The sequence below is a fragment of the Verrucomicrobiia bacterium genome, assembly GCA_019634635.1.
In the GTDB taxonomy this organism is placed as follows: Bacteria; Verrucomicrobiota; Verrucomicrobiia; order Limisphaerales; family UBA9464; genus UBA9464.
The window spans coordinates 1-57,671 of the sequence record JAHCBB010000020.1 but is presented as its reverse complement, the minus strand read 5'-3'; the positions used below and the strand labels follow the sequence as shown (position 1 = coordinate 57,671).

Sequence of the window (57,671 nt, the reverse complement as noted above, 5' to 3'; positions counted from 1 at the left end):
AACGGGGAGATGCGCACCAACCGGTGAACGCCGCGCTCGGCCTTGCAGAACCCGTAGGCATTGTCGCCCTCAACCCGGTACGTGATGCTCTTCAGACCGGCCTGCTCGCCCGGGAGCGCATCGGTGGATTCAAATTTCCAGCCGCGCGACTCGAACCACCGCTCGTACATCCGCGAAAGCATCTGCGCCCAGTCCTGCGCCTCGGTGCCCCCGGCCCCCGCCTGAATGCTGAAGATCGCGTTCCGGTGGTCATGGGGTCCCGTGAGCAGGACCTCCAATTCGAAGCGGTCCACCTGCCGGTTCAGCACCTCCAACTCGGCATCCACCTCCTTCTGGACGGCATCCTGGCCGGCCTGGGGCTCGGATTCGCCCAGGTCCAGCAGGAGCCGAAGATCGTCCGCCCGCCGCTCAAACCCCACCATCGGCTCCACCCGCTTCTTCAACTGGTTGGCCTCCTCGATGACCTTCTTCGCCGCCTCCTGATTCGCCCAAAACGAGTCGGAGCCCATCTGCGCATCGAACTCGGCGATCCGACGCAACGACGCCGGCAGGTCCACAAACCGGCGCAACTGGCCAAGCTTGGCCGTCAGGACGTCCAGATTGGCCCGCGAAACTTCGAACATTCGGCCGCGGAAGGTAGGCGCCCCCCCCGCGGCAGGGCGAGGGGAAATCCAAACAGGTGCGCCGGACCGCTGGCCGGGAGGAGGTGCCCGGATGGACGGAATTCCCGCCGCCCGTGCCGCGGGCACTTGTCCGTCCTGACCGCGGCCTGCCGCCGCGCGACTTCGAGGTCCACTGCGTTCGCAGCGGTCAGACCGCTCCGGCCCAATTTGATGGTGAACTTGAAGGGCCTCCGGTCCACGCAGTCCTCGAGGACGGGCGTTCCGGTGCCGAGCCCCGCGTCGAAGCGGGCCTCGGGCGTGTCGGGGCAACCGCCGCTGTGGCACAGGTGGCGCAGGAGCGGACGGACGGCCAGCGTCGCGACCGCGTGATGGAACCGCGAGAGCTGCTCGCGCGTGAAGGTCTCTCCCGGCGAATCGTCAAAACCCAATTCAGCAGTTCCAGGATCGCCCCGTCATTGTTCCGCGTGCCAACGACAACGGAGAACAACCGGTCCACCCCGGGGTCGGGTTGCGGCAGAATCGGCACCCCCACCTCCCAGTTCCCGCCGTCGGTCCGGAGCGCACCTGCCCGCTCGGCGCTGACCCTGCTGACCGGTTGGCTCGCAGTCCCTTCAGAATCCGCCGCGCCGTCAACTTCTCCCCCAACGCCAGGCCACCCACCAGCCGCTCCCTGGGACTCCTCAGGTGATCCTGTCGAGCCGACTCCCTCCATTCATTCCGGGCTGTCCAGCAACTGCTGCAGCCGCCCGGCCAGCGGCGGCGGCAGGCGATCACACCAGGAGGCATCCAGCAGACCCAGCTCGATCAGGTCGCGGAGATGGGTCCGGTCCCGGTCACGGAAGCTCACCAGTTTCATGGCCACCAGCGCGGACAGAGTGATCAGCCTGAACTGGTCTCCGGCTTCGGAGTCGGTGACGTCCGGTGCGGCGAGCACGCTGTCGGGACGTACCTTTTCGCCGGCGGGAACGATGTGCAGCGCATCGCGAATGCTGGCTTCCGGACCATCGAGAAAAACATCCATTCCTCCGGCCAGGCCAAGTCCGGCCACCCGCCGATGGATGAATCCCACCGCCGCCAAGGCGGCTCCGGCCGCCGCGAGATCGGAACGACGCAGCAGGATGTCCACACCGCGGGTGGTGCGGACGGCGGCTTCATCAACGCGCGACACGTGCGCGGCAACCGCGTTGCCACCCACCACGGCGTAGGCAATCCCGGCCGCTTCAAGAGCGCTTGCGGCGCGGAGCAGGCGTTCGCGGACCTTTTCCACCGCCCGAACCATCCGCGTCCAGGAAACCGGGGCAAGCCCGGGGTCGGTCGCAGCCATCCCGGACGCTTGACGCGGCCGCGGCAAAAGTCAGGCAATGATTTCGAGGAAGCCAAGGGACCGGTGCTCCATCGGGAGTTCGGTGAGGCCAAAACCCGTCGGAGGCGCGGGGATCTCCCGCCGCAGCGCTACGCGACCGCGGAGGCCTCAAAAGCGTCCCCGGCCTCGCTCAGCAAGCAGATGGGCGTGGCCATTCCCACCAATGATCTCTGGATTGGCGCCCCTCGTCTTCCAGCACCACCTGATCCTCTGCACCTCCGACACGCATTCTCAGCACCTGCCGCAACTCCGAAATGCTGAACCCGGCGGGCAACCCCGGTGAAACCTCGCGGCGACTTCAGCCGCAACATTTCTTGAACTTCTTCCCGCTGCCGCAGGGACAAGGGTCGTTCCGACCGACGGCGTACGGAGCTCGAAACGGCACCGGGTCCGGGAGCGGCCGCACCGGCGGCGGCGAGAAACCGGGTTGATCGTCCCGCGGTTCCTCGGTGGACCAACCCGCCGACTCCTCATCGTCGTCCCGGAAGCACAGCCAGATTGAGCACCCAGCAACGGCATCAATGGGACCATGGCGCTCCGTGAAGGCCCGGACGCGTTGCTCCCCGGTGCGCGTGTCCCAAACGCGGGGCGCTGCTGCGCCCAATTCACCTTCCACGTCCCGGAGCGATCCGACGACGTCCTCGTCCACGATCGCGGCGGCATAGGCCTGACGCACTTCGGGAAGCAGTTCGCAAAGGTTCAAATCGCAAACGGCGCCAACCAGGCCCGCCCAAACGTAACTGTCTCCCGGCCGGGCCAGCTGCGCGAAAAGGCTTCGCAGATCGGCCAGCAGGGCCTCCCGCGGTCGCTCGCCCCACACCTCCTGGACCAGCAATCCATGAATGGCCTGCTCGCGCACGAATGGATTGACCCCTTCGTTCAAGGCCAGTCGGAGCAACGGGGCTGAATCGCCGCCGCAGACGGAGGCCAGCAACGTCGCGCCATCCTCGGTGATCATGTCACCGGTCAAGTCGAGGGGCAGATCGCCGGGGAGCGAAAGGAAGCGAACGAACGCGTTCAACGCCTGCGGTTCGCGGAACTGCGCCAGGAGATACAGCGCGAAGTTATGCAGACACAAACCGCGCTCGGCCTGGTAGGTGGCTGGATCGTTCGTGACCCGGTCAATGGCCGCAATCAGTTCCGGGACGATGGACTCCCGCTGTTCCGCCGCGGCCAGCAGGGCCGCTTCATAAGGAGCAAAGTCGGTGTGGTCGGGAAGGTGCTGAAGTTGTTGGAGGATCTCGTTGGTCGTCACAGCATCACTCGCGGAGAACCTCCTGCCGGACAGGATTCGCCGGCTTGGTCATTCTCCGCATCGTCCGAGGGTCCTTTCGAACACGGCTCGGGGTAAAGGGAAAACCCCGGCACGGAGAGCCGGGGACATCGTTCACCAAATTGGTTGATCGTCAGCTCTCCGGCGTCTTCCGGCCCGCGCTCCTTGCGACGCACACCGGCATACCGTGGGTCTCCGGCATCCCGACACAGATGCTCCAGCGCGGTGTGGGCCTGCTCCGGGCTCGCGCCAGCGGCCCGAAACACCACGCTCCATCGGGTGGTGGTGAATTCGCGGAATGGACCGAGGGGGCTTGATGCAGCCGGGGCGCACGTGGAATGCCCACCGGCTCCATTCCCGGTCACGTCAGGGGTTCGGCGGAACCCCAGCCGATCAGGTCCGCCCACCCGGCCAACTGCCGGTTTGCGAGCCGCGGGCTCCTTCCTCCATGATTCCGGTGTCCGATTGCCATTGTAGATGCCCGGGTCCGCCGCTGTCCCTGCCATGAACGTTCCTGCCCTCCCCGCAAGCCTCCTGTCCGTCCTGGTGACGGCATGCGCCCTGCCCTGTGGCGCTCACGCCGCCGCTCCGGATGGCAACCGGCTCACCGTCCTGGATGAGTTCTGCGATTTGTACCATCCCGATCACCGGTCCCCCAGGCTGACCACGCCGCAGTGGGTTGGGGAGGAAGGCGTGGAGGCGGTGCTGGTGTTTGCGATAGATGACATGCGCGAACACGGTCCCTACGAGACCTATCTCCGCCCGATCCTGAACCGTCTGAAGGCCATCGAGGGACGCGCCCCGGTGAGCATCATGGCCAATGCGATGGATCCGGCCGAGCCGCACCTTCAGCAATGGCTGGCCGAGGGGGTGACGCTGGAGACGCACACCGCGGACCATCCATGCCCGATCCTCGCCCGGGGAAACTTCGATGCCGCCAAGGACACCTACGACCGCTGCGTGGACCACGCCTTCACCGTGCCCAACAACCGCCCGGTGGCCTTCCGCACGCCCTGCATGGACGGCATCAACTCGGTCAGTCCGCGCCTCTTTGCCGAGATCCTGATGGGCGTGACCCCCCGTGGAAATTTCCTCTCCCTCAGCAGCTCGATCGGCATGCTGCCGACCCCGGCGGACCCGGACCTGCCGCGCGAACTGGTCCTGGACGGGTCCGGACAGCCCCGTTTCGAGAAGTATCTGCCCCCCGGCTACATCAATTACATCCGGGATCACCCCTACCCGTACCTCATCGGCAACCGGTTCTGGGAGCTGCCCTTTGCCATTCCGGACGACTACGAGGGATTTCGAATCCACGGGGAAAAGCACCCGCAAACCCTCGCCGACATGAAGGCGGCGGTGGACATCGCGGTCCTCAAGCAGGGAATCTGGGTGATGACCTTCCATCCCTACGCGTGGATTGGGAGCGATCAGGTGATCGAGATCGTGGATCACGCCGTCGCACATCACGGGCGCAAGGTGAAGATCCTGAATTTCCGCGACGTGCAGGAGCGGCTCGAGCGCCATCTGCTGGCCGGCCACGGCGTCCGGGACCCGGATGGCGGGGACAACGGTGTGCGACTGCTCGATCTCAATCTCGACGGTTTCCTCGATGTGGTGGTCGCCAATGACAACGCCCGCATCACCCGGGTTTGGGATCCGTCAGAAAAACGCTGGGTGGATGGCGATTTCCCCGCGCCCCTGGTCACCCGTGCGGACGGCGGTCCGTCGCGATCCACCGGCGGACGCTTCGGCATCGTGGATCCCTCGGGGCGGCCGTGCCTGCTGGTCGCCGACGAGACGCGGCAGGGGGCCTGGCAGTTTGATGGTCGGGAATGGACCGGGGCACCCCTGTTGCTGGCGGGCCTTGAAATCGAGGGACGCCCGGTAAGGACCAGCACGGGCGGACGCGACCAGGGCGTGCGGTTCCGCGACGTGGATGGCGACGGAGTGACCGAACTCGTGGTGTCCAACCCCGGACAAAACCGGATCTTCCGCTGGTCCCCGGGAACGCAGCGCTGGCAGCCACTCGAATACGCGCTTCCGTCCGGGGTTTCCGTGGTGACCGCCGAGGGACGCGACAACGGGGTCCGGTTCGTGGACCTGAACCGCGACGGCCACCCGGATGTCATCGCATCGAATGAATCGGGGTTCGGGCTCTGGCTCCATGTGCCCAAGCCCTTCCTGGGTTTCGCCGCCGGCTGGTCCCGGCAGGTTCTCGCCGGCCGGCGCGGGGAGCGACCGCAGATTCCGATGATCGTCAAGGGCGGCCCGCATCCGAACTACGGTGCGTGGTTCGCTCACGACCACCTTTGGGTCCAGAACGAGGACACCGCCCAGCTCCCGGACCTCGTGGACCGCGTGTCGTTCGCCGACCTCCTCAACGGCCTGCAACCCCCACCGCTCGACCCCGCAGCCTCCCTCGCCGCCATCGAAGTCGCTCCGGACCATGTCGTCGAACTCGTCGCCCACGAGCCCGCGGTGCTCGATCCGGTGGACTTTCAGTGGGACGCCCACGGGACGCTCTGGGTGGTGGAAATGGGCGACTATCCGAACGGCGTGGAGGGGAGGCCGGGCGGCGTGGTGCGACGGCTCCGGGATGCCGACGGTGACGGCTTCTACGAGGAATCGAGCGTGTTCGCCGACCACCTGAATTTCCCAACGGGGATTCTTCCGTGGCGGAGCGGCGTCCTGGTGAGTGCCGCGCCGGACCTGTTGTTCCTCGAGGATCGCGACGGCGACGGGCGGGCGGATTTCTCGGAGGTGCTCCTCACCGGATTCGGGGAGGGCAACCAGCAGCATCGTTTCAACGGGTTCGAGCTGGGACTCGATCACTGGATTCATGGCGCCAACGGCGACAGCGGCGGCACGATCACCTCGACGCGAACCGGCACGACCGTGGACCTCGGCACCCGAGACTTCCGGTTCCGTCCCGATACCGGGGAATTCCGACTCACCGCCGGCCAGACCCAGTTCGGACGGCGCCGGGACGACTGGGGCAACTGGTTCGGGGGCGCCAATTACACCTGGGGCTGGCACTACTTCCTCGACGAAGATGACGTCATCCGCAATCCGGACCTGCCGGTGCGCACGATGCGACGCTCGCTGGCACAAGGTCCGGATGCCGGCCGGGTTTACCCAATCTCCCGGCTCCAACAGCGGTTCAACGACGTCGGGATGTCCGGCCATGTGACCTCGGCGGCCACCTTCGGTCCGTACCGTGACTCGCTGTTCGGACCGGAGTTCGAGCGGTCGCTGTTCATCGCGGAACCGTCGCACAACCTGGTCCACCGGATGCCCCTCGAGCCCGATGGAGTCAGCTTCACCGCCACCGAACCACCGGCCGATACCGGGCAGCCGCGCGAGTTTCTCGCGTCCCGCGATCCGTGGTTCCGTCCCGTGAACGTGCGGACCGGTCCCGACGGCGCGCTCTACATCGCCGACATGTACCGTCTGGTGATCGAGCATCCGGAATGGATCCCCGATGATGTGAAGGCGCGGATCCATGTCCGGGCCGGTTCGGATCGCGGGCGGCTGTACCGGGTGCGTCCGCGCAACGCATCCCTCCGCAAGATTCCGAACCTCGCCGGACTCGATCCCACTGCACTCGTCCAGGCGCTGGACAGCCCCAACGGCTGGCAGCGCGACACCGTCCATCGCCTCCTGCTCGAACAGCGCCCGGCCGCCGCGATCCCGGAACTCGCGCGCCTTGCCGTTGCGGCAAAGGACCCCAGGGTGCGGCTGCAGGCCTGGTGCGTGTTGGACGGGCTGGGCGGTCTCACCGATGCGCTTGGCGTCCAGGCCCTGGGCGACCCACATCCTGCCGTGCGGGAACACGCGATCCGCCTCGCCCGCCCTGCCGTGGCGTCCGGAACCGCGAGTTCCGCGCGAATCCGTGCCCTGCTCGACCTCGCGAACGACGACTGGATCCGCGTCCGGTTCCAACTGGCGCTGGCCCTCGGGGACTGGGACGCCCCACGCGCCGCCGAAGTTCTGGCGGCCCTCGCGATGCGGGACCATGCCCACGAGGACCTGGTCACCGCCGTGCTGACTTCCTCAGGCCGCCATCCCGAGGCCGTGCTGGAATTCATCTTGACCGCCTCCCCGGAGGACCAGCCGCTTGGAAGGCTTGTGGAAACCCTCGCCCGGCAGATTGCCGGGAACGGGGATGCCGCGGCGGCGGCACGGGTGCTGGCGCGGGTCGCGGACGGAGGTTCCAAACCGCCGTCCGGATGGCGTCTGCGCGCCGTGGGCGCCCTGCTTGAGGCGGCGCCGGACACTTTCACTCCGCCAGAAATGACCGCCTGGCTCGCCGGCGCGCGCCAGCGCGCCCGGGAGGACGCCGCGCCCATTTCGGACCGGCTGGCTGCCCTGCGTCTGATGGGGCGCGATGAACGGGAGTCGGGCGAGGACCTCGCGACCTTGCTCGACCTGATGACTCCCCAAACTCCATTGGAGCTGCAGCAGGCGGCCGTGGAGCGATGCGGCGTCCTTGCGGCGGACCGCGTGGCCACGGCGCTGCTGCTTCGATGGCGCGACGCCGGACCCCAGCTTCGCGGTGCCATGGCGAGGACGCTCTTGCGGCGGGCGCCATCGGCCGAGGCGATGGTGGATGCCGTGGCACGAGGCCAGCTGACACCTGCGGACCTCGGGGCGGCTATCCGCCAGGAATTGCTCCGGTTCCCCGACGAGCGCATTCGCACACGCGCTGCGACCCTGCTCACGGCCGCACACTCCGATCGGCGTGCCGTGGTCGTTGCCGCGCTGGCATCGGTGGCCCCACTTGCCGGCGATCCGGAGCGTGGCCACCTGCGGTTTGATGCCCACTGCGCGACCTGTCACCGGGCCGGGGCGGTCGGCGGGGGAGCCGGACCCAACCTGGCGATGCTGTACGATCACGGGCTTGAGGCGGTGCTCACGGCGATCCTGGATCCCAACCTTGCCGTGGAAGATCGCTATCGCACCTACACGGCCACATTGCGTTCCGGGGACCAGATCACCGGTCTGCTCCTCGCCGAGACCGGCGGCAGCATCACCCTGATGGAACTGAACGGGTCTGAATCCACCGTGTTGCGGCGCGATCTCCAGGCCCTGACGTCCAGCGACCGGTCCCTGATGCCCGAGGGATTTGAGGAGATCTTGACGCCTCCGGACCTCGCGGACCTTGTCGCCTTCCTCCGCGCCAGCGCCACGCCGCCCAGGAAGTTTGCCGGCAATGAGCCCTCAGTGGTGTCGCCGGACCCCGGTGGAATCCTGCGGTTGGCCGCGTCCGTGGCCGAGGTCCACGGCGAAGCCCTCGTTTTTGAACCGCAACACCGCAATCTGGGTTTCTGGAGCTCCCAGGGGGATCGCGCGGTCTGGACGGTGGAGATACCAACACTGGCGACCTACCGGGTATGGCTCGATTGGGCCTGTCCGCAGGCCACTGCGGGCAATGGGTTCATCCTGTCTCAGGGGGAATTCCAGGTGCACGGCCGCGTTCCGGCGACTGGCACCTGGGACGACTACCGGCAGCGCGAGTTTGGCGCCCTGATGTTGCCGCCCGGACGTCACCGCGTGGTCCTTCGCGCCGACGATGGGCTCAAGGGGAACCTCATGGACCTGCGGGAGATCCGGCTGGTCCCCGATTCCGGCACCCCGATTCCCGGGAGCTGATGCCTCCGCCGACCCGGCACCAACAAGGGCGCTGGCGCGTCGCACCAAGTCCCTGTCCAGCAGGTCTTGCTGGCAGTCGAACAATCCTCCGACGTCGAGCCAGTCACCCTCCCGTGCGGCAAGCGCCCTGTGTCGGATCAGATCTTCGGAAACAAGGCCTCGAGGGTGGGCCCGTACCGGCCACTCGTGTTCTCGAACCGCCTGTCGAGCTGGAGCAGCGCCTCCAGTGCTTCCATGGACGAGGACTTGTCAGAGAATTGGTAGCCCAGCAGATCGAGGGCCTGGAGGATTTCCACCTTGGTTAACGGGGCATCCTTGGTGACCGAGAACACCGCGTCCCCCAGGGACATTGCGTTGCGCACGCGTTTGCGCGGTTCGCGGGGGGCGGCGATGACCAACGGACTTGCCGGCGGGACCGCCATCCCACCGAGGGCAGCCTCCAGGGCTCGGAGTTCCGCCTCGAGCTCTGCCTTGCGCTCCAGCACCAGTGTGCGGAGGCGCTCGAACTCTTTCACGGGATCGGACGTCATTTTTGCGGCGGCAATCTGGAGGGTGATCCACTCCAAGCAATCCAAATCCTCCGGGACGAGGCACCTCGGATGCGGGCCGCACGAGGGACGGTCGCAAGGCGGCTTGACACGCATTGCACCGCTAGGCATAGTGTTGCCATGCTTGCGAAGGAACTCGTCGCCGCCTCGACAGTGCCGCTGGTGTTGTCCGTGTTGACTGAGGGCGAAAATTATGGGTACGCGCTCATTCAGAGGGTGCGCGAGTTGTCCGGCGGCAGGATCGAGTGGACGGAGGGGATGCTCTATCCCGTGCTGCACTGGATGCAGAAGGAGGCCATGATCGAGTCCGAGTGGCGCGAGGCCGACACCGGGCGCAAGCGGAAGTATTACCGGCTGCGCAAGGAGGGCCACCAAGCTTTGCAGGAGGAGAAACAACAGTGGCTCACCGTCCACGAAACGCTCACCAAACTATGGAATCCACAACCCCGTTTGACTTGAACGAGGCGATTCAACGCTGGCGCGAAGACCTCGCCCCGTCACCCGCCTTCCGCAGCGGCGACCTGGACGAACTGGAATCGCACTTGCGCGATGCATCAGCCCTGCTGCAAACGCGCGGGTTGACGGAACCGGAGGCGTTTCTCATCGCCTCCCGCCGGCTGGGACGGCCCGAAACGCTGGCATTGGAATTCGGAAAGGTGCATGGCGACGCCGTTTGGCGCACGCGACTGCTCTGGATGATTGCCGTCGCGATGCTTCTGGTGGCCGCCCTGGATGTGGCCCGGATTGCGGCCCAGGCGGGATTGCTCATCGGAAGCTGGGCCACCGGGAACGGTTTTCTGCAGGGCTGGTTTGGAGTTGCCGGACAGTGCGTGGTTCTCGGCCTGGGTCTTTGGCTGGTTCGCCTCGCGACGACGGGCCGCCTGCGTTTGCGTCCCCTGGCGCACCCAAACCCTTTCTGGTTCAAAAGGCCCGGCCTGACGGTCGCACTGCTGCTGACCGCTTTGGTGGTTCTGAGAGGGTCCGCCGGGTTGCTGCACGCGTTGGCGGTGGGCCGTCTGGAACCCCACGCGGTTGGCCAGGCCTTTCTCGTGATGACCACGGGGCATTCGATCCTGATTCTTTTGAGCCTGGCCGCGCTCGCCGTGATGAGTGGGGCACTCCTCCACAGGCAACGTGAAGGCCTGCACCACGGGGCTTCGCTGCCGCTGACCACCTTCCTTGTCCTGATGCTGTGCGGTCTGCCCGCCCTGGCTGCCGAGAAGGTGCCGGCGGCCCCGAATCAATCCGCGGACGCCAACGCCGCCAACGCCACCATGGATCAAGCCATGGAATCGTGGAGAGCCGGACAGAAGGCCAAAGCCGTTGAGCAATTTGTGACCGTGGATTTCAGCAAACGCCCGTTGTTTCCGGCCGGTTCGATTCTGAATTACAGCGAAGCCCAGTTTGCCGCGCTGAATCCGGCAGCCCGGGAAAAGGTGAGCCAACCGATGCTCGACGACGTTCAAGTCATCAAACAAATCGCCATGCAGGTGACGCAGGCCGCGACGGACGCGCAGGCCGGCGGCAACGGAACCCGGGCGAGCCAGTACCTGGCCCAGGTGAAGCGCTGCGGTGAAGCGCTTGAGCACCCGAATTCACTGGCGCTGCTCAAACTGGTCGGCAAGGCGCTCGTCAGAATGTCGTCCGGCACCCCCGCTCCAGGCAGGTAGGGAGACCCGGGGACGGGACCGGAGGACGCCCAATGGGACCTGTTGCTCTGCCTGCTGGGAGCCATCGCCGCCCTGCTCGTTCTCTCGAAAGCGCACGACCGTTCCCTCGCGGCGATTCCCGCCTTTTCGCCCCGGACGGAACCGGGCTACCCTCCGCAATGACCGCGTCGGCCCACCCGCAGGAGGAACCGTTTGCCAGTCCGCAGATACCCGATGCCACGGGGCATTTCGGACCCTACGGCGGCCGGTACGTCCCGGAGACCCTCATGCATCCGCTCCAGGAGCTGGAGGCGGAGTATTTCCGCGCCCAACAGGATCCGGGGTTCCAGGTGGAACTCGGCCGGTACCTCCGCGAGTTCGTTGGGCGCCCCACTCCGCTGTACCTCGCCGAGCGGCTCACCCGGGAGCTGGGCGGTGCCCGGATCTACCTCAAACGGGAGGACCTCCTCCACACCGGCGCCCACAAGATCAACAACGCCCTTGGACAGGCCCTCATCGCCCGGCGCATGGGCAAGACGCGCGTGATCGCCGAGACGGGCGCCGGACAGCATGGCGTCGCGACCGCCACCGTCGCAGCGATGTTCGGACTGAAGTGCGTGATCTACATGGGCGCGGTGGATTGCGAGCGCCAGGCGCTCAACGTGTACCGCATGAAGATGCTGGGCGCGGAGGTCGTGCCCGTCCATGCGGGCCAGCGGACCCTGAAGGAGGCGGTCAATGAGGCGATGCGGGACTGGGTCACTCATGTCCGCGGGACGCACTACATCCTCGGCACCGCCTACGGGGCGCACCCGTACCCGCTCATGGTCCGGAACTTTCACCGGGTCATCGGCGAGGAGGCCCGACGGCAGATCCTGGAGAAGGAAGGCCGCCTGCCGGACCTCCTGATCGCCTGTGTCGGCGGCGGCTCCAATGCCATCGGGCTGTTCTATCCGTTTCTCAACGACGCCGGGGTCGCCATGTGCGGCGTCGAGGCCGGCGGCCGAGGCATCCAACCGGAACAACATGCCGCGCGGTTCCACGGCGGTTCCCTGGGTGTGCTCCAGGGGACCCGGAGCTACATCCTTCAGGATCCCTTCGGACAGATCCAGCTCACCCACAGCGTCAGCGCCGGGCTGGACTACGCGGCCGTCGGTCCGGAGCACGCCTGGCTGCACGACCGGGGCCGGGTGGAGTACGCCTACGCCACCGACGACGCGGCGCTCGACGCCTTCATGCGCCTGGCGCGCCTCGAGGGGATCATTCCCGCTCTGGAGTCGGCCCACGCCGTCGCCGAGGCCATCCGGCGCGCCCCCACCCTGCCCGGCGACCGGATCGTCATCGTCAATCTCTCGGGACGCGGTGACAAGGATGTCGCCCAGGTGGCGGCGAAACTGGGCATGCAGATGCCTGTGCAGCCCGCGTTGACGTCCGCGGCATGAACGTCCTCGTCCGGGGGCGTCCGCGCCCGTACCGCACAGTCGCCTACGATGCCAGGCACAATGCGGTCCGGTTGATTGACCAGCGCGCCCTGCCGCACCGGTTTCGCGTCGTGAGCACCCCCGACGTCGCGGCCACGGTGCGGGCCATCCGGGACATGACGGTCCGCGGTGCCGGCGCCATCGGGGCAACGGCCGCCTACGGGCTGGCCCAAGCAGCCCGGGCGTTTCGCGATACCGATCCCGGGCGATTCGAAGCCCACATCGGACGCGCCTTCCACCAGCTCCGGGAAGCGCGTCCGACCGCCGTGGACCCGCTCAACGCCCTGCAGGAAGTCCGTGCCGCGATGTCCACCGGCCGCTCGGTGGAGGATCGCCAGGCCCTCGCGTGCGCGGCGGCGGAACGGTTCGCTGCGGAAAACATCGCCCAATGTCGCGCGATCGGGGAACACGGTGCCGATCTCATCCGCCCCGGCGCCACGGTGCTGACGCACTGCAATGCCGGCTGGCTGGCGTTTGTGGACATCGGCACCGCCACGGCGCCCCTCTACGCCGCCCAGGCCTGCGGACGCCGGTTCATGGTGCTCTGTGATGAGACCCGCCCCCGATGCCAGGGGGCATCCCTCACCGCATGGGAACTGGCCCAGCAGCAGATCGAGCACCGCGTGATCGCCGACAATGCCGCCGGCTGGCTGATGCAACAGGGACGCGTGGACCTGGTAATCGTCGGCGCGGACCGCGTTCTGGGCCGCACCGGCGAAGTGGCCAACAAGATCGGCACCTACACCAAGGCGGTGCTGGCAAAGCGCCACGGCATCCCGTTCTACGTTGCAATCCCGGAATCCACCCTGGACTGGACCCTCAACTCGGGCGCCGACATCCCGATCGAGGAGCGCGACGAGGCCGAGGTCCTGGGGGCAACGGGCAGCCGTCCGGGCGGCCGCAACCCGGGCATCTACGTGCGGATCGCCAACCCGGCCAGCCGCGCGCTCAACCCGGGATTCGACATCACGCCGCCGGAACTCATCACCGGCTACCTCACACCACGCGGCCTGCTGAATGCCGGCGGCCTGCGCCCTGCAGTTCCGCGGTGAGCCGGCCTTGCAGGGTCCACCCGTGGCGGCATTCGTGCCGGAGACCTCCGCTGCCCGCCTCCGTACTGGAGGAATGCCGCGATCCGGCATTCCAGAGATCAGGGCGTCCGCCGGCCCGTGGGGATTCCATTCCGGCCCCGGATCGCGGCACGATGCGGTCCGGCAGTTCATGAACGGCATCCTCCTCCTGCGTCTGGTCCTGGCCGGGCTGGTGATTCTGGCCCACAGCTGGTGGGTCCTGCTGGGGAGCGATGCGGAGGAACCGGGTATGCGCCTCACGCGGGGCGAGCGGAACTCCGGGGCGCTGGCCGTGGACGGCTTTTTCGTTCTCAGCGGAATGCTGGTCACCGCCAGCTGGCTGCGCAGCCGATCCTTCGTCGGATACCTCACCAAGCGGATCCTCCGGATTTTTCCGGGATTCCTGGGCGTCTGCCTCTTTCAGGCGTACGTGCTGGTCCCGGGGCTCGCTGGCGACTGGCGTCCGATCCTGAGCCTGTCCGCCGCGGGCCAGGTCCTGCTGTTCGCCCTTACCCTCGGGGGTGCCGGACGGGAGACCGCCCCGGGACCCACCCCATTTGCCGACCAACCCTTCACGCAACTCAACGCGTCCCTCTGGACGATCCGCCCGGAGTTTCTCTGCTATCTCCTGCTCGCCGCCCTGGGAGGGTCGGGCCTGCTGGGCCGAAGCGTCGTTCGTTGGAGCCTGCTGGGGGCCTGTGTCGCGCTCTTCGCCCTCCAGCCCGACTGGGAGTGGCACGAGTATCTCAAGGGGGTGTTCGGGACCTTCTGGTACTGGCCGCGTTTCCTGGCGTACTTCATGGCCGGCGTATGCCTGCACCATTCCGGCGACCGGTTGTCCGACGCCCCGCGCGTCTCCTGGCTGCTGGTGGCCGGCTTGCTCGCCGCCACGCTGCATCCGGTCACCTTGCGGATCGCGCTGCCCTTGCTGGGCTCCTGGCTGCTGCGCAATCTCACCCGAAGCCTTCTGCTGACGCGCCTTTCCGCCCGCCTGCCCGGTGATTTCTCCTACGGCATCTATCTCTACGGCTTTCCCTGCCAGCAGCTCCTGGTGTTCCTCACGGGGACGAACTGGAACCCGTACCTGTTTGCCCCGGCCGCATTCCTGATCACCCTCATCCCCGCGGCCTTGAGCTGGAGGTGGATCGAGAAGCCCTTCCTGGACCTGAAACCGGCGCTGGTCGGCGGGACGACTCGGGTCCTCGAGTCGGAGGACCCTTCGCGCTCGTGACGCCACCACCCCCGGGAGAGTCGCCGAACCTGAGCACGCGCCGACGCCCGGGTCCGGTGCGATTCCCGGGCCTGAATGCCCGGCGCAAACCGCAAGCCCGGCAGTTTCAAGCCGGTTGTCGGGTCAGGCGGGCGCTGCACCCGCCCCTTGGGCAAGTCATTGATAGCCCGGTGCGATCATCCGTCATGTCGCATGAAGATGCGTCAACAGATCTGCCTTGTCGGGCCTCGACAGCAACCTACTGTATGGCCATGCGCAATCAGCCCGCTTGGCTGGTGGTCGCGGCCTTGCTGATGCCGGACATCCTGACCGGTGCCGACTGGCCTCAATTTCGGGGTCCGATGCTGGACGGCTCCACCCCGGAGACGATTCGCACCAATTGGACGCAACAGCCCCTGCAGGTGGCCTGGAGCCGTGCGATCGGCCCGGGCTGGAGCGGTGCTGCGGTGGTTGGCGGGCTTCTGGTCACGCAAGCCCTGGAGACCCGGGAGTCCGGACCCCGCGAGGTCTGCCTTGCCTTCGAAGCGACAACGGGACGCCCCCTATGGTCCCGGGATGTGGAGGACGCAGCGTACGACAGCCTGGTCGGCTACGACTCCTGGCTCAACGGTCCGCGATCCACACCCACGCTGGTCGGCGACCGGGTGATCGTCCTCACCTCGCGCCTGAAGCTGTACGGCCTGGATGCGGACACGGGGGAAATCGCGTGGCAGCGGGACCTGATCGCCGAACTCGGCGGGAGCGTGATCCGGTGGCAGGCGGCGGCTTCCCCGTTGGTGGTCGGAGACCTCGTCTTTGTGAACGCCAACGCCCCCGAACGCGGACTTCTGGGCATCCGCTGGGCCGACGGCCGCACGGTCTGGCGCAACCACGACGAGCCGATGACCCACGCCTCACCGGCACTGGGCGTGATTTCAGGCGTGCCGCAGGTGATCTTTCTCACCCAGCGAGGACTGGTCGCGTTGGTACCCGAGACCGGCGAATTGCTGTGGCGCTCGGACTTTCTCCCATCCAGCACCTCAACGGCCGCCACGCCCGTGATCGCCCGGGACCATGTTTATGCCTCCGCAGCCTACAGCGCCGGGGCCTGGGGCATCCATGTCTCGCGGGCGGGGGACGGTTTCAACGCCTCCCAAGTCTGGCGGCACCGGGCCACCGCCTTCCAGAATCACTGGTCCACCCCGGTCGAGCACCAGGGACATCTCTACAGCATCGTCGAGGCCGGCACCGCGGGCGACGGGGGCGACGGGCGGTTACGCAGTCTCGCCTGTCTGGACCTCACCGCCGGGGTCAACCGATGGGTCACCACCGGGGTGGGCGCGGGGCATGTCGGACGCGGAGGCCTCCTCAAGGCCGGCGATCATGTCCTGGTGCTGTGCGAGTCGGGGGAACTTGTACTCGTGCAGCCGGACCCAGCCGCCTACGTGGAAGTGGCTCGCCAGCAAATCCTTCGAGACGGCCTGTGCTGGGGCGCCCCCACGCTCGCTGGCGGACTGTTGTTTGCCCGGAACTCCCCCCATCTGGACCGCAATGGCAACGTGGCCTCCGGCCAACTCATCGCCGTCGCGGTGGCGCCCAAACCAGACCGTTTGCCGCCGCTGACCCTGTCCGCAGGGTCCGGCCGTTCCGCGCAAACGCTGGTGGTCCGGGTCGGCGCGCACGACGGCACGCCCTTGGGCGCCTCTCACGCGCCGCGAATCGGGCTGCGCACCTCGGGTTCGCTGTCCGGACCTGCCGGAGGCTGGACCCCCATATCCGCCGCCTGGCGGGTGGTGCGTGGTGGGCTGGAGGCGGAGATCCCGGCGGCAGTGGACACGCAGTTTCTGCAGGTCCAAGGGCAGTAAACCACCCCTCCCGATTCAAATGCCGCCCGGAATTCAACCTCGTCGAGGGTTCGCGGGGTTCACCCTCATTGAGCTGCTGGTGGCCGTGGCGATCCTTGCGATCCTTGCCGGCTTGATGCTTCCGGCGCTTGCCGGGGCCCGGGAACGCGCCCGAAGGGCCGCCTGCTTGAACAACGTGCGCCAGTTCACCCTCGCCGCGTTGGTGTATGCGGGCGACCACCAGCAGACGTTGCCCGTGGCGGACACCGACAATGCCGACAAGCGCGATACCCACACGCCGATCCTATCCAGTGCCACCCGGACCCACCTGCTGCGCTACGCAACTGAACTTCGCATCCTGGACTGCCCCAATCTGACCCAATGGATGGAAAAGCGTCCGGGCTGGAGACTTCACGACGAGTACGGCACCGCTCTGGGTTACCATTACCTGGGCGGGCACTCGGCGACCCCATGGGCTCCGACCGACGCGCGGACCCAACCTTGGATTTCGCCCCGCAAGACCACCGACGACGCCCAGCTGGCCCTGGTGGCCGACCTCAACGTGGAGTGCCACAGCTACCACCGTATCCTGGCGCCCCATGCCCGATTTGGGCCGGTGGTGCGCGACGATGCTTGGTTTGACGCCCATCCGGAGGCCTTCGAGCAATCCCCACGGGACGCCGGGGCCCGGGGCGGCCACGTCGGCCTGCTGGATGGTTCGGTGTCCTGGCGGGACATCCGGCAGATGCATCGCCGGCGCGCCTCGCAGCTTTGGGAGTCGGAGGGGGCCTTTGGTTACTGGTGACCGGCGGGTTCCGGGAGAGAATTCGCCCCCCCGGACGCGGTCCTCTCTTGTCCGCCACCGGTCTTCTTCGTTAACTGCTCCCGCAACTTTTCCGGACGGCGACCGTTGAATCCGCCGGAGTCTGCGACAGGCATGGCCTACCGGTCACTTCAAGGAATTCTGGAACGTGCGGAACTGACAACGCCCGCGCAGTTTCGCGACTGGACGGCGGCCTGGAGGGCGGCGGTCGAAGGCGGCAGCAGCGAGACCCAGATCGCCTTCTTTGCCCGGGAGGGCGGACTTTCCGAAGAGCAATTTCTTCAGCGTCTCGGCCAGGCGCTCAACTGGCCCTTCGTCGAATTGGGCAAGCGGGTGATCGAACCCGACGTCCGGAAGCGGGTCTCGACCAAGGTGGCGTTCCAGTTCTCCGTCATCCCGGTCCAGTTCGAGGACGGCCTCCTGCAGGTCGCCACGCATCAACCCTTCGATCCCGCGATGCAGGCCGCCGTCCAGTTCGATGCGCGGGGTCCGGTGCAATACGTGCTCGCGACGCGCACCGACATCGAAAAGGCGCTGAAGAAGTACTATGGCGTCGGCGCGGAGACGCTCGACGAAATGTCCGAGGACGAGCCGATGGAGCTGCTCGTCGGCGATGACCGGGAAATTACCGGCGACGACCAGGACGCCTCGGTCATCAAGTTCGTCAACCAGGTCGTCTGGGAGGCGTTCAAGGAACGCGCCACGGACATCCATTTCGAACCCTCCGAGGACGAGCTGCGCATCCGCTACCGCATTGACGGCATCCTCCACCAGACCCCGCTGCCCCCGCAGATCAAGCGCTACCAGGCCGCCCTGATCTCGCGCATCAAGGTGATGGCCGGCATGAACATTGCCGAGAAGCGGCTGCCGCAGGACGGACGGATCAACGTCCGGATCAAGGGGGCGGAGATTGACATCCGCGTGTCCACGGTGCCGACCGTCTGGGGCGAGTCCGTCTCGCTCCGGCTGCTGACCCGTGGCGCCATCTTCTTCGGTCTCGAAAAGCTGGGGTTTGCGCCGGAGGAGGACGCCGCGATCCGGGAGCTGATCGTCAAGCCCCACGGGATCTTCCTGGTCACCGGCCCCACGGGATCCGGCAAGTCCACCACCCTTTACGCGTTCCTCTCCACCATCAACTCGGTGACCAAGCGGATCATCACGATCGAGGAACCGGTGGAGTACGAGCTCAAGGGCATCAACCAGATCCCCGTCCGCAGCGAGATCGGCCTGACCTTTGCCGTGGGCCTCCGGCACATCCTGCGTCAGGACCCCAACGTGATCATGGTCGGTGAGGTGCGGGATCTTGAGACCGCCGAAATTGCCATCCGGGCTTCGCTGACCGGCCATCTGGTCTTCAGCACCCTGCACACCAACGACGCGCCCAGCGCGTTCACGCGCCTGATTGACATGGGCATCGAGCCGTTCCTGGTCGCCTCGTCGGTGGAGGCCGTCATGGCGCAACGGCTGGTCCGCACCATCTGCCCCCACTGCAAGGAGCCTCAGAAGGTGGATCGCGACTACCTCAGGCGCATCGGGTTCCCCGAGGCCGAAATTGACTCGACGACCTTCCTGAAGGGCGTCGGCTGCGAGGAGTGCCGTCAGCTCGGGTACCAGGGCCGGACCGGCATCCACGAGCTGCTGGTGGTCGGCGAGGCCATCCGGCCGCTGGTCATGAACCGCGCTCCGGCCTCCGACATCGCCCAAATGGCCAAGGCCCAGGGCATGCAGACGCTCCGCGAGGATGGCTGGCGGAAGGTGAAGGCCGGGGTGACCACGCTGGAGGAGGTGCTGCGGGTGACCCAGAACGAGGAACATGTGCGCAGCCTGTTGAGCGACGGGAGGATGGCCGAAACATGAAAGCCCGGGCCGCACGTCATCAGTCCTGCTCCGTGCTGGCCGTCTCCCCCCTCGGTCGGCGGGTCTGGCAGTTCGAGGTCGCCCGGCACCGCGTCAAGCCCTCCGGCGAATTCCGCGTGGAGGCCGGCAAACCCCTGCCCAAACGCCTGCAGGGCCGCGACTGGCAGGAACTGTTCCAACCCTGTCTGCGGGTCGCCTGGCTGCCCACGGAGCTCGCCTTCGTCCGCGCCGTGCAACTCCCCTCGGGCGACCCGGCCGAGCTGCCCGCACTGGTGGAGTTCCAGCTCGACCGGATCTCGCCCCTGCCGGTCAACCAGATCACCTGGAGCGCCCTCGGCATTCCCCATCCTGACGGACGCGCGCAGACGGCCCTGGTCGTGATCGCCCCCCGGGGGGCGGTTGAGGATTTTCTGGGGCAGCAGGCCGCCGAGGGGTTCGTCGTCCAGCAAATGGACCTGCCCCTGGCCCGGGCCTGGCGGGGGCTGCAGCCCACCGAGGACAGCCTCTGGCTCCTTTTCGAAACGGCGGGGGAGCGACGATCCTGCCTCGCCGGCTGGTACATCCAGGGCGTGTGGCGGGACGTCACGCTGCTGTCGGTGGCCCCGGGACCCGGCGGCGCGCCGGCCCTGGCCACCCTGCTGAGCCAGATCGCCTGGGCGGGAGAGATGGAAGGCTGGCTGAGCGAGGTGCCGCCGGTGCACGTGGTCTCCGATGCCGGTATCGCCGGCGAAATGGAACCGCTCCTCACCGCCTGGTCGTCCCACCCGATTCGCAGGGAGACGCCCGCCCCCATGCCCCTCATCGCCCTGGCCAGTGCCACGGCATTTGTGACCGCCCCCGGTCCGCCCCTGGTGCCCCCGGACTGGAGCACCCTTCAGCGGCAAAAATCCGTGGACCGCCTCTGGATTGGCGGCCTCGGTGCGGTCGGCATGGCGTACCTCGTCTTTCTGTTTCTGTTCCTCGTCACGCTGAACGTCCGGAAGTATCAGCGCGACGAACTCAAGTCCGAGGTGGCCACGTTGGGGTTGAATTACACCAACACCCTCCAATTGAAGGCCCAGGTGGGCGTGCTTCAGGAGCAGGTCGCCCTGCGCTTCGCCGCCCTCGATGCTTGGCGCGCCGCGGTGGAACTGCTGCCGGCGTCCGCCACCCTGACCCAGCTCGATTTCCAGAAGGGCCACACCCTCGCCCTGAGCGGCACCGTGCCCCCCGACAGCACCAGCGACATCACCCGGTTCAACTCGGACCTTCGGAAGTCCCAGGTGTCCGGACAGCCCTTGTTCGCCAATGTGAAGGCGGCCCAGTTCAACACCCGTCCGGGCGCCCCGGCGACGTCGTGGAGCTTTGAGGCGGAACTGAGGAGGAGCGACACGCCATGATGCGCTGGCTCGACCGCCTCAACCTCCAGCCCCAGGAGCGGCGCTGGCTCCTGGTCGGCATCGTCGTGCTCGCCGTCGTGCTCAATTACTGGCTGGTCTGGCCGTATTTTTCCGAATGGACCGAGGTGCAGCAGGAAATCTCCCGGCTCTCCGGCAACCGCACGAAATTCATTGGGGAGCTCTCGCGGAAGTTCGGCTATGAACTGCAGCTCAAGGAGCTGCAGCTCGCCGGGGCCGAAGTGCTGCAGGAGGACCAGGCCAACCGTCTGCAGGCCACCATCCAGTCCAAAGCCTCGGAGTTCGGGGTCACGGTCGGCAACATCCGTCCCATCGCCTCCGCAGCCCGCACCGGACAGACCAACGCCTTTTTTGATGAACAGCAGATGTCCGTGGAGGTCATCGCCGGGGAGGTTGAGCTGGTGAACTTCCTCCATGCGCTGGGCCTCGGCGACTCCCTCATCCGGGTCCGCGACATCGCCCGATTGCGGCTCGACCAGACCCAGACCCGTCTCCAGACCACCCTGACGGTGGTGGCCAGCTACCAGAAGAAACCCAAGACCGCACCGGCCACGACGTCCGCGTCGCGACCCACCACTGCATCCAGGGCCTCCGCCGCCACCAATGCGGCACCGGTGCCCGCCAAGAAATAACCCCCCGTGAAGACCCTCCTGATACCCTGCCTGGTGCTCACCCTGGCCTGCGGGCCGCTGGCCGCCCAGGACTTTGCCCTGTCGGAGCCCGTCTCGGCCGACGACGTGCCGGTGGTGGACTATTCCGTCGTGGACCCTGCGATCGCCCTTGCCGTCGAGACCGAGGTGCCCCCGCCGGACCCGGCACTGCCGTTCTTCCCCGGCGACGTGCCGGTGCAGCCGGTCGAGGTGTTCACGGAACCGCAGGTGCCCGTCGAGGAGGTGCCGGAGGAGGCACCCTTCCAGCCACCGGTCGCCCTTGCCACCGAGGGGGCCGTGGTGCCCAACGTGCCCGCACCACCGCCCTCCGCGCCAGTGCCACGCCAGCTCCCGCTCCCCGGGGCCGCCACCAATGCGCCCCGCTTCACCCTGCCCCGGCCGGGGGCCGGGGGGCGTCCGGTCGGCCCGAATCTGCCGCCCCTGCCCTCCACGCCCCAGGGGGTCTCCACGGCCACACCGTCGGCGACGGCCGGCGCTGTGGGTACCGGTGACGCCGAGGCGACGGACGTGATCAATTTCAAGAACATGCCTCTGGAACAGTTCCTGGACGAATACGCGGAAATTTCGCGGCGGACCGTGCTCCGCGCCGCCAACCTGCCCGCCCAGGCCCAGATCAATTTCCGCCCGGCCTCCCCCCTGACCGCCGAGGAGCGCCTCGAGATGTACGACACCATCCTCGCGTTGAATGGTGTCACCATGATCCCCACCGGCCAGAAGGCCGTGCTGGCGGTCCCCACGGCCCAGGCCATGCAGGAGGGTGCGGCATTCTCGAACCGAAAGCCGGACGAATACGCCGAGGCCAGCCAGTTTGTGACCCACGTGGTCAAGGTCGAGCACATCCCGGTTCAGGAGGCGGCGGAAACGGTGAAACAATTTGCCAAGAACCAGAACGGCATCATCGCCCTCGAATCCACGAAGACCCTCGTGCTGCGCGACTACTCCATCAACGTGAAGCGGATGCTGGAGGTGCTGAAGGAAATTGATGTCGAGATTGAGCAGGAATACCAGCTGGAGGTGTTCCCGGTGAAATTCGGCAAGGTGGAGGAGCTGTACCAGACCCTGAGCAGCGTGATCAGCGGGGGCGGTGGGGGCGCCCTGCCGGCGGCGGGAGGGCGGCTGGGTCGTGGCGGGCTCGGAGGCGGCCTTGGCGGGGGCCTCGGGGGCGGGTTTGGCGGGGGCAATCTGGGGACCGGATTCGGAGGCGGCCGGGTGGGCTCGCAGGGCTCCTTCGGCGGCGGTCGCGGCGGCGGCAACCTGTACGCGCAGTCCGACGACCTGGAGCTGCTGCTGCCGCAGCAACAGGCCGTGCCACGCCCGGCCACCACCACCGGCACCCCGACGTTCCAGGGGCGCCTGAACAACGTGAACCGTGCCGGTGCCCAGCAGAACCCCGCCCAGCCGCTGCTCAACGAAGCGAGCATCACGCCGGATCCCCGGTCCAATTCCCTGATCATCTACGCCGCCCGCAAGGACATGGCGCAGCTCCGCAAGATCATCGAGAAGGTGGACACCCTCCTCGCCCAGGTTCTGATCGAGGGCGTCATCATGGAGGTGGGCCTCAACTCCGGACTGTCCTACGGCGTGAGCGCCCGGCAGCGCTACCGCCAGTTCAACGACACCGTGGGCGGCGGGGGCTCCATGGACAACCTCAACGGGTTCGGCTCCTTCACCAACCTGTTCCCGACGATCCCCACGGGCGGCGGTCTCAATTACCTCCTGCGGTTCAACGAGGACATTGATGTCATCGTCAAGGCCCTGGCCTCCGATGCCAACGTCAACATCCTGCAGAGACCGCGCATCATCACCTCCCACGCGACCCCCGCGAGTTTCTTCGCAGGCCAGACCGTTCCGTTCGTCCAAGGCGGCTTCAACAACAACGTGGGCATCGTGGGCACCAGCCTGTTCTACGAGCGGCAGAACGTCGGAGTGCAGCTGGACGTCCTGCCCTACATCACGCCCGACGGCCTGGTCGTGATGGAAGTCCAACAGACGATTGAGGAGATCGCCCCCAACAACGCCGGGTTGGAATCGGTGCCAAACGCCCCCGTGACGAACAAGCGCTCCGCCACCTCGACCATCTCGATCCAGTCGAGGGAATCCGTGCTGCTCGGCGGTTACATCCGCGCCTCCAAGGCCTCCGGCAATTCCGGCGTGCCGCTGCTCAAGGACATCCCGCTGCTCGGCAAGCTCTTCCGGGCCACCACCGTGGACAAGTCCCGGACCGAACTGATGATCCTGATGCGTCCCACCGTGCTGCCCACCACGCAGTCCGCGGCGGATCTCACGCAGGAATACCAGCAGAACTCCCCGCAAATCCGGATGCTCGAGGCGGATTTCACCAACGAACGCGACAAGCTGAACCGGGCCGCCGAACGGCAAATGGACCGTTTGGGACGGCCACAACCGCTGGTTCAGCCCTGAACGATCCGGCCATCGTCTCCCGGCAGCCACGGGAGCCGGCGGAGCATCACCCGCACGTCCGACACTCCGTCGGGATCCAGCACCAGTTCCAGCCAGCCGCCGTCCTTCAACAACTCAATCCCCGTGGGTGAGGGGCACAGGACCGCCCGAAACTCCCGCCACCACCGCGCCTCCTGCAGCGCCGTCGAGTAGCGGCGCACGGTGTTGCCGAGGAAACCGATGCGGGGCATGCCCGCCAGACGCCGTCCCAGCCGGAAGATCGCCGGGGTGTGCAGATGGCCGACGACGGTGAGGGCCACCTGCGGCAGCACCCGGGCCACGGAGGGTTCCGCCCCCAAAAACGGCAGCGCGCTGGGGTCATGCACAAAGAGGATCAGGCGCCGGTCCGGCCCCACGGATGCCAGCACATCCCCCAATTCCTGAAGCATCCCGCTGCGGATCTTCCGCCAGCCATCCCGCTCGACGTGGAGCAACTCCGGTTCAAACACCGGCAGCGCGGCCGGACTGGAGGCGACGCCCACCAGCACCCAGGGACCGGCATCCCGCCTCCACACTCCCGCCAGGCCCAGTTCAGAGCCGCAGCGCGCCCAGCTCTCCAGCCGCAGACCACCCACGCCGCCGAACAGGCTCTGCTTTCCAAGTTCATGGTCCCCGATCGTCGCCAGCAGCCGCGCACCATAGGCCTCCCGCAGACGCTCCAGCGCCTCGCGCGCGCTGGACATCGCCGCGTCGTCACTCACTCCGACAAAGGCCGAATCCACGGTGAAATCACCGTTGGCCACGACGAGATCCGGCGACGGATTCAGCGCGATGAGTCGCCCGAGCCGCTCGTTGTGGGCCATCGGATCCCGAAGCCACACCCACGACCGCCAGGCCCGGGCTGCCAGCTGCAGTGCGGGATTCCGGATCACCCGCGTCTCAAATCCCCGGCGCGCCTGCTCCGCGGCACCGGCATAGTGGACATCCGAAATCACGGTGATCCGAATGGACCCGGGCCCCGATGGGTTCGGGTCGGCGCGTGCCCGGGCGAATTTTGCCGCGCCAGTGCTGGAGAATTCCGATACCACGTCCGGACCATGTTGTCCCCGCACCGGTTCCCGGCAGGCAATGTCCGATTCTCGGGAAAATCCGGGCCAGCCTGCCAGGCCCGCGTGGATTGCCTGCAACGCGGGGCTCCCCGACACGTGCCGCGGTGTGCATTCCGCGGAATGCCGGATCTCCGTGATTCCGTCTGAAGGCCTCCGAGATTCCGGTGGCATGCCCATTCCCGGTCAGCCGATCCGTCTTGATCAACTGCTGTCCCGCTACGGCTATTGCAGCCGCAGAGAGGCGCGGCACTGGCTCCGGGCCGGACGCGTCCAGGCCGCCGGGGCGGTTGTGACCAACCCCGCGCTCAAGTTCCGGCCCGGCGAAGTCCTCGTGGACACGACACCTGTGGAATTCCCCGGAGGCTTGCTGGTCCTTTTCCACAAGCCGCCGGGACGGGTGTGCACCCACGACCCGCGCGAAGGTCCCACCATCTACGACCTCCTGCCCGCACGGTGGGTCCGGCGCAATCCCCCGGCGAACTCCGTCGGGCGCCTCGACAAGGACGCCACCGGCCTCCTGGTGCTCACGGATGACGGCGAATGGATCCACCGGTGGACCGCTCCGCGACATCACGTGGCCAAGCGCTATGAAGTGACGGTGGACGGCCATCTCACCCCGGAAATGGTGTCCCGGTTTGCGTCCGGAACGCTGCGCCTGGACGGTGAGTCCTCGCCCTGCCTGCCTGCGCGCCTGGAACTGCTTTCCGCAACCCGGGCCCGACTCGAGCTGACCGAGGGCCGGTATCATCAGGTCAAACGCATGTTCGCCAGCCAGGGCTGTCCGGTGAGGCGGCTCCACCGCACCCATTTCGGACCGTTCGCCCTCGGGGACCTGCCGGAGGGCGGCTGGTGCGCCGTTCCGTGGCCGGAGGCCGCGGCCTGAACCGGGTGCGGTCGTTCAACTCCCGGATCCCGACGGCGCGCCCGGGCACCCGAGACGCCACCCGCGAACCACGCCCGGGCGGTTGACCCGAAGCAAGACCTCAGTGATCGCCGGATTGCCGCACCCAACCCTGGGTCACGAAATACTGCTGCAGCTCGGCGGCGATGCGGTCCGCAAGATTCCTGGCGTCGGCCTCCACCGTCTGGGCGCGCGCGCCGATCAGCGCCGTGGTGCCGCTGAGGGCCATGCTGGCCCCGACGTTGGCGGCCACCGCGCCGCCACCGGCCATGGGCCCCATCCCCGGCCGTCGCGAACTCTGGGTCGTGATGTAGAAGTCATCCACCAGCGCGCGGCCCGAATCCGTGACCTCGAACGCCTGCACCAGCACGCGCACCTCGCTCGCCCCGAGGCCAAAGCCGACGATCATCCGCTGGCGCTGGCTGCCCTGGTCAATCGAGAGGAACTGGCCGTCAATTTCCAGCACACGCGCGCCCGCCGGCGCTGCGGCGGCCCCGCGAATCGTGCGAAAGCCCTGCCGCGCCAGGCTCGCGGCCAGTTCCCTGGATACCAGCTCCGAAATCTCCTGCGCAATCCGCAGGCGTTCGCGGTCGTCGGCATCCGCGCCCAACAGCTCCTGCAGCCGCAGGCCGATGGTGTGATCAAGCGCCACCTCGTCCGGTGACACCGAGAACTCGTTCACCACAAAAACGTCCGGGGCGGGCAGGCGCCCGGTGTTGACGACCCGATGCTCCACCTGGGTCCGCGCGCACGACGACAGCATCGCCGCCGCGGCAATCAAAGCGACGCACACCGCGAATCGGGGGATGGAACCGCGATCTGGGACCGATGGCGGGGGGATGCGGCGGCGGGGAGGTAAGGGTGGGTTGGAATGCATGACGACAACCACCCCGTGGATATTGCATCGGCCGTTCCGCCATCAACCGCTTTCTTTCGGGCCAGCGGACGGGCCTTCAGGGCACCCAGGATTTTGGCAGAACCCGCGGAACGACCGCGCGCCGGTTGCGGCGATGCACTTTGAAATCGGCGTCCGCTGTGACCCCGGGCGGGCGCGGCTCAACAACTCACCAACACGCGGCGGACGGGGAATGGCTCGCGCGCCCGGACGCAATGCCGGTCCGCCCGGCGCAACGACGCCACCCGGAGCCCGGCATTCGGCCCCGAGCCATCCCACCCCGATTCCTTCACGTCCCGCAATACGTTTGAAACCCGCGGGCCTCCGGTCCGGGGGGGGCGCCAAATTCGGGCGGTATGGCGTCGCGATCGTACGGAGCCGCAAGCACGCGCAGCAGCCGATTGAAGGGACCCAGATCCCCGCCGGCCCCTGCGGCGGACAGCGCCGCCTCCACAAGGTGGTTCCTCGGAATGACCGCCGGATTGTGACGTTGCATGCAGACGCGCACAGACTCCACCGGGTGCGGCTGACGCGACAGGCGCGCCCGCCAGCGCCGGCGCCAGGCCTCGAAGGCCTCATCGCCTCCGGGCTCCGCCGCCGATGCCCCAGGATCCAAATCCCGAAAGGTGTTGGTGAAGTCGGCGCCCTGTCGCTGCATCCATCCCAGCAGATCGTCCACCAGGCTCCGGTCCTCGGGTTCTGCGACCAACAAACCAAGCTTTGCCCGCATCCCATCCAGCCAGTGCTGCTCGAACCGGGACGGAAATCGTTCCAACACCCCGTTGGCCACGGCGACCGCCTGCTCCGGATCGCGATGCAACAGCGGGAGCATCCCCTCGGCCAGTCGCGCAAGATTCCACTGCGCGATACCAGGCTGGTTGCCGTAGGCATACCGCCCCTGGTGGTCAATGGAGCTGAACACGGTCCCCGGGTCGTAGGCGTCCATGAAGGCGCACGGCCCGTAGTCGAGCGTTTCACCGGAGAGGGCCATGTTGTCCGTGTTCATCACGCCGTGGACAAAGCCGACCAGCTGCCAGCGCGCCACCAGGGCCGCCTGACGCCCGGCCACGGCCTCCAGCAGGGCCGCCGCCGCCCCGGGATCCGCCCCAATCTCCGGATCATGCCGATGCCGCGCATAGACCGCGAGGGCCTCCAGGGCCTGGTGGTCACCCCGGGCGGCCGCCCACTCGAACGTGCCCACGCGCAGGTGGCTGGCCGCGACCCGCGTCAACACCGCCCCCGGGAGCGTTTGCTCGCGAAACACGGGCTCGCCGGTCGCCGTCACCGCCAGGCTGCGGGTCGTCGGAATGCCCAGCGCGTGCATGGCCTCGCTGATCAGATATTCCCGCAACATCGGGCCCAGTGCGGCACGGCCGTCGCCCCGGCGCGAATACGGGGTCCGCCCGGGACCCTTGAGCTGGATGTCCAGCCGGCGGCCGTCCGGCGTGAGCTGTTCCCCCAGCAGAATCGCCCGGCCGTCGCCCAGAAGCGTGAAATGCCCGAACTGATGCCCGGCGTACGCCTGCGCGATGGGGTCCGCACCCGGCGGCATCGCGTTCCCCGCAAACAGGGGTGCCGCCTCCGGACGCCCGAGCACGGCGGCATCGAGTCCCAGGGATTTTGCCAGGGAGGCGTTGAAGATGACGAGGGACGGCGCACGCACCGGGGAGGGCGCAACGCGTGAATACAACTGCGGCGGCAGGGCCGCATAGGACTGCGACAGATTCCAGCCCGCAACCGCGGCCGTGGCTGTGGCCGCGGGCTCCGACTGGGGAGTTCGAGATTCCAAGTTTTCCGACTTCACCACGCAGGGTGTTCGGAGAGGTCTGGAAGGTCAAACGACACCGTGAGAGGCACCCGGGTTCCCTGGGGAGAGCCTCCGGCGTACGCGTGTGGAGGCCCCACAGGCCCAGCTCCCGGTGGCGCGTACGGCTCCGCGGGAGCGTCGCCCCACCGGTTTGCCCCACCGGTTTGGCGCACGTGAAGGTCCCTCGCCCCCATCGGGCCCGCTCCCATCCGGGCAAATTCCTTCGATCCGCCACCATCGTTCCCCGGCGGGCGTGGGATATCCCGCTTGACCCTGCCAGCCCCGAACCGGAAGCGTCGCAGCCGCGATGCTCCGATGGCTCCCCAAACCCCTCCTGGCGGCCTTGTCGTTCCTGCCTGCACTGCTGGGTACCGGCTGCGCCCACCGTCAGGCCAATGCCCCGCTCACCCAGGTCAATTCCGAGCAGGGCTACTACTTCCATAGCCGTCCCCGTCCGGACAACTCATCAGAAATCCTGTTCGTTCTCGCCTTCTCCGGCGGCGGCACACGCGCGGCGGCGCTGAGCTACGGGGTGTTGGAGGAACTCCGGAGGACGCTGTACCCGGTGGAGGGCGGACATCGGCGGCTCCTGGATGAAGTGGATGGCATCTCCGCCGTCTCGGGCGGCAGCTTCACCGCGGCCGCCTACGGACTCTATGGCGACGCATTGTTCGAAACCTTTCCCGCGGCGTTCCTGAAGCGCGACGTGCAGAAGGTCCTCGTGTGGAAAACCCTGAACCCCTTCCGGTGGCCCAACCTGCTCTCGGCCCGCTGGGGTCGGTCGGACATGGCGGCCAGGTACTACGACCGCATTCTGTTCACCAACGCCACCTTCGCCGACCTTGAGGCGCGTCCGGGCCCGTTTCTGCTGATCAACGCCACCGACGTCTCCAGCGGCGCGCGATTCAGCTTCACCCAGTCGCGGTTTAATTATCTCTGCTCGGATCTTTCCTCCTACCCCCTGTCGCGGGCCTGCGCCGCCTCGTCGGCCGTCCCCGGCGTGCTGTCCCCCATCACCCTCGACAATTTTGCCGGAGCGTGTGGGTTTCAGCCGCCGGACTGGGTGCTGAATCCGACCAACCTGCCGCCGCGGGTCGAGTTCCTTGCACGGGAACTGCGCCGACCGCTCGACCGCACCAACCATCCGTACCTGCACCTTGTGGACGGCGGGGTCTCGGACAACCTCGGCCTGCGGGAACTGCTCGACGCGGCGACCTACTACCGCTACACGCCGGATCTTCGATCCCGTCTCGACATCACCAAGCTGAAGCGGGTGGTCATCATCAGTGCCAACGCCTACTCCGACCCCGAGCGCAAGTGGGACCTGAAGCCATCACCGCCCGGCTCGATTTCCTCAGCGGTCGCCGCGGCGGGCCATACGCTGAACCGCGTCTCGTTCGACACGCTGGAGGTGCTGCGGGACACCGTGGAAAGCTGGAAGGAACAGGTCGGTGAAGACAGCGAGGTGTCGTTCTATCCAGTGCTCATCAGCTTCACCAACTTCAAGGACCCGAAGGAGCGCAGGTTTTATCTCAACCTGCCCACCAGCTTCGTGCTGCCATCCCCCGACGTGGACAAACTCGTGGAGGCAGGCAGCCGGCTGCTGAATGAAAACGAGGTGTATCAACAGCTCCTGGCGGACCTTGGGGCGACCGTGACGCCATCCACAATGCGTTCCGACCCCGCGCCCCGGATCGCCAACACACGCTGACCTGCGGCTCAAGACGCCTTCACGAACACGACACACACCGGGGAGCCTGTGGACAACGTCTGCCCCGTGGCCGTGAGGCGGCCCGTGTCCGGGTCCACGCGAAAAATCACGATCGAGTCCGAGTTCTGATTGGCGGCCCAGAGGGTGCGTCCGGACGGGTCGAGCTGAAAATTGCGCGGCGTTCGTCCTCCGGTGCTGACCCGCTCGACAAAGGTCATCCGCCCGTCCCGCGCCACCTGCATCACCACGATCGAATCGTCGCCGCGGTTGGATCCGTACACGAACCGTCCGTTGGGATGGACACAAACCTGGGCGGTCGAATTTCCGGGCACCTCGCCCCCGGGAAGGGTCGTCACGGTCTGGATCTCGCGAAGCGCCCCCCGCACCGGGTCGTAGTCCATGCTCGTGAGCGTGGACAGCAGCTCATTGATCACGAACAGCCGGTTCCCGGATGGCGCGAAGGCCATGTGCCTTGGACCGCTCCCGGGCGCGAGCCGGGAAAAGGGCGGGTCGTTGGGCGTGAGGAGACCCCGGGACGCATCGAAGCGATACACCAGCACCTGGTCCAGGCCGAGGTCGGCGGCGACGGCGAACCGGTTGTCGGGGGACAGGTAGATGGAGTGGGCGTGCGGCGCCGCCTGGCGGCGGGGGTTCACGCTGGCCCCCTGGTGCTGCACGAACGAAGTGTGGGGCCGGAGCGATCCATCGCTTGCGATCGGCAGACAGACCACACTCCCGCCGCCGTAGTTGGCGGCGAGCAGGTTCCGTCCGGTCGAGTCCACTGAGACGAAGCAGGGCCCGGCCCCGACGGCTGACTGCTGGTTGATTTCGCGCAGCGACCCGTCCCGCGGTTCGATGGCAAAGGCGCTGAGGTAGCCACCTGGACGGCCGTTCCATTCGGGCGACTCATTCGCCGAATACAGGTGCCGCCCATCCGGATGCACCGCCAGAAAGGAGGGACTGGTGGAGGCCGCGGCCAGTCCGCGGGACTCGATCACGCCGTTTTCGCCATCGAAACGAAAGCCCTGAATACCCTGGCTCTTCGGACCCGTGTAGGTGCCGACATACACATTCCAGATCTCGGCGCGCACCACGGCCATGGTGGCGAAGAACGACAAGAGAAGCGCTCCGGAACAGTTGCGGGAATTCACGGCCTCTGAGTAGCGGGAATGCCATGCCGGAATGAAGCAAAAAGGGCTCCCGCAAGATTCGCAGGTGCGGTGGGGATGGGCTGCTGCCCATCCCTGACTTCCCCCGAAGCGCACCGAAAGCCACCGCCGGGTATGCGGGAGCCGCAGTCTTGTCCAAGTGCATGGCGTGCAAATGGCAGTCCTGTCACTTCGGCCCCAGAGTTGAAGGGCATCGGCGCTTCAGATGCTTGAAGCCCCGCCTACCGTCCTCCCCAAATCCACCAATGCCCGATCCTCCCGACATCGGCTCCACTTCACCTTGCTCCCGGACGATTGAAGCCCCGGGAGCCGGGCATGAAAACCCACCGGTCTCGATGCTGGCGACAATTGAAATTCCCCACTTGGGGGAGGGGTAGTTGGGGGGGATGGCGCCCTGGGTGGTGGAGCGGAGGAAGGTGAGCCGAAGGCGAACCTTCCGGCGGGAAGTCGTTGACGACGTGAATTCTAATACCTTTACAGCGGTAAACTACAGCCGCCGCCACGCCGCAACGCAAAAAGGCCACTTTTGGGACAGGCTCTATGTAGAGGTCTAATCCCGAAGCGCGTCGGGCGAACGGGAGTCAGCCGTCTCGCTCACATGCAATTTGAACGTCACCGGCAGCTGCCTCCCGTCGCTCAGGCTTGACGTTGGCGGATGGTCCGAAATGAAACCAAACTGGCCTCGTCAGCAGAATTTGTGGGTAGGAGGCGGTTCGGGTAGTCGGCCAAACGTCAGGAAGCCATCCCCGAGCATGCCCCGGCCCCAGTGGATTTCATCCACCCCAATGGCCCGCACGCCTTGAAGCACCCGATGCTTGAGGCCCCACGCCACGGTCCATTCCACCGAGCGAAACACCGCCTCCCAACTGACCCCGAAGGCCCGGGTGGTCTCCCGCCAGCTCAGCCGCCGCGCCCACATCGCCAGGAAGGCCATCATCCCAATCGTCAGGGGTGACTTCGCAGGGTGCGCCAGGGCTTCGCGCAGGGGGACATCTCCTGCGCAAAACGCCAGGAACCTCATTCTCCGTGCGATGGAGTCCGTCACCGGGGAGGCAAGATTTACAGAATACAATTTACAATTGACAATTTTAGAAATTCCGGGCTCCGTTGGCTCGTACGCCCGCGGTCACCACCCTTCGAAGCCATGACGCTCCCCTGGTGTTCTCTTCGCCCGTCGGTCCTGCTGATGGCCGTCGCATTCGCGGCATCCGCCGCTTCCCCAATCCTGGTTTCGGTCCGAAGCCCGGATCTGGCCCCGGCGGTCACCGGATCCGGCCCCTCCTCGGGCGGCGTGTTTGTCGGACCGGCAATGGATGCCGGCAGCCGATACGTGGTGTTCCTAAGTGGTGCCGGCAATCTGGTGGACGTCCCCATGCCGATGGGCACGGTCAATGTCTTCCGACGGGATCGCGTGGAGCACCGGACGGAGCTGCTCTCGCTCACCTCGGACGGCGCCGTGGGAGGGCGTCCAGTGCTGGAGTTCTCGGTGACACCGGGTGGCGACCGCATGGTGTTCGCCTGGGCGTCGCACGATGTTCCAGCCGGGGACACCAACGGATGGGAGGATGTCTATCTTCGGGAGGTCCCAGCAGGGGTGACCCGGCTCGTCAGCGCACGGGCCGAAGGCGCCGGGCCGGGCAACGGGCCCTCGGGAGCACCGGCAATTTCGGCCGATGGACGTTTCGTGGTCTTCGAGAGCCTGGCCACGGACCTGGTGCCGGGGAACGACACCAATCACGCGACCGATGTGTTCCTGCGGAACCTGGAGACAGGTGTCACCCTGCTCATCAGTGCGACCGCGACGGGCATTCCGGGGGATCGTCCATCGCGCCAGCCGCTGGTCAGTGGCGACGGATCCCGTGTCGTGTTCCAGAGCGACGCCCTGAACCTCGCTCCTCTGACCAATTGCGGGACCAGTCTGCTGGTTTGGACCCGCGGAGAGGGTGCCTTGCAGCGGGTCACCCTGCCCGGCGATCCGCCCTTTTCCGGGCCCTTCTCAGTGGCGGACCCGGTGCTCTCCGCCGACGGCCGATACCTCGCGTTTGCCTTCCCCCCGTTAAGCCATGTCGGCGATTACCGCCAGGTCTCCGTGTGGTGGATGGATCTCGAGACGGGGGATCTGCGGCGGGTGTCGGGTGACCTCGCGGCTGCCGGGGGTGCCGTCGTCGAGGGTCCGTCCATGTCCGCCGACGGGCGGATGCTGGCGTTCACCGTGGTGGCCGACATCGCCACGGAACTGCCGCAGGTCCGGATTTGGACGCCGGAAAGCGGCCTCAAGTCCCTGGAGGAACTCCGCCTCGGGGTGCCGCCGACCACCGGGGAACCAGGCGCGACGTTCCGCCCGGTGCTGGCGGCAGATGGGGGGAGCCTGCTGTTTTACTCCGACGAGGCGGTGCCCGAAGCCGGGGTTCCCGAAGGAGGCGAGATCCGCCTGTACCACCGGGTGTTGGCCACGGGCCGAACCCGGCTGATTGCCGGGGAGGACGTGGTCTTCGTCGGGGGAATCAGTTCCGACGGACAGGCCGTGCTCTGGGATACGGCGGATCCGGTGTTTGAGCCGGGCGACGACAACGAAGTCCTGGACGTGGTGGTCACCCGGTTGGGTGACGAGGCGCGGGAGGTGCTTTCCGTCGTGGCGCCATCCGCCAGTCTTCGCACCGCCCAGGGCGCGAGCACCAGCACCGGCGGACTCAGCGATGACGGGCGGTTCCTCGGGTTCCTGAGCACGGCGGACGATCTGGTCGCGGGGGATGCCAACCGCGTGACCGACGGATACGTCTTCGATGCCTCGGGCCCGGGCAATCGGCGCGTGACCGGGCCGCCTCACGGATCCGGAATCGTGGCACAGACCCGTGAGCTGCTCCTTTCGCGGAGCGGGCGCTTTGTGGCATTCGTCACGGCATCCCGAGGATGGGCAGCCGGCGATACCAACGACCTGGCCGATGTCTATGTCAGGGACCTCGTGCTGGGCACGACTGAACTCGCCAGTGCCCGGGATGGAACCGATCTGAGCCTGGACCAGACGGCGACTGACGTTCAGCTCAGCGCCGATGGACGGTGGATTTCCTTTTGGACCACCCCGCCTCCGGATCAGTCCCAATACGGCGTGCTCCACCTCAGGGACAGGTCCACACGACGCACCACGCTGGTCAATTCGCTCGGGCGGACGGGGGGTTATTTCAACCCGCCCGGATATTACGAATTGTCGGCCGATGGCCAGGTCCTCCTCTTTAGCAGGGACTCCCGGTCTTCGTGGATTCACCGCGAGGGATCCCCGGAGCTGCTCACCGTGGAAACGTGGTACAGTCTGAGTCCGGACGGGCGCCGGGTGGCATTTTCGAGGACCGGGAGTCCGGCGGGCGGGATCTGGGTCCGCAATCTCGAGGGTGGCGGGGAGCGACCGCTCCTCGAGTTCCCGATCAATACCGATCTCATCCGCGACGTCGCCTTTTCCGCCGACGGCTCCGTGCTCACTTATTGCCGTCGCTCGAATCTGCGGGAGGCACCCGCCGGGAATCCGTGGCAGGTCTGGGCCATGGCGGTGGCGACGGGCAAGCCGACCTTGATCAGTGCCTCACCGGAAGGCACCCAAGGCTCCGGCGACAGCCGCGTCCCGCAAATCAGCGCCGACGGACGCTTCATCGTGTATCGAACGGAGGCGCCCAAGCTGGTGCCGGGTGGCGGCGAGGTCACCCAGGACATCGTGGTCCACGACCGATACCTGGGCATCAACCGCCGTCTGTCGGCGACGGCCGATGGCGGGGCGGCCAACAATCGTTCCTCGCGTCCCAGGATCAGCGGCGACGGCCGGATGGCCGCATTCACCAGCGCAGCCAACGACCTGGTGCCGGGAGATGGCAACGGACTGCAGGACGTGTTCCTGGTTGCCATTCCGCGGGACCCCGCGCCCGATGTGGATCGGGACGGACTGCCCGATGGCTGGGAGGTGGACCGCTTCGGCACTCTTTCCCGGGACGGAACCGGGGATGCGGATGGCGACGGCCTCAGCGATGCCGAGGAGTGGGCCTCGGGCACGGACCCGAACGATGCCGCCTCAGGATGGCGGGTGCGCTGGGAGTCCACCGGAGGAACCCAGCAGTTCCGCTGGCGGGGTTCAGCCGGAGTGCTGTACCGGGTGGAACGGGCCGATTCCCTGGCGGGTCCGTGGACAGCCATCGGCCCTCCCCTGGTGGGTCATGAGGGAATCATGTCGTCCGCCTTGCGCGACGGGATCACCGATGAATTCCTCCGGGTGGTGGCGTCACGTTCTGCGCTCTGATCGGTCGCCCCTTTTGACGAAGCGCGTCTCGTCAATGATCGGGGCCGAATGCCGATGGCCGCCCAGGAGTCCGTTCACCTCCCGAGCGATCTGATCCATGACGTCCGTCGCCTCCCAGCGCGAATCGCTGATCCGATGCTGGATCCCCTGGCAATTGCTCTCGGGAATGTCGCCATGAATGCACTCGATGTACGTCCGACGTTCGGTTCCCGGCAGGCCGGAAAGGCAATCGGTCGCATGCCCGCTGACATCCCGGCCCCAAACCTGGAAGTGATGGGAATAATCCGTCATCAGCGAGTGAAGTCGCTTTCCGATCTGCCGCAGGCCACCGAAGGCATTTCTAGATGGCGCGATGTTTGTCGCGCCTTGCGGTTGGATTCTGTTGGCGGGGCGCTTTCCGTCTCGAGTTTGATTTCATTTCGGTTGGTCCTCCTCCGCGCCAGCATCGTTGTCCTGCCGGGTCGCTGCGATTCAGTCTCGGCCGCAGGAATACGCCGTCATTGACGACGGAAGGGCCTCAGGCGCAGCGTTCGTCCATGAGAGCGTTCACGGCGGTTGTCCGGAAGTGCGCGGACACGGGGCCATACGTTGGGTCCGTGCCCGGGTTCGCAGGCGCTCATTCGCAAGGGGAGTCCTTGGATGAGTTGCGGGGGAATCTCGGAGAGGTGTTGGGCATGCTGCTCGAGGAGGGAGAGCCCCTCTTAAATGCTGAATTTGTGGGCACACAGACGATCCAGGTGGGGTAGGTCATGGGCAGCCATCCGGTACTCACCATAGCAATGTTATTCAAGAGGCCCGAGCTTGATGCGATACGTGCCGGCAGGATCACTCTTGCTTTTCGACGTTGGCGCCGCCCCACGGTCAAGGCCGGAGGAACGCTGAAGACTCCCGTTGGCCTCCTGTCCATTGATCGCGTCACCCTCGAGGATATATCCCGGATATCCAGTGCTGATGCGGCACGATCGGGACGTGATCTGGCTTCGTTGTTGTCCGGTCTTGAACGAGGAAGAGAGGGCTCCATTTACCGTATTGAATTTCATTTTGCCGGCCCCGATCCCCGCATCGCGCTTCGTGAGGACGTGGATTTGTCAGAGAACGAGCTTCAAGAAATTCAGCTGAAGTTGCGCCGCCTGGATGCGGCATCGGAGATGGGCGATTGGACTCTTGAGATTCTAAGTGCCATTCAATCGAAACCACGGCTGGCCGCCGTTCATTTGGCCGACCAGACTGGATATGCCAAAGAGTGGCTGAAGACACAGGTCCGGAAATTGAAGAATCTGGGCCTGACCATCAGTCACCAACCGGGATATGAACTGTCCCCTCGGGGAATCCTCGTCACCAGAGCCCTGAAACTGGCCAAACAACCCGATGCACCCCCTCAATCACGCGCATCACGCCACGAACCGGGTCCCTGACGCTCATTGTGGCCGGCCGAGCGAAGGGTTTGGGCTTCCCGCACGCAATCGCACCCTAAGCCCGCAGCGAAGCAGGCCACCGCAAGCGGCGTACAACCCCGCACCACCGGTTCACCGAGCGCCTGCGCCTGCTGCCGCCGCGGTTCCGCAGGCTGCGGGTCGCCGTCGGTCTGTTCGGCGCCGGCGATTTCGCCCATACCCTGCTCATCCTGGTGGCCGTGCAGACCCTCATGGTGCTGTTCGTCGTGGGCGGCCTTCTGGTCCTGCGCCTGCGACCTGGACCTGCCCGCACATAGACGCGCTCGACCGGAGACGGGGAAGACGGCACGATGGGCGGCATGGACGGGAGGAACGGCGGTGGCAAAGGGAACAAGGGCTGCAGTCCCCGGGCGCACCGCTCCCCTGCCGCAAGCCAACAACACCCGACCCAGGAATCCGCTCCCACATGAAACCTGAAAAACGGCCCGCTGCGTCCAGTCCGCTCTGGCTCGTCCTTGGCCTCGGTGTGGCGCTGGCTGGTGGCCTCATCCTGCTGAGCCTGATGCCGTCGCGTCCGCAATCCGGACCGGCCCAGCAGGCCGTGTCCGTCGCACCGGGCGCCGGAGGCACGCCCGCCTCCCCGGCCTTCGCCGCCACCCGTCCCAACCCGGAGCGCGCCCAGGGCTCGGCCCCCGAAGGAATGGTGTGGATCCCGGGGGGCGAATTCTCGATGGGCAGTGACGCCGCCAGCGAGTCCCTGTGCGGCCAGCCGGGAACCACGCGCGATGCGCTCCCGGTCCACCGGGTGTACGTGGACGGGTTCTGGATGGACGCCACGGAAGTGACCAACGACCAGTTCGCAAAATTCGTTGCCGCCACCGGGTACGTCACGGTGGCGGAGCGGGCTCCGACCCGGGAGGAGTTTCCCACGGCCCCACCGGAAAATCTCGTGGCCGGATCCGTGGTGTTCGCCCCCACCCCGGGACCCGTCCCCTTGAACAACCACTACCGCTGGTGGGCCTACGTGGCCGGGGCTGACTGGAGGCATCCGGAAGGGCCAGGCAGTGATCTGACCGGACGGGGGAGCCATCCGGTCGTCCACGTCGCATTTCCCGACGCTGAAGCCTATGCGAAATGGGCCGGTAAACGCCTGCCGACCGAGGCCGAATGGGAGTTTGCCGCCCGCGGGGGCCTTGCAGGGCGGCTCTACGCGTGGGGCAGCGAGTTCGCGCCCGACGGACGCCACATGGCCAATACCTTCCAGGGACGCTTCCCGCTCCGGGGAGGGGACCTCGCCACGGACGGCTTTGCCGGGATCGCCCCGGTCGCGCAGTACCCACCGAATGGCTACGGGCTGTACGACATGGCGGGCAACGTCTGGGAATGGTGCCATGACTGGTATCGTCCCGACACCTACCCCACCCGGATGCTCGCCGGCGGGGTGCCACGCAATCCGCAGGGACCGGAGATCCCCTACGATCCCGACGAACCCATGGAGAAGAAGCGCGTGCATCGGGGCGGCTCCTTCCTTTGCACCGACCAGTACTGCACCCGGTACATGGTCGGCACCCGCGGAAAGGGCGAAGTGATGACCGGCAGCAATCACCTCGGATTCCGCTGCGTGCGGGCTCCGTCCCGGTAGCGACCGTCCGGTCCCGTGTCTGACGACTGGCACCAGCTGCTGCAACTTGCGCGCGAGGAGGTCCGCACCACCATCGCGAACCTGCCGCCCGGGCTTCGGCCGCATGCCGAGTCCATTCCCGTCACGTATGAATCCGCCCCGGGCGACGGGCTCATCGCTGATGGCTGGGACCCCGACCTGCTGGGGATGTACGTGGGCGACCCGGTGGGCGTCGCGCTGCCGGATTCGGCACCCGTTCCCCGCCAGATCCTGCTCTTCCTGGAAAACCTTTGGGACTTTGCCGAAGGCGACGAGACGATCTTCCGGGAGGAGGTGCGCATCACGTACATTCACGAGTTCGGACACTACCTCGGCCTCGACGAATCGGACCTGGAGGCCCGGGGTCTGCTGTAGATGTCGCGCTGCTCCATGCAGACAGGGAGGTACGCCGCAACAACCGGGTTTGATGCCCGCCGCGATTTGGCCCAAGCTCCGGGAACGGGAACCCGCCGAACGCGATCCCTCCGGGGAAACCGGGCGCCGTCGAAAAACGGTCCCCGCCCCGGTGGCTTGCACCGGCACGCGACTTCGCCGCGTTTCCGATTGCCGCCACGACCTGCGCATGAAACCGATCCGATCCTCTATGCCGTCCGACACCTCCTCGAAACCCCGCCCGGCCTGGCCGCGCCTGGTTGCCGCCTTCGTCGTCGGCGGACTGGTCGCCGTTCCCGCCAGTTACCTGCTGTTACGCCGTCCTTCTCCCGCCCGCGAGGCTGCACCGGTCACCATGCCGGCATCCGGATCTGCGCCGGCACCGGCACCGGCTCCCCTCAGCCTGCCGGAGGAGGTCGCGGAGCTTTACGAACACACCCTGAAAGTGCTGAACGCGGCGGCGGCAGGAGCCCCGGACGCCGAGGTGGTGATGCACCTCAACGAGGTGGCCGGCGCACTGCCCCCGGCCCAGGCCGCGTTTGAAGCGCTGTCCGAGGCCGACCGCGAGCCGGTGACGCGTGCCGCCCAGAAGGATTACGCCGCCCTCGTTGCGGCCGCCGGCCGCGTGGCGGGCCGTCCCGATGTCAGCCGCGAACTCAAGTCGCTGACCCGGGAAACCGTGGTCCAGCTGGGCACCTTTGCCATCGGCGGTTACCGGGTCGAGGAGGCGCTCGAGGCCGCCTATCTGCAGTCCATGGTGGTCCTGGAGAAGTTCCAGGCCGGCGCGCTCACTCCCGCGGAGGCGGCCGCGGACCTCGACCGGCTCGCATCCCGCGTCGGCACGTTCCTGCCGGCCTTTGACGCCCTGGAGGAACCCTACCGCAGCCGCATCCAGGAGGAGGCCCGACGGTTGATGGAGGAATTCCCCGCCGTGGCCATTGCCGCCGAGTCCGGCACGGACTGGACCCCGGAGCTCCAGCAGCACACAACCGAACTCCTGCAAATGCTGACCGGCTTTGCGCGCTGAACGCCCGGGTTTCGCGGCGGGACGCCGGTTTCCCCACCCCTCGGCGCCCTGAAGTCAGGACGCCTGACGGGATGCGGATCAGACACGGCACCCACGCACAATGCGATTCCACATGTAAACCATCTTGCGTGCCGGATTCGATTCGGTTCAGGGTTCCCCATCCACTGAATCACGATGGCAAGTGCACCGCGGGCGTTCCGCGGGCACGGGTCGTCCGAACCCAACCCTGCACGTTTCCGTTTCGAGCCGAATTTCAAACAACCTCCTTGGGTGTGCTTGGGTAACCGGGAGCCGCACGCGCCGCACCGGACTTCCGGGTGATCCTTTCGGAGGGGGAACATCAATTCTTCGGGCGACTGGCGACAGCTCCAACAGCCAGTCCGGATGACCGCACAGCCACGGTGGGGACTAGGCTGGGTCATTCTCCTTCCGCAACCGAGTGTTGCGGGACCCGTCCGAGCGGGTGTTTCCCCTCCTTACCCTCCAAGAACGTTCTCTCATCCGGCTTCCAGGTGGACACCGGTGCTGCCTCCTCCAGTATGGCGGGCATGCAACCGGTGGATGTCACGCCGTTCGGATCGGAGCTGGCGATCCGGTGGCCGGATGGGTCGGAGAGCTTCATTCCGTTTGAAGCGCTCCGGCGCTACTGCCCCTGTGCGTCCTGCATGGGTGAAAAGGACATCTTTGGGACGACCTACAAACCCCCGGAGCGCCCCTATGCGGACAATGCCTTCCAGTTAGCCCGCATCGCCCCGGTTGGGGGGTATGGCCTCCAACCCGCATGGGCCGACGGCCACGGCACCGGGATCTACTCCTGGGATTATCTGCGACAAATCGCGGCCGCCTGCGGAGCCGGCGCGACCGGGGCCTGAGCGCACCACAAGGGCCGGCGGCAACCGACTTGGACTGCCAATGTCCGCCCCCGGCAGGCATTCTCCCGCGGTCGTGGGTTCCGAAATCGAAATCGTCTGCAGCAACCGGCTTGAGGATCTCGCCGAACGGCTTGCCGCCGCGATGTCGTCCCCGCGGCAGGGGGATCCGATGGCTCCCGAAATCCTCGTGGTGCAAAGCCGGGGCATGGCCCGCTGGCTCCAACTCGAACTGGCCCGACGCCTCGGCGTGTGTGCCCGGATCCGCTTCCCCTTCCCCAAGGCCTTTCTCCGGGAGCTTGCGCTGCTGGTGGTTCCCGAATGCCGCCCGGACCCCCGATTTGAACCCGACGCCCTGACGTGGCGCGTCTGGGATGCCCTGGTCTGCCTCCGGGACCGCCCGGAATTCGCCGCTCCGGAGCGTTACGCAGGTCCGGATCCCCTGCGCCGCTTCCAATTGGCCCGACGGGTCGCGGGCCTGTTCGACCAGTACCTCGTGTACCGTCCCGACCTGATCGCCGGCTGGGACTCCGGCAGGGACCCGGACTGGCAGCCGGCGCTCTGGCGCGAGGTCCGCGGTCCGGAGGACGGCTGGCCGGAATCCCGGTGGCTCCAGGCGACGGCCGAGGGTCTCCGTGGCGGCGTGCCGCCCGGCCTCCCCGGGCGGGTGTTCCTCTTCGGAATCGCCGCACTGCCACCCGCATATCTCCAGGTCCTCGCCGCCCTTGCCCATCGGGTGCCCGTGATCCTCCACACGCTCCAGCCCACCCGCGAGTACTGGGGCGATCTTGTGTCGCCACATGCTGCCGGACGAGAGCTTCGGCGGGCCGGCGCCGGCCCGGCCACTGCCGACGGGTTGCACCTGCAGACCAGCCCCCGATTGCTGGTATCGCTCGGACGTCAGTCCCAGGCCTTCCATCGCCAGCTCACCGATCTCGGTGCCGGAGGTGGCGACGAGCCGTTCACCGATCCTGGCGACGACACCCTGCTTCACGCCCTCCAGTCCGATTTGATCCACCTGCGGGCCCCGGATCCGCTGGCGTCCTCACGGGCAATCCACCCGGCGGATGCCTCGATCCGAATCCACGCCTGCCACAGTCCGCGTCGCGAGCTCGAAGTGCTCTACGACCAGATCCTGGACGCGATGGACCGGGATCCGGCACTGGAGCCCCGTGACGTGCTGGTGCTGACTCCCGACATCGAGGCGTACGCGCCGCTGATTCATGCCGTGCTGGGCGCCCCGGAATCCGAATCCCGACGTCTCCCCTACACCGTGGCCGATCGCGAGCCCCGCGCGCAAAGCCCGCTGGTCGGAACGTTTCTCCGCCTGCTCCACCTCCCCGACGGCCGCTGCGGACGCTCTGAGATTGAACCGCTGCTCGAAGTGGCCGCCGTCCAGCGCCGGCTCGGATGGAGTCCCGAAAATCTCGCCCGCTGGCAGCAGTGGCTGGTCGCGCTGGGCACCGGATGGGGACTGGACGCCGGACACCGCCGGCGTCTCGGGCTCCCGGCGCTCCCCCAGGGAACGTGGAGCCACGCGCGGGACCGCCTCCTGCTGGGCATGGCCATGGCCGATGGGGACGAGGCGGTGATCGCCGGCGTCAGTCCCTTTCCGGGCGTCGAGGGGGACGGCGTGGACACCGTCGCCGGCGTGGCCCTGCTCGTCGGCGCGCTGGAACGGGGGCTGGAGCTCCGGGACCGTATGCTGCCGCTTTCGGGTTGGGAGCGCGAGCTGATGCATCTCTTCGACGCGTTTCTCCTTCCGGATGCGGCCGAGCTTGAGGATGCCCGATGGATCCGGGAGACCCTCTCGCGCCTCTCTCGTGTGGCGGCCGAGGCCGGGGTGACGAGCGAGGTCCCGTTCGCGGCCGTGCGCGACCAGCTCCAGGTCTGGCTTGCAGAAGAAGGCAGCGCCGGCGGATTCCTGCGCGGCGGCATCACCTTCGCGGCGCTCAAGCCGCTGCGCAGCATTCCCGCACGGTTCCTGGCGGTGCTGGGCCTCAACGACGCCGCCTTTCCCCGCCGTCCGGTGCCCGCCGAGTTCGACCGCATCGCCGCCGATCCACGACCGGGGGATGAAGCCCGCGAAGCCGACGACCGCCACCTCTTCCTCGAGACGCTGTTGTCCGCACGCGACCGGCTGCACCTCAGCTACCTGGGACAGTCCCCGAACGACAACACACCGATCCCGCCCTCAGTGGTCGTCTCGGAGGTTCTGGATCACCTCGCCGACCGGGTGGAAGGCGGTGCCGGCCGGGTGACCGATGCCATCGTGGTCCGCCACCCCCTGCAGGCCTTCAGTCGGGTCTATTTCACTTCCGACGCAGACCCGCGCCTTTTCAGTTACTCGGCAGAAAACGCCAGGGCCGCTGCCGCCGCACAGCAACCCGCCCCCGAGCCGCCGATGGCGCGGTCGGCCGCGTCCGATGGCCTGCCGCCGCGCGAGGCCGTGACCGATGTCGTCGAATTGGACGCCCTGGTCCGGTTCCTGAAGAACCCGGCCAGGCACTTCCTGGAACAACGCCTCGGCCTCCGCCTGCCCCGGGCGGGTTCGGTGGTCGAGGACCGGGAGCGATTCATCCTGGACGGACTCGCCGGCTTCCAGTTGAAGCAGCAATGGCTGGATCGCCTGCAGGCGGGCGGCGCGTCCCAGGCGCTTCAAGCGCGGCAGCTCGCCAACGGGGACCTTCCCCTCGGACCCGCCGGCCCAATGACCGCCAGGGAGCTTGAGGCCGTTGCCGGGAAGCTGTTTGCCGTCCTCCCTCCGGAGGAGCGGCAACCCCTGCCGCCGGTCCCAATCGGGATTCCCATCGGCAACGTCCGACTGCAAGGCCGCATCGGGGGCCTGACTCCGGTGGGTCCGCTGACACTCAAACCGGCGGCGTTCAAGGCGGCCGACCTTTTGGAACTTTGGGTGCGGCTGCTCGCCCTGGCCGCTCACGGCTGGCAGGACGGGATGTTTCGCGGACGTCTGATCGCCTGCCACCAGGAGGATCCGGAGCTCCATCAGCTGTCCGTGCCCTCAGATCCCATCGAACGGCTGACGGACCTGCTCGCCCTGTATGCCATCGGCGACCGGCGTCCGCTCCCCTTCTTTCCCAGGGCCGCCGGCGAGCTGACGCGCCCCCAGGGTTCCCAGACGCGATCCTCCGGACCGGACCGCGCGCTGCAGGCATGGACCGGAGGCGAAAATGGCGGTGCTTCCGGCGAATCCAGCGATGCCCATTTCGATTGGTGCTTCGGACACCTCCAGCCGCATCCGTTGGACGACGAGTTCGCCACGCTGGCGGCGCGGGTATTCGAGCCCATCTGGGCCCGGTGGGAGAAGCGCAAGTCATGAAGGTCTCGCCCCAACCCTTCGATCTGGCCACCACGCCGCTGATCCCGGGGGTGACCCTGCTGGAGGCGAGCGCCGGCACGGGCAAAACCTACGCCCTGGCCGGCATTTACTTGAGACTCCTCCTGGAGACCGACCTCGGGGTGGATCGCATCCTCGTCGTGACATTCACCGAGGCCGCCACCGCCGAGCTGCGCGGGCGCATCCGCGGACGCCTGACCGAGGCCCGCCAGGTGCTCCGCGCCGGGACCTCATCCGATCCGACGCTGGAGGCCGCCCTGTTGTCCGGCACCGCATCGGATCAAGCCCGCCGGTTGCAGCGACTGGAACTTGCGCTGGAGGGTTTCGATGCCGCGGCGGTCTTCACCATCCATGGCTTCTGCCAGCGCGTGCTGCGGGAACAGCCCTTCAGGACGCGAGCCCGCCTCGATGCCGTGCTGGAGCCCGACATGGACGCCCTCATTCAGGAGGCGGCGGACAACTTCTGGCGCCGCCAGTTCTACGAACAACCCGCGACCCGCCTCCTGATGGCGTGCCATGCCGGTCTCACTCCGGAGTCCCTCGCCGCCCTGCTCCGGCGTCACCTGGGCCAGGCGGAGCCCCGCGTGTTGCCTGTGGCGGATGGGCAGTTGCCGGACGCTGTGTTGTCGGCGGCGGACGACGCGCTGTCCCGGGCACTCGACCTCTGGCGGACCGACCGCGACGCCATCACGGCACACTTCGGGAATGAGGGAGGCTCCTGGGGCAACGCGCCCTACAACAACAGCACCAGGATGGAGCCCCTCTGGGCGGCGCTTGATGCGTTGTCCGAAGACCTCGGGACCCCCGCGGGCCTGGACGCCATCGGGATGCTGTCCGCGGAATCCCTCGAAGGCAAAAGTTACAAGAGATCCAGGCAACCGGTCCCGTCCCATCCGTTCTTCGAGGCATGCACCCGGGTCATGGCCGCCGTGCGCAATTCCGGCGCCGCATGGCGTTGCGAGTTGCTCGCCACCGCGCCGCGCGAGCTGTCCCGTCTGAAGGAGCGCGCGGGATTGATGGGATTCGACGACTTGTTGCACCAGGTGGCGGCGGCGCTGCGCGGTCCGGATGGCACCGCCCTCGCCCATGCGCTGCGCCGCCGGTACGGGGCGGCCCTGATTGACGAGTTCCAGGACACCGACCCGCTGCAATGGGACATCTTCGAGCGGGCGTTCGCGACCCCCGACATGCACGTGTATCTGGTCGGCGATCCCAAGCAGGCGATCTACAGCTTCCGCGGGGCGGACGTGTTCGCCTACCTGCGGGCGCGGGACCACGCGGACCGCTGCTTCACGCTGGGGATGAACTGGCGGTCCAGCTCCTGCCTGGTGTCCGCGATCAACCACCTTTTCGGCCGGCACGAGTGCCCGTTTGTCCTTCCGGAAATCCGGTTCCATCCGGTGACGGCAGCCGGCAGGGCCGACGAGGAGCCGTTGACGATCGGGGGCCGGGCGGAGGCGGCGCTGGAGCTGTGGTGGTGGGATGATCGGGAGCAGGGCATCACCCGGGGGGAGGACAGAGCGCGACACCTGGCCGCGGCCACGGCGTCAGCGATCGCCCGGATGCTTTCCGCGGACACCCGCATCGGCTCACGCCGGCTCGCGCCGGGCGACATTGCCGTGCTGGTGGACCGGCATGCGGAGGCGCGGGCCATCGCCGCGGCGCTGGCCCTCCGGCGGATTCCCAGCGTGCGCCAGACCCAGGAGAGCGTCTTCGCGACGCGGGAAGCCGCCGACCTGCAGGTGCTGCTCGAAGGCCTGATTGACGGAGCCTCCGATGCACAACGAAAGGCCGCGCTGATGACGCAACTTGCCGGTGTGGCCACCCGGGAACTGGCGAACGCCCGGGAGGAGGGCACCGCATGGGAGGTGTGGCGGGAGCGCCTTGCCGCATGGAGTGATACCTGGCGACGTCAGGGCGTCCTGCCGCTCGTCGAGACGGTGATGCGGGAACGGGACACCCGTCGCCGGCTGCTTGCGGGCCCCGACGGCGAACGGCGCCTCACCAATTACCTCCATCTTGGCGAACGCCTTCAGGAGGTCGCCAGCAGCGGACTCGAAGCGCCTCGATCCCTCGCGACCTGGCTTTCCCGCCACCGCGCCCAGGCCGCGGAGCAGCGGAACAGTCCCGAGGAAAATCTGCTCCGCCTGGAGCGCGACGCGGATGCCGTCCAGTTGGTCACCATCCATCGCAGCAAGGGCCTCGAATATCCGTTGGTGTTCTGTCCCTTCCCCGGGCGATCCGTCTCCGACCGGGGTGCCACCGCCCTTTTCCACGATCCGGCGAACGACCACCAACTGCACCACGACGTGGGCACACCGGATCTGGAGGCGCACCTCGGTTCGGCGGCTGGAGAACAGTTCGCCGAGAATGTGCGCCTGCTGTACGTCGCCCTCACCCGCGCCCGTCACCGCTGCGTGGTCGTCTGGTCCCTCGGCAAGGATGTCGAAAAGCGCGCCCTGAGCTGGCTCCTCCATCCGCCGGCGGGCGCGGACTGCCTTGATGCCACCGGCGCCCTGGAGGCTCTCCGTGCATCGCTCAAGGACCTGCCCGCTGACACCCTTCGGTCGGTGCTGGAGCAGGTTCAGAGCTCTCAGATCTGCGTTCGCCCGCTCCCCGAGCCCGACGACCGGCCGTGGACGCCCCCCGACGCCGGGCCGACCGCGCCTTCAGCCAGAACCTTCCACGGCGTGATTCGACGGGACTGGGGTTCGGCGAGCTTTAGCGCGCTGGTCCACGGCGTCGCAGTGGATCGCGCGGATGCGGACGAAGCGTCGCCCGGCGACCCTGCGGTGCCGGAGACGCCGGACCCCTCACTGCTGCCCGAATTTCGTGGAATCGCCGCGGGCATCTGTCTCCACGAGATCCTGGAAGATCCGGATTCGACCTCCCCGGATCCCGCGACGCGGTTGTGTCTGGTCGAGGAACGGCTCAAGGCCAACGGCTTCGACCCGGCGGCGATCGGCCCGCGGCTGGAGGCGCGCGTGAACGTCCTGACGAATGCGCCACTGTTTGACGCCATTGCATTGGCCGGGGTGCCGGCAGCGGATTGCCTTCGGGAAATGGAGTTTGCGCTCCCGCTGAAGCACGCATCGCCCCGGGCGATCGCCGCCGCCCTCGCCGGAGGACCGCACGGCGTGCTTGGCCCCCGTCTCGCCGCTTCGATGGAGCGACTGACCTTTCCCGACATCCGCGGCATCCTGGGAGGCTTCGTGGATCTGATCGTCCGGGCCGCCGGGCGATGGTGGCTGGTGGACTGGAAATCCAACTGGCTGGGCGCCACTCCGGAATCCTATCGGCCGGAGCGTCTGGAACAGGCCATGCTTTCGGAGCACTACGCCCTCCAATACCACCTCTACCTGCTGGCCCTGCACCGTCTGCTCCGAAACCGGATCCCGGGCTACGACTACGACCGTGACTTCGGCGGCGTGCGCTACGTGTTTTTCCGCGGGGTCTCGCCGGGAAGCCCCGGATCCGGCGTCTTTGCCGATCGCCCGGCAGGGGAACTCCTTTACCGGCTCGACGCGACGCTCCTGGAGGCCCTGCCATGAGGACCTCTACCGTGGACACCCTGCTCGCCGCACCGCCGTTCGCTGGACTCGATGCGGCGTTCGCCGACCTCATGGTCCGCCTGGCCGGGGAGGCATCCCCGGAACTGCGCCTGGCCGCCGCGCTGGTGAGCCGGCGCCGCGACGAGGGCCATGTCTGTCTTGATCTGGACGCCCTCGAGGGGACGACCTTGTCGAATGACACCGGATTTCAACTGGCCCCGCCGCCCATCGAACCGTGGATCGAACGGCTCCGGCGTGCCCCCGCCGTCCTTGGCGGGCCGGGCGACGCCCGCCCGCTGATCTTGGACGGCCGTCGCCTCTACCTGCGGCGATACTGGGACTACGAGCAACGCCTCGCCGGGGCGCTGCTGCAACGGGCCGGTGATCCGATCCCGATCGGCGACACCCCTCCCGCCCCGGAACTTCGCGAAATTCTGGATGCCCTGTTCCCGCCGCGACGCGGAGCCGGACCGGACCTGCAGCGGCTCGCGTCGCTGCTGGCGTTGCGCCACCGCCTCACGGTCATTCTGGGCGGCCCGGGAACCGGCAAGACCCGGACCGTGGTCCGTGCCCTGTCGTTGCTGCTGGCCACCGGCACTCCCCTGCCCCGCATCGCCATCACCGCCCCCACCGGCAAGGCGGTGGCCCGCCTTCAGGAGACGATCCGAAACGCGTCGGCCGAGGCCGCGGCAGGCACCCACGCGATCCCGCTCGCCGCCCTCGCCGCGGAAGCCCAAACCCTGCACCGGCTCCTGAAAATACTGCCGGGCACCGGCCATGCCCGGATGCATGCCGCGAATCCGTTGTCCGCCGACGTGGTCGTCGTGGACGAGGCCAGCATGGTGGACCTTGCTCTGATGTCGAAGCTGCTGGCCGCGCTGCAACCCACTGCACGGCTGATCCTCCTGGGCGACCGCAACCAGCTCGCCGCCGTTGAGGCGGGCAGCGTGCTTGCCGACCTCGCCGCGGGCGCCACCGGCACGGGATGGCCCCGGGAGATTGCAGCGGCCTTTGAGACCACTGGCGGTGGCCCGTTGCCCATCCTGAACACGCCGGCCAGTGCCCTGGACGGCTGCTGTGTCGAGCTCCGCGAGAATCATCGGTTCGGACGCCACAGCGCCATCCATCGCGCCAGCGAGGCGATCCACAGGGGCGACGCCGTGGCGGCGCTGCAGGCCCTCAGGCCCGGGGACGATCGAGAGGCGTCCGCACCGGGGCACGCATGTCACCGGACACTTCCGTATCGCGAGGCTCTTACCGAGGCGTTGAGGCCCATCGTCCTGGACGGCTTCGACACCGCCATCGGGCAGGGCGGTCCGGCGGCGGCATTGGCCGCGGCCGACCGGTTCCGGATTCTCGCGGCGGTACGGATGGGGCCGTACGGCGTGGCCGCCATGAACGCGCTCGCGGAAGGCATTCTGCGCGATGCCGGGCGCATCGGGCCAGGCTCCTGGTATGCCGGACGCCCGATACTGGTCACCACCAACGATCCCGAACTGGCGTTGTTCAATGGCGATCTTGGGGTCGTCCTGCCCGGTGCCGACGGGCGTCCGGGCGCCTGGTTTTCCGGGCCGTCGGGGATTCCGCGCTGCGTTGCCCCTTCACGCCTGCCTCCGCACGAGACCGCCCATGCCCTGACGATTCACAAGAGCCAGGGATCCGAATTTGAGTCCGTGCTGATCGTGCTGCCGGACCGCGACGCACCCATCCTGACCCGCGAGCTGGTGTACACCGCCCTCACGCGTGCACGTCACCGCGCGGAATTGTGGGCGCCGGAATCCCTGCTCCAGAAGGCCATCGCCCGCCGCACCCACCGCGCCTCCGGACTCCGCGACCGCCTGCGGAAAGCGTGAGGTCCCCACCCATTGGTAGGGGCGTGTTCCACCGCGACCCACTTCAACTCCGCTGCGCCCGGGAAGAACCTTCCTGGGATCGCGGGAAGCCCCCCCCGCTGGAGCTTCCCCCGTTCCCCGCAACGTCCCCCACACGCCCGGCGGCAGAAGTCACGGACTCGGTGGAACGTGTCCCTACCACACCTATTGACCTGCCCCTCTGTCGGGGCCACCGGTGGGGCAAGGCTCCCGCCGCGCCGTACGCGAAGCCGAAACCCAACCTGGCGGCGACTCCCCGCGCGCACGGCTCGCCGGAGGTTCGCCCATCAGCGGTGGCCACCGATGGCCTGTCCCTCTCTCGCTCCGCTTCAACTCCGCTGCGCCCGGGAAGAACCTTCCTGGGATCGCGGGAAGCCCCCCCCCGGTGGAGCTTCCCCCGTTCCCCGCAACGTCCCCACACGCCCGGCGGCAGAAGTCACGGACTCGGTGGAACGTGTCCCTACCACACCTATTGACCTGCCCCTCTGTCGGGGCCACCGGTGGGGCAAGGCTCCCGCCGCGCCGTACCCGAAACGACAACCCAACCTTGTGGCGACTCCCCGCACGCACGGCTCGCCGGAGGTTCGCCCATCAGCGGTGGGCACCGATGACCTGTCCCTCTGTCGCTCCGCTTCAACTCCGCTGCGCCCGGGAAGAACCTTCCTGGGATCGCGGGAAGCCCCCCCGCTGGAGCTTCCCCCGTTCCCCGCAACGTCCCCCACACGCCCGGCGGCAGAAGTCACGGACTCGGTGGAACGTGTCCCTACCACACCTATTGACCTGCCCCTCGGTCGGGGCCACCGGTGGGGCAAGGCTCCCGCCGCGCCGTACCCGAAACGACAACCCAACCTGGTGGCGACTCCCCGCGCGCACCCTTCGGTGCCGGCTCAGACGCCACCGGTCGCGACCGCAGCCGCGATGGCATCACCCATCTCGCGCGTGCCTACCCGCCGGGCACCGGGATCTGCCGGATTGTGGATGTCGCCGGTGCGCAGTCCGGAGGCGATGACCTGCTGGACGGCGGCTTCGATCGCCCGGGCGGCAGGATCGAGTCCGAAGCTGTGCCGGAGCATCAGTGCGGCGGAAAGGACCTGGGCGATTGGATTCGCCAGGTCGCGGCCGGCGATGTCGGGCGCAGTGCCGCCAGCCGGCTCGTAGAGACCGAACACGCGTCCGCCGCTCGTGTCACCCAGGCTGGCGCTGGGCAACATGCCCAGCGATCCCGCAAGCGCCGCGGCCTCATCGGAAAGAATGTCGCCGAAGAGGTTCTCGCACAGCATCACGTCAAACTGCGTCGGCCGCAGGATCAATTGCATGGCCGCGTTGTCCACGAAGAGGTGTTCGAGACAGACGTCAGGAAACTCCCCGGCGATGCGGCTCACCACCTCCCTCCACAGGATGCCGTTTTCGAGCACGTTCGCCTTGTCAATGCTCGTGACCTTGCGGCGCCGTTGCCGGGCGGTGGCAAACGCCACCCGGGCGATGCGCTCAATCTCAGGGGTCGTGTACACCATGGTGTCCACGGCGCGTTGGCCGGTCCCGGTCGCTTCCGTGTGCTTGGGGGTACCGAAGTACAGCCCCCCGGTAAGCTCGCGCACCACCAGCAGGTCAATGCCGTCGCCCTGACGCTCCGGACGCAGCGGACAGGCATGGGCCAGCTCCCGGGGGAGCCGGACGGGCCGAAGATTGGCAAACAGGCGGAACTCCTTGCGCAGCCGCAGCAGGGCCGCGCGCTCGGGCCGTTGCTCCTTCGGCACGGTGGGATCCCGGTCGGGAAGGCCCACGGAGCCGAACAGGATGGCGTCGGAACGGCGGCACAGCCCGAGGGTGTCGGGCGGCAGCGCGTCTCCGGCGGCGTCAATGCCCGCCCAGCCCACCGGCGCCTCGGTGACCTGTAGGGTCAGATGAAACCGCCCGGCCGCGGCGCGAAGGACCTTCAGCGCCTCGCGCATCACCTCCGGCCCGATGCCATCCCCAGCCAGGGCGGCAATGCTCAACGATGGGGAACTCATTTGCAGCACGCGGAGGTTGGAAAAGGCCCCCGGCTGATGAAAGCGGATTCTCCAGGCACCCGCATGTCGCACCCCGGTGAACGCAGACAACTGCACCGCGGGCGCGGTTGGACCCTCCGCTCGACAGGCCGTCCGGATTCTGGTAGCCGCAAATCATGGTCTGCCGGTTGCTCCTCGCCGTCCTGGCGGGTCTGCTGGGTGTCGCGGCATTGCGTGCGGCCGCCCCCGGGGAGGCGGGGATGCGCCTGCGTGCGCTCTTGCGGATGCCGGAAATCCAGATCGAGGTCGAGTTCGGCCTGGACAACCGGCAGGGACTGGACGCCTGGGATCCGGTGACCGATCCCGCCGCCGAGGCACGCCGCCTGGAAGGGTTGCTCCGCGGGGACGAGGCGGATGCGATGCTCCTCGACCGCATCGCCGACCTGCAGTCGAAGGCGGGACTGACGGCGCCGGCATCTGAATCCCGGCAACGGGCGATCCGGCGGTGTCGTGATGCGGTCGCCATTCACCCCGAGGATCCGCAGCGGCTTGCCCGGCTGGGTTGGGTGGTGAGCCCTGAGGACGCCGTCGAGGCCGAACAACTGTTGCGCCTGGCGGCCAGCCGCGCGCCCGGGGATCCGTTCTGCCAGCGAATGCTTGGGCGCTGGCTGACCCAGCGGGCGCTCTTTGCAGCTGCGGCGATTCCCCGCGAGGCATCGCCGGCCCATCGCGAGGCGCTTCAGGCCGATGCCCGAAGAACGATTCCGGAAGCGCGGGCGGCCTTGGACCGGGCGGTGGAATCCGCCCCGGAGAATCTGGAGGCGCGGGTGGATCGCATGCTGTTCCACTGGTTCCGTTCGCTCGGCATGCTGGGCGGGGAGGAAACGGACATCGCCGGCGACACCCCGGGATTCGACGTGACGGTGATGCGCGGTTACGTGCTGCCGGATCTTCGCAAAGCCCGCCAGGTGGCCCCCGACGACTTCCGGATCCTCGCGCTGCGGACCTGGGTGCTGGCGTTGTGCACCCGGATGGAGTCCGGCCTGGAATCAGGAAGTCTCGTTGAGGTCTCCCGCCACGACGTCGTGGAGGGCATCGCGTCCCTGGAGGCGCTCGCCGCATCGTCCCGGGAATTCGCGCGCGAGGCGGCCATCCGGGAGGCGGTTGCGGCGCTCCAGTTGGTCCTGCTGGAGGACCATGCCGCCGCGGCCGTCAGCGCCGCGAGAGCCCTCGAACTCCAACCCACGAGACGAAAGGCTTGGGCGATCCGCGCAGCGGCGTTGCGGGGAGCCGGGAGAGAGGAGGAATTGACGCAGTTCCTCGAGTCCACCCTGCAACGCACCAATTCGGCAACGGTCCGATTGATCCTGGCCAAGGTGGCGTATCGGGAGGGAAGGACCGCCACGGCCCGGGAACAGGTGGACACCACCCTGCGCCTGGCCCCGGATGACCTCCGGGCACGCGCCTTTGATCTGACGCTCCGATTGCGCGAGACCACGGAACCGGGCGGCGTGGATGCGGTCGGGATGGCGCTGCAGGGGTGTCTGGAAAAACTGTCCTCTTGGGAACCGGCCTCGGATCGCCCCGCGCTCTTCGAGCATCTTGGGGTGACCGCGGCGGCCTGCTACGCCCTGGCCGGAGACTGGGGTCGGGCCCGGGAGTTTCTGGCGCAGGTCCGCACGCAGTTTCCGGAGAGCGAGTACGTGAGCGAAGTCGCCGCCGTTCTCGAGTCGGGACCCGACGGGTAGGCCGGGAATGGGCCGGCCGCGGAAACGTCGGACCGGCAACGGGACCCTTCAGCGTCGTCGTTTGGGACGGAATGTGCGTCCGCTCCGGTTGAACACCCCAAGCACCTTTTTCGTGGGCCGCGGTTTGCCGGCCTCGGTGAAGAGCACGGATTTCTCGTAGGCAAAGCCGTCCAGCATCGTCTGCTCGATCCGGCGTCCGATGAACCGTTCGATGTCGGCGACATGCCGGCGGTCGGCGACGCACATGAGGGTGAAGGCATCGCCGGTGGTATTGGCGCGGCCGGTGCGGCCGATGCGATGCACGTAGTCCTCGGGGTGGGTCGGGACATCGTAATTGATCACATGGCTCACATCGGCGACGTCGAGTCCGCGTGCGGCGATGTCGGTCGCGACCAGCACGTCGAAGCGGCCGTCCCGGAATCCTTTCAGGGCGTCCTCGCGCTCCCGCTGGGTGCGGTCGGAGTGCAGGATGGCGACCGCATGGTTGTGCTTGCGCAGGAAGGTGCCGATCCGGTCGGCCCGATGCCGGGTGCGGCAGAAGATGATCACCGAATCCCAGTTCATCTGGTCGAGCAGGGAAAGGAGGAGCTCGGACTTCTGCTCGTCCTCGACCGGGTAGATGACGTGCTTGACGGTCTCCGCAGGGGACCGGCGGGAACCGATCTCCACCACCTCGGGCTCGCGCATGGCCCAGCGGATCAGCGAGGCGATATCCGGGGGGACGGTTGCTGAAAACAGGCAGGTCTGGCGGGTTTTCGGGACGCGCTCGACGATCCGGCGCACGTCCGGGAGGAACCCCATGTCCAGCATGCGGTCCGCCTCGTCGAGGACGAGGTACTCGACGCGGTCCAACCGGGCGGCGCCCCGCTGCATGTGGTCCAGCAGGCGCCCGGGGGTGGCGACCAGCACATCAATGCCGCGGCGCAGGTCATCGGTCTGCGCCCCGTAGCCGACGCCGCCATAGACCAGGCCGATCTGCAGGTCGGTGAAGCGCGACAGGTCCCGAAACGAAGTCTCCACCTGGGCGGCGAGCTCCCGGGTGGGCTCCAGCACCAGCACGCGCGGGCCGGCGGCGGCGTGGGCGCCCAGGCGGGAAAGGATCGGCAGCGCGAACGCGGCGGTCTTGCCGGTGCCGGTCTGGGCGCTCCCGATCACATCGCGGCCCTCCAGAATCAACGGAATCGCCCGCAATTGGATCGGCGTGGGATCGGTGTAGCCCATGGCCCGGACCCCTTCGACAATCGGGGCCGCCAGCCCCAGCTTGGTAAACGCCATCGGGCGGCACTCTACCTGCAGCCGGGCGTTGGGGGAACCGGATTCTGAACCGGGGGCGCGCTGCGCGCGAGTTCCCGGTTGCTGGAGGCGCCGTTTCCGGATGGACTCCGGCGATCTCGCGCCGCCATGGATCCAACCGGAACACCTCCCGAGCCTGCGCCGCTGCCGCCGTCTTCGCCTCAGCCCCCAGCCCCAACCCCAGCCCCGGACCCGGGCCTTCCAGCGAGGTCCCCGTGGCCCTGGTATCTGGCGACGGGGCTGATTCTGCTGCCGGGGCTGCTCGGGCTCACCGGCAACGCCGATGCCGCCGCCGTGGGCGCGTTGCTCATCGCCCCGGTTGGCGCGCTCATCTCGGGCATTGTGCTGGGGATCCGCGTGGGCAGGTCCGCCGGCACCCGGGTGCTCTGGTCCGGCCTGTTCTTCGGCTGCTGCTTGATCGCCAGCGAATCGGTGGCGGCCGCGGGATGCGCCGTCGGCAATCCCAGGTTCAATTTCCACTGAACCTGGAAACGGCGCCGCCATGCCGACCCTTGCCTTTCGTCCGCGCACGGAACTGCTGAAGCGGACGACCACCCGGTGCCCAGTTTGCCGCAACGCCGTGCCGGGCGAGGTGTGGCGTGAGGGCGTGGCTCCCGGACGCGTGGTCTTGCGGCGGACGTGTCCGCAGCATGGCGCCTTCGAGGCCACGCTGGCCTCGGATGCCCGGTTCTACTGGATGGCCAGGGGAAACGCCTGCAATGACGCCACGGGATGCTGTACCCCCGCCGGCGGGTCCGACGCCGGGGGGACGCTCGGACGCAACGCCGCCGGACGCCAGGACGGACCGTTCGAGTCGCTCAGCACCTGCCTGGCGCTGATCGAGATCGTGAACTCCTGCAATCTGGCCTGCCCGACCTGCTATGCGGCGTCGCCGGTTGGCGCCGGGCCGGCGGTGGACGCCGTGCCGTTGGCCGACCTCCGGCGACGCATCGAGGGCGTGATCGCCCGGAAGGGAGGCATCGAGATCCTCCAACTGAGCGGGGGCGAACCGACGCTGCATCCGCAGTTCTTCGAGCTGCTCGAATGGGCCCAGGGACACGACCGGATTGATTTTGTCCTGATCAACACCAACGGCGTGCGGCTCGCGCAGGATCCGGAGTTTGCCGCGCACCTCGCACGGGCCGCGGCGCGGAAGGGGCTGCAGTTGTACCTCCAATTTGACGGCGTGCAGGCCGCCGGTCAGCGGCGTTTGCGCGGCGCAGATCTGAGGTCCGTCCGCGAGGAGGCGCTGGAGGTCTGCGGGCGGATCGGCCTGCCGGTCACCCTCGCCTTCACCGTGACGCCTGAAAACCTCGGACACCTGTGGGAGGCCATCGCTTTCGGATTGGAGCGTCCGCACGTGCACGGCATCAGTTTCCAGCCCTTGTTCCAGAGCGGCCGCCTGCCATCCGGAACCCCCGCCGGCTGTGTTCCCCGGAGCCTCAACGTTGCGGATGTGCTGCGCGCCGCCGTGGACCAGAGCGCGGACCGGCTTCAATTCGAGGACTTCACGCCATTGCCCTGCGGGGATCCCAATTGTGCCACCATCGGCTACCTGCTGCGCCTCGGTGGCCGGGTGCATTCGGTGAGCGAGTTCCTGAATTTCTCGGAACTTCAGGGATTCCTGAAGGACAAGTTGAACTACCGCCTGGAGGATCTGGTGCGCTGCGGCTGTGAGACCGAGCCGCTCGGCGCCCTGTTGCACCAGCTGGAACTGAAGGCCAGCGTGGCGTTCCGCATCCTGGTCAAGCCATTCATGGACGCCTGGACCTGGGATCAGGACCGCATTGACCGCTGCTGCACTCATGTGATCCGACCGGACGGACGGCTCGACTCGTTCTGCCGGTACTATTCCGGCTTCCCCGACACCCGTCCGGCGCCGTGAGCCCGCCCGCCCCCGGCGTGGCGGCATCCCAGCCGCCGTACTACAGCGGGCTGCTCCTGGCCGGCCTTGCGGTGAGCCTGGTGTTCTGGATCCGCCTGGCGCGGCGCGACCGCCGGCTGCTTTGGATCTGGCTGGCCGCCCTGCTGGGCGCCTTTGTCGGGGCCAAGGGGATGTATCTGATTGCCGAGGGCTGGCGTGATTGGGGACATCCCGACGCCTGGCAGCGGCTGGCGGCGGGCAAGTCGGTGCTGGGTGCGCTGCTCGGGGGCTATGCGGCGGTGGAGTTGGCCAAGCAGCGGCTCGGATACCCGGGCGCCACCGGGGACCGATTCGCCGTGATCGTGCCGTTGGGCCTCGCGTTGGGGCGTCTCGGATGCTGGCTGAACGGATGCTGCCCGGGCCGGGTGTGCGACTCCCCACGCTGGTGGACGCTTCCGGACGCGCACGGCATCGTCCGCTGGCCGGCGGTTCCGGTCGAATTCGGATTCAACGTTGCCGCCCTGGTGGTGCTCGCGGTTCTGCGGCGCCGGGGACAGTTCCCGGGGAACCTGTTCCATCTCTATCTCATCGCCTACGGACTGTTCCGGTTCGCCCACGAATTCCTCCGCGACACCCCGAATCTCATCGGTCCCTTCAGCGGTTATGCCCTGGCCGCCCTGGCTGTCGCCGCTCTGGGAGCCATCCGCTTCTGGCAAAGAACGAGGGGAGAATGATCCGCTCAGCGAGTGCGATTATCTCGCCTTCCCTTGGTAGGGGCGTGTTCCACCGCGACCCACTTCGATTCCGCTGCGTTCGTGCACAAGCGATCGGGAACGCGGGAAGTGCCAGGCGGCAGAGCCTCCCCACGATCCCCGCAGCCCCTCAACACGCGCAGCGGAAGGAGTCACGGACGTGCGGGA

At 67.6% G+C, this 57,671-nt stretch carries 40 protein-coding genes (1 of these 40 running past the window's edge); 27 read left to right on the top strand and 13 right to left on the bottom strand.

What is annotated here, in order from left to right:
* The 4 genes from prfB to KF791_13780 form a co-directional block, all read right to left on the bottom strand.
* Positions 1 to 623 carry the 5' portion of a peptide chain release factor 2 gene (prfB, locus tag KF791_13795; GenBank protein MBX3733655.1) on the bottom strand. The gene continues 532 nt to the left of window position 1, outside the view, so 623 of the gene's 1,155 nt are visible here — the first part of the coding sequence; it begins with the start codon at positions 621 to 623; the stop codon falls past the left edge of the window.
* The gene (locus tag KF791_13790) at positions 587 to 1,051 is read right to left on the bottom strand and encodes a hypothetical protein (GenBank protein MBX3733654.1); all 465 of its coding nucleotides are present in this window, start codon (positions 1,049 to 1,051) and stop codon (positions 587 to 589) included. The genes prfB and KF791_13790 overlap by 37 nt, the downstream gene beginning before the upstream one ends.
* A 284-nt stretch (positions 1,052 to 1,335) precedes the next feature.
* A complete protein-coding gene (locus KF791_13785; GenBank protein MBX3733653.1) occupies positions 1,336 to 1,947 on the bottom strand; it encodes a hypothetical protein in 612 nt (203 codons plus the stop codon).
* Between the two features lie 337 nt (positions 1,948 to 2,284).
* Positions 2,285 to 3,241, bottom strand: coding sequence for a DUF1186 domain-containing protein (locus tag KF791_13780; protein MBX3733652.1), 957 nt, complete (start codon positions 3,239 to 3,241; stop codon positions 2,285 to 2,287).
* A 522-nt stretch (positions 3,242 to 3,763) separates the two neighbouring features.
* On the opposite strand from KF791_13780, the gene KF791_13775 reads away from it, so the two are divergent.
* Complete coding sequence (locus tag KF791_13775; GenBank protein MBX3733651.1) at positions 3,764 to 8,911, top strand: VCBS repeat-containing protein; 5,148 nt, start codon at positions 3,764 to 3,766, stop codon at positions 8,909 to 8,911.
* Between the two features lie 137 nt (positions 8,912 to 9,048).
* Here KF791_13775 and KF791_13770 read toward each other — a convergent pair whose 3' ends face one another.
* A complete protein-coding gene (locus tag KF791_13770) occupies positions 9,049 to 9,441 on the bottom strand; it encodes a hypothetical protein (GenBank protein MBX3733650.1) in 393 nt (130 codons plus the stop codon).
* Between the two features lie 138 nt (positions 9,442 to 9,579).
* Here KF791_13770 and KF791_13765 point away from each other — a divergent pair, with 138 nt between their 5' ends.
* From KF791_13765 to KF791_13715, 11 genes are all read left to right on the top strand, one after another.
* Entirely contained in the window at positions 9,580 to 9,918 is a 339-nt protein-coding gene (locus KF791_13765; protein MBX3733649.1) for a helix-turn-helix transcriptional regulator, read from the top strand.
* Positions 9,891 to 11,129, top strand: coding sequence for a hypothetical protein (locus KF791_13760; GenBank protein ID MBX3733648.1), 1,239 nt, complete (start codon positions 9,891 to 9,893; stop codon positions 11,127 to 11,129). Before KF791_13765 ends, KF791_13760 begins: the two co-directional genes overlap by 28 nt.
* A gap of 158 nt (positions 11,130 to 11,287) precedes the next feature.
* On the top strand, positions 11,288 to 12,550 hold the full coding sequence (trpB, locus tag KF791_13755) for a tryptophan synthase subunit beta (GenBank protein MBX3733647.1): 1,263 nt from the start codon (positions 11,288 to 11,290) through the stop codon (positions 12,548 to 12,550).
* Positions 12,547 to 13,641, top strand: a complete 1,095-nt coding sequence (mtnA, locus tag KF791_13750; GenBank protein MBX3733646.1) for an S-methyl-5-thioribose-1-phosphate isomerase — start codon at positions 12,547 to 12,549, stop codon at positions 13,639 to 13,641. Before trpB ends, mtnA begins: the two co-directional genes overlap by 4 nt.
* Before the next feature lie 169 nt (positions 13,642 to 13,810).
* Positions 13,811 to 14,890: an acyltransferase gene (locus KF791_13745; protein MBX3733645.1), complete on the top strand. Its 1,080-nt coding sequence runs from the start codon at positions 13,811 to 13,813 to the stop codon at positions 14,888 to 14,890.
* A gap of 251 nt (positions 14,891 to 15,141) precedes the next feature.
* Complete coding sequence (locus tag KF791_13740) at positions 15,142 to 16,734, top strand: PQQ-like beta-propeller repeat protein (protein ID MBX3733644.1); 1,593 nt, start codon at positions 15,142 to 15,144, stop codon at positions 16,732 to 16,734.
* Positions 16,735 to 16,753: 19 nt separating this feature from the next.
* The gene (locus KF791_13735) at positions 16,754 to 17,518 is read left to right on the top strand and encodes a prepilin-type N-terminal cleavage/methylation domain-containing protein (protein ID MBX3733643.1); all 765 of its coding nucleotides are present in this window, start codon (positions 16,754 to 16,756) and stop codon (positions 17,516 to 17,518) included.
* A 132-nt stretch (positions 17,519 to 17,650) separates the two neighbouring features.
* Complete coding sequence (locus KF791_13730; GenBank protein ID MBX3733642.1) at positions 17,651 to 19,393, top strand: type II/IV secretion system protein; 1,743 nt, start codon at positions 17,651 to 17,653, stop codon at positions 19,391 to 19,393.
* Between the two features lie 32 nt (positions 19,394 to 19,425).
* Positions 19,426 to 20,772, top strand: coding sequence for a hypothetical protein (locus tag KF791_13725; protein ID MBX3733641.1), 1,347 nt, complete (start codon positions 19,426 to 19,428; stop codon positions 20,770 to 20,772).
* On the top strand, positions 20,769 to 21,422 hold the full coding sequence (locus KF791_13720; GenBank protein MBX3733640.1) for a hypothetical protein: 654 nt from the start codon (positions 20,769 to 20,771) through the stop codon (positions 21,420 to 21,422). The genes KF791_13725 and KF791_13720 overlap by 4 nt, the downstream gene beginning before the upstream one ends.
* A 6-nt stretch (positions 21,423 to 21,428) precedes the next feature.
* Positions 21,429 to 23,882: a hypothetical protein gene (locus KF791_13715; GenBank protein MBX3733639.1), complete on the top strand. Its 2,454-nt coding sequence runs from the start codon at positions 21,429 to 21,431 to the stop codon at positions 23,880 to 23,882.
* Here the strand turns inward: KF791_13715 and KF791_13710 are convergent.
* The gene (locus tag KF791_13710) at positions 23,873 to 24,856 is read right to left on the bottom strand and encodes a hypothetical protein (GenBank protein MBX3733638.1); all 984 of its coding nucleotides are present in this window, start codon (positions 24,854 to 24,856) and stop codon (positions 23,873 to 23,875) included. The two genes, KF791_13715 and KF791_13710, sit on opposite strands and share 10 nt — an antisense overlap.
* A 283-nt stretch (positions 24,857 to 25,139) precedes the next feature.
* Here KF791_13710 and KF791_13705 point away from each other — a divergent pair, with 283 nt between their 5' ends.
* A complete protein-coding gene (locus tag KF791_13705) occupies positions 25,140 to 25,853 on the top strand; it encodes an rRNA pseudouridine synthase (GenBank protein ID MBX3733637.1) in 714 nt (237 codons plus the stop codon).
* Between the two features lie 100 nt (positions 25,854 to 25,953).
* Here the strand turns inward: KF791_13705 and KF791_13700 are convergent, their stop codons facing one another.
* Complete coding sequence (locus tag KF791_13700) at positions 25,954 to 26,664, bottom strand: DUF4410 domain-containing protein (protein ID MBX3733636.1); 711 nt, start codon at positions 26,662 to 26,664, stop codon at positions 25,954 to 25,956.
* Between the two features lie 391 nt (positions 26,665 to 27,055).
* Positions 27,056 to 28,555: a YdiU family protein gene (locus KF791_13695; GenBank protein ID MBX3733635.1), complete on the bottom strand. Its 1,500-nt coding sequence runs from the start codon at positions 28,553 to 28,555 to the stop codon at positions 27,056 to 27,058.
* A gap of 325 nt (positions 28,556 to 28,880) precedes the next feature.
* Here KF791_13695 and KF791_13690 point away from each other — a divergent pair, with 325 nt between their 5' ends.
* Complete coding sequence (locus tag KF791_13690; protein ID MBX3733634.1) at positions 28,881 to 30,284, top strand: patatin-like phospholipase family protein; 1,404 nt, start codon at positions 28,881 to 28,883, stop codon at positions 30,282 to 30,284.
* 8 nt (positions 30,285 to 30,292) lie between these two features.
* On the opposite strand, the gene KF791_13685 is transcribed toward KF791_13690, so the two are convergent.
* Complete coding sequence (locus KF791_13685; GenBank protein ID MBX3733633.1) at positions 30,293 to 31,435, bottom strand: lactonase family protein; 1,143 nt, start codon at positions 31,433 to 31,435, stop codon at positions 30,293 to 30,295.
* Positions 31,436 to 32,138: 703 nt separating this feature from the next.
* Positions 32,139 to 32,474 (bottom strand): hypothetical protein, encoded by a 336-nt coding sequence (locus tag KF791_13680; GenBank protein ID MBX3733632.1) that lies wholly within the window; start codon positions 32,472 to 32,474, stop codon positions 32,139 to 32,141.
* A 123-nt stretch (positions 32,475 to 32,597) separates the two neighbouring features.
* On the opposite strand from KF791_13680, the gene KF791_13675 reads away from it, so the two are divergent.
* Positions 32,598 to 35,732, top strand: a complete 3,135-nt coding sequence (locus KF791_13675) for a PD40 domain-containing protein (GenBank protein MBX3733631.1) — start codon at positions 32,598 to 32,600, stop codon at positions 35,730 to 35,732.
* On the opposite strand, the gene KF791_13670 is transcribed toward KF791_13675, so the two are convergent.
* Complete coding sequence (locus KF791_13670; GenBank protein MBX3733630.1) at positions 35,715 to 36,023, bottom strand: transposase; 309 nt, start codon at positions 36,021 to 36,023, stop codon at positions 35,715 to 35,717. The two genes, KF791_13675 and KF791_13670, sit on opposite strands and share 18 nt — an antisense overlap.
* A gap of 458 nt (positions 36,024 to 36,481) precedes the next feature.
* Here KF791_13670 and KF791_13665 point away from each other — a divergent pair, with 458 nt between their 5' ends.
* From KF791_13665 to recD, 8 genes are all read left to right on the top strand, one after another.
* A complete protein-coding gene (locus KF791_13665; protein MBX3733629.1) occupies positions 36,482 to 37,147 on the top strand; it encodes an ASCH domain-containing protein in 666 nt (221 codons plus the stop codon).
* 541 nt (positions 37,148 to 37,688) lie between these two features.
* Complete coding sequence (locus KF791_13660; GenBank protein MBX3733628.1) at positions 37,689 to 38,768, top strand: formylglycine-generating enzyme family protein; 1,080 nt, start codon at positions 37,689 to 37,691, stop codon at positions 38,766 to 38,768.
* A gap of 36 nt (positions 38,769 to 38,804) precedes the next feature.
* Positions 38,805 to 39,161 carry a metallopeptidase family protein gene (locus tag KF791_13655; protein MBX3733627.1) on the top strand — a complete coding sequence of 119 codons (357 nt, stop codon included), beginning with the start codon at positions 38,805 to 38,807 and terminating at the stop codon, positions 39,159 to 39,161.
* A 229-nt stretch (positions 39,162 to 39,390) separates the two neighbouring features.
* Positions 39,391 to 40,206, top strand: coding sequence for a hypothetical protein (locus tag KF791_13650; protein ID MBX3733626.1), 816 nt, complete (start codon positions 39,391 to 39,393; stop codon positions 40,204 to 40,206).
* Positions 40,207 to 40,754: 548 nt separating this feature from the next.
* Positions 40,755 to 41,078: a DUF971 domain-containing protein gene (locus tag KF791_13645; protein ID MBX3733625.1), complete on the top strand. Its 324-nt coding sequence runs from the start codon at positions 40,755 to 40,757 to the stop codon at positions 41,076 to 41,078.
* A 73-nt stretch (positions 41,079 to 41,151) separates the two neighbouring features.
* On the top strand, positions 41,152 to 44,415 hold the full coding sequence (recC, locus tag KF791_13640; protein ID MBX3733624.1) for an exodeoxyribonuclease V subunit gamma: 3,264 nt from the start codon (positions 41,152 to 41,154) through the stop codon (positions 44,413 to 44,415).
* Positions 44,412 to 47,984, top strand: a complete 3,573-nt coding sequence (recB, locus tag KF791_13635) for an exodeoxyribonuclease V subunit beta (GenBank protein ID MBX3733623.1) — start codon at positions 44,412 to 44,414, stop codon at positions 47,982 to 47,984. Before recC ends, recB begins: the two co-directional genes overlap by 4 nt.
* Complete coding sequence (gene recD, locus KF791_13630; protein MBX3733622.1) at positions 47,981 to 49,837, top strand: exodeoxyribonuclease V subunit alpha; 1,857 nt, start codon at positions 47,981 to 47,983, stop codon at positions 49,835 to 49,837. The genes recB and recD overlap by 4 nt, the downstream gene beginning before the upstream one ends.
* Before the next feature lie 905 nt (positions 49,838 to 50,742).
* Here recD and leuB read toward each other — a convergent pair.
* A complete protein-coding gene (gene leuB / locus KF791_13625) occupies positions 50,743 to 51,867 on the bottom strand; it encodes a 3-isopropylmalate dehydrogenase (GenBank protein MBX3733621.1) in 1,125 nt (374 codons plus the stop codon).
* Between the two features lie 155 nt (positions 51,868 to 52,022).
* On the opposite strand from leuB, the gene KF791_13620 reads away from it, so the two are divergent.
* Positions 52,023 to 53,594: a hypothetical protein gene (locus KF791_13620; protein ID MBX3733620.1), complete on the top strand. Its 1,572-nt coding sequence runs from the start codon at positions 52,023 to 52,025 to the stop codon at positions 53,592 to 53,594.
* A gap of 48 nt (positions 53,595 to 53,642) precedes the next feature.
* Here KF791_13620 and KF791_13615 read toward each other — a convergent pair whose 3' ends face one another.
* Complete coding sequence (locus KF791_13615; GenBank protein MBX3733619.1) at positions 53,643 to 54,869, bottom strand: DEAD/DEAH box helicase; 1,227 nt, start codon at positions 54,867 to 54,869, stop codon at positions 53,643 to 53,645.
* A 126-nt stretch (positions 54,870 to 54,995) separates the two neighbouring features.
* Between KF791_13615 and KF791_13610 the strand changes: the two genes are divergently transcribed.
* From KF791_13610 to KF791_13600, 3 genes are read left to right on the top strand one after another with little or no spacing between them, the layout of a single operon-like run.
* Positions 54,996 to 55,370 carry a hypothetical protein gene (locus KF791_13610; protein MBX3733618.1) on the top strand — a complete coding sequence of 125 codons (375 nt, stop codon included), beginning with the start codon at positions 54,996 to 54,998 and terminating at the stop codon, positions 55,368 to 55,370.
* A 19-nt stretch (positions 55,371 to 55,389) separates the two neighbouring features.
* The gene (locus KF791_13605; GenBank protein MBX3733617.1) at positions 55,390 to 56,772 is read left to right on the top strand and encodes a radical SAM protein; all 1,383 of its coding nucleotides are present in this window, start codon (positions 55,390 to 55,392) and stop codon (positions 56,770 to 56,772) included.
* A 50-nt stretch (positions 56,773 to 56,822) separates the two neighbouring features.
* Positions 56,823 to 57,485: a prolipoprotein diacylglyceryl transferase gene (locus tag KF791_13600; GenBank protein ID MBX3733616.1), complete on the top strand. Its 663-nt coding sequence runs from the start codon at positions 56,823 to 56,825 to the stop codon at positions 57,483 to 57,485.
* The last annotated feature ends 186 nt before the right edge of the window (positions 57,486 to 57,671 follow it).

What these genes read in the sequence shown, in the direction of transcription:
- KF791_13615 (MBX3733619.1), bottom strand. Translation starts at nt 54,869, where the DNA reads ATGGCGTTTACCAAGCTGGGGCTGGCGGCCCCGATTGTCGAAGGGGTC.
- KF791_13765 (MBX3733649.1), top strand. Translation starts at nt 9,580, where the DNA reads ATGCTTGCGAAGGAACTCGTCGCCGCCTCGACAGTGCCGCTGGTGTTG.
- KF791_13735 (MBX3733643.1), top strand. Translation starts at nt 16,754, where the DNA reads ATGCCGCCCGGAATTCAACCTCGTCGAGGGTTCGCGGGGTTCACCCTC.
- KF791_13620 (MBX3733620.1), top strand. Translation starts at nt 52,023, where the DNA reads ATGGTCTGCCGGTTGCTCCTCGCCGTCCTGGCGGGTCTGCTGGGTGTC.
- KF791_13610 (MBX3733618.1), top strand. Translation starts at nt 54,996, where the DNA reads ATGGATCCAACCGGAACACCTCCCGAGCCTGCGCCGCTGCCGCCGTCT.
- KF791_13645 (MBX3733625.1), top strand. Translation starts at nt 40,755, where the DNA reads ATGCAACCGGTGGATGTCACGCCGTTCGGATCGGAGCTGGCGATCCGG.
- KF791_13760 (MBX3733648.1), top strand. Translation starts at nt 9,891, where the DNA reads ATGGAATCCACAACCCCGTTTGACTTGAACGAGGCGATTCAACGCTGG.
- recD (MBX3733622.1), top strand. Translation starts at nt 47,981, where the DNA reads ATGAGGACCTCTACCGTGGACACCCTGCTCGCCGCACCGCCGTTCGCT.
- KF791_13740 (MBX3733644.1), top strand. Translation starts at nt 15,142, where the DNA reads ATGCGCAATCAGCCCGCTTGGCTGGTGGTCGCGGCCTTGCTGATGCCG.
- KF791_13660 (MBX3733628.1), top strand. Translation starts at nt 37,689, where the DNA reads ATGCCGTCGCGTCCGCAATCCGGACCGGCCCAGCAGGCCGTGTCCGTC.
- KF791_13730 (MBX3733642.1), top strand. Translation starts at nt 17,651, where the DNA reads ATGGCCTACCGGTCACTTCAAGGAATTCTGGAACGTGCGGAACTGACA.
- recB (MBX3733623.1), top strand. Translation starts at nt 44,412, where the DNA reads ATGAAGGTCTCGCCCCAACCCTTCGATCTGGCCACCACGCCGCTGATC.
- KF791_13775 (MBX3733651.1), top strand. Translation starts at nt 3,764, where the DNA reads ATGAACGTTCCTGCCCTCCCCGCAAGCCTCCTGTCCGTCCTGGTGACG.
- KF791_13680 (MBX3733632.1), bottom strand. Translation starts at nt 32,474, where the DNA reads ATGAGGTTCCTGGCGTTTTGCGCAGGAGATGTCCCCCTGCGCGAAGCC.
- KF791_13770 (MBX3733650.1), bottom strand. Translation starts at nt 9,441, where the DNA reads ATGACGTCCGATCCCGTGAAAGAGTTCGAGCGCCTCCGCACACTGGTG.
- KF791_13720 (MBX3733640.1), top strand. Translation starts at nt 20,769, where the DNA reads ATGATGCGCTGGCTCGACCGCCTCAACCTCCAGCCCCAGGAGCGGCGC.
- KF791_13785 (MBX3733653.1), bottom strand. Translation starts at nt 1,947, where the DNA reads ATGGCTGCGACCGACCCCGGGCTTGCCCCGGTTTCCTGGACGCGGATG.
- KF791_13670 (MBX3733630.1), bottom strand. Translation starts at nt 36,023, where the DNA reads ATGACGGATTATTCCCATCACTTCCAGGTTTGGGGCCGGGATGTCAGC.
- KF791_13650 (MBX3733626.1), top strand. Translation starts at nt 39,391, where the DNA reads ATGCCGTCCGACACCTCCTCGAAACCCCGCCCGGCCTGGCCGCGCCTG.
- KF791_13665 (MBX3733629.1), top strand. Translation starts at nt 36,482, where the DNA reads ATGGGCAGCCATCCGGTACTCACCATAGCAATGTTATTCAAGAGGCCC.
- leuB (MBX3733621.1), bottom strand. Translation starts at nt 51,867, where the DNA reads ATGAGTTCCCCATCGTTGAGCATTGCCGCCCTGGCTGGGGATGGCATC.
- KF791_13605 (MBX3733617.1), top strand. Translation starts at nt 55,390, where the DNA reads ATGCCGACCCTTGCCTTTCGTCCGCGCACGGAACTGCTGAAGCGGACG.
- KF791_13690 (MBX3733634.1), top strand. Translation starts at nt 28,881, where the DNA reads ATGCTCCGATGGCTCCCCAAACCCCTCCTGGCGGCCTTGTCGTTCCTG.
- KF791_13705 (MBX3733637.1), top strand. Translation starts at nt 25,140, where the DNA reads ATGCCCATTCCCGGTCAGCCGATCCGTCTTGATCAACTGCTGTCCCGC.
- trpB (MBX3733647.1), top strand. Translation starts at nt 11,288, where the DNA reads ATGACCGCGTCGGCCCACCCGCAGGAGGAACCGTTTGCCAGTCCGCAG.
- KF791_13745 (MBX3733645.1), top strand. Translation starts at nt 13,811, where the DNA reads ATGAACGGCATCCTCCTCCTGCGTCTGGTCCTGGCCGGGCTGGTGATT.
- KF791_13675 (MBX3733631.1), top strand. Translation starts at nt 32,598, where the DNA reads ATGACGCTCCCCTGGTGTTCTCTTCGCCCGTCGGTCCTGCTGATGGCC.
- mtnA (MBX3733646.1), top strand. Translation starts at nt 12,547, where the DNA reads ATGAACGTCCTCGTCCGGGGGCGTCCGCGCCCGTACCGCACAGTCGCC.